Genomic DNA, 55,548 nt, shown 5'->3' with positions numbered 1-55,548 from the left:
GCCGGGCCGCGCCGCGGAGTTCGAGCTTCCGCATGCGGCGCCGCTGCCGGACCTGATCGCGTCGATCCTCGCCGCCGGGCAGATCACGCTCTGCACGCAGTGCGCCGCCCGCCGCGAGATCACGGAGAAGGACGTACTCGAAGGAGTGCGGATCGCGGGCGCGCAGGTCTTCGTCCAGGAGGCCATGACGGACGGCACGCAGGCCCTCGTCTACTGAGCAACCCAGTCGTACGCTGGGCTTATGTACGCGCGACGCCGCCATGTGTACTTCACCATGATGGGGACGTGCATCGCCCTGTTCGTCCTGGCATGGGGCGTCGTGCGGCTCTGGTCGATTCCCGTGGCCGTCGGCATGTGCGTCGTGGCGATGGTGATCCCGCCGGTGGCAGCGATGGTGGCGAACCGGCGCGGGCCCGAAGACCGCTGGTGGGACGACCCTTCGGGGGACCCGAAGTCCGACGAGTGGTGGGACGAACTGGACGGCAAGCGCCGGCGGCAGCCGTAGCCGGGCCGCCCCCGTCGTAGCCGAAGGGCCGCACCCCGTTCCAGTGGCGTCCAACCCCTGGGGTGCGGCCCTTCAGCCGTCAGTGATCCGCTGTCGTCAGACGGCGATGGCGACCTCGGCGAGGCCGCCCGTCTGGGCGACGACCGTGCGGTCGGCCGTGCCGCCAGGGATGAGGGCGCGCAGCGTCCACGTGCCCTCGGCCGCGTAGAAGCGGAACTGGCCGGTCGCCGAGGTGGGGACCTCGGCCGTGAACTCACCGGTCGAGTCGAGCAGGCGGACGTAGCCGCTGACGGGCTCGCCGTCGCGGGTCACCTGGCCCTGGATGGTGGTCTCGCCGGGCTTGATCGTCGAGGCGTCGGGGCCGCCTGCCTTCGCTCCACACATATGCGTTGTCCTAACTGCTCACTACTGCTGGCTGCGGTTCGGGAGGGTTACTTGTTGGCGCCGAGCTCGATCGGGACGCCGACGAGGGAGCCGTACTCGGTCCACGAGCCGTCGTAGTTCTTGACGTTCTCGACGCCGAGGAGCTCGTGCAGCACGAACCAGGTGAGCGCCGAGCGCTCACCGATGCGGCAGTACGCGATGGTGTCCTTGGCCAGGTCGACCTGCTCGTCGGCGTAGAGCTCCTTGAGCTCGTCGTCCGACTTGAAGGTGCCGTCGTCCTTGGCGTTCTTCGACCACGGGATGTTGCGCGCGGACGGGACGTGGCCCGGACGCTGCGACTGCTCCTGCGGAAGGTGCGCCGGGGCGAGCAGCTTGCCGCTGAACTCGTCGGGCGAACGGACGTCGACCAGGTTCTGCGAGCCGATGGCCTTCACGACGTCGTCGCGGAAGGCTCGGATCGAGGTGTCCTGGGGCTTGGCCTTGTACGAGGTGGCCGCGAGCTGCGGCACCTGGTCGCCGTCGACCAGGTCGCGGGAGTCGAGCTCCCACTTCTTGCGGCCGCCGTCGAGGAGCTTCACGTCCTGGTGGCCGTAGAGCTTGAAGTACCAGAAGGCGTAGGACGCGAACCAGTTGTTGTTGCCGCCGTAGAGGACGACGGTCGTGTCGTTCGCGATGCCCTTGGCCGAGAGGAGCTTCTCGAAGCCCTCCTGGTCGACGAAGTCGCGGCGGACCGGGTCCTGGAGGTCGGTGGTCCAGTCGATGCGGACCGCGTTCTTGATGTGGTTCTTGTCGTACGCGGAGGTGTCTTCGTCGACCTCGACGATGACAACCTTCGGGTCGTCGATGTGGGCCTCGACCCAGTCGGCGTCTACCAGGACGTCGCTGCGGCTCATGCTTCTTCTCCTCCGGGGCAGTTGCGGCGGGGCTGCGGTGCTGTGCGAGGGGGATGCCGGGTACGGGTGGTGATCACGCGGTGGCGCGGCGTACACGGCACGGGGTGGCCCTGACGGGGGTCAACGGGCCTGGGGGACACGGGAGTCGGAGCTCCCGCTCAGAAGGTGCGACAGAGCATGGCGGCGACGCGGCACAGGTCTACTGCCCGCCGCTTCGTGAGGTCCGCCTGTCGTTGCATGTGTCCGATCGTAGGGACGCAGGGGCGGCCGTGTCACCGGCGTGTCGGATGATGAGACGCGATCATCCGCATACTGGGATTCGTTGAACGCGAAAGCCGCCCGCGCGGGGGCGGGGGCGGTGTTCACCCCCGCCGCATCCATCGCGCGGACGGCTCTGTCTCGTACTGCGGGATCACGGGTGGGTGGGCGGGAAGAATCCGCCGCGAAGCGGCGGTCCAGTCCGGCCCGGCCGAGTCGCACCGGCCCAGCCGCGCCCCGGCCGGGGCAGCCTCATCCGGCCAGCTTCACATCCGTACCCTTGACGGCGATATTGACGCCGTCCGCCGCGGCCTTCACCTCGTCGATCTTGATGCCGCCCGGCAGCCCGCCGACCTTCTCCTCGAAGTCGGTGACATCACGGACGAGCCCCTCGGGGAGCGGAATGGTCACACCCATGACCTCGAGGTTCTTCGGGATCTCGTCGGCGTGCACCTTGATGGTGTCGTCCTCGACCCGGACCGAGCTCAGCACGTGCACCGGCTTCGGCAGCTTCACGCCGCCCTTGCTCACCTCGACCTCGACCTTGATCTTGCCGTCGCCGCCGTCGGAGAGGCCGACCACCTTGCCGGTGGCGCCGAGCGGCAGCTTGACCGGCTCGCCCTGGGACTCCTTGAGCAGCTCGTCGTAGGAGATACGGGCCGTTCCGGTGGCCTTCTCCGCGGTCGCGGAGCTGTAGTCGCCGGAGAACTCGACGCCCTGCATCCGGGCGTTCAGATCGGCGATGCGGATCTTGTCGGAGCCGGAGGTGGCGTCGTAGTCCTTGATGCCGATCTCGACGTCGTCGAGCGTGCCGCCGACGACCTGGGTCAGGAAGGGGAAGCCCTTGATCGAGACGTCCGGCGTCTCGCTGAGTCCCTCGCTGGTACGCAGCTTGTCCGCGACCTCGTCCTCGGCGAATCCCACCGCGAGACGGTCGGCGCCCACGAACAGGCCGCCCAGGATCACGACGACGATCAGAAGTATTCGCACTGCGCGCTTGCTCATGTCCGGTGTTCCCCCACCTTGTCCCCCGGGTCAACTGTCGTTGCCGCGAGCCTAAAGGACAGGTCCCCGGCCGGGGCGCCCGGCCGGGGACCTGTCGATCAGCTGTGACGATCAGTTGTACGCCGATTCAGCCGATGACACGGCCGAGTACGTAGACGGCCGGGGCTGCGGCCGCGAGGGGCAGGGCGACGCCCGCCGTCATGTGCACGAAGCGGGAGGGGTAGTCGTAGCCGGCCACCCGGTGGCCGATCAGCGCGCAGACACCGGCGCCGAGGCCGAGCAGGGCGCCCTTGCTGCCGTAGTCGGTCATGCCGCCGACGGCGACGCCCGCCCCGGCGGCGGCGAGCAGCGCGACGACCACGGAGGCGGCCGTCGGCAGCGGAAGGGCGCGGGCCAGGACGGCCACGGCCACGGCGATGGCACCCACCGTCACGGCGTCGTCCGCCGCCGCGAGGTGCCCGGCAGCGACGATCGCGAGCGCGGCGGAGGCGACGGTGGCCATGAGCCCGTACATCCGCTCATCGGCGGAGGCACGGCTGCGCAGCTGCAGCACGAGCACCAGCAGCACCCAGACGCCCAGGGTGCCCAGGATCGCGGCGGGCGCGTTCTCCTTGCCGGTGGCGAGCAGCGCGATGTCGGCGACGACACCACCGAGGAAGGCGAGCGCGATGCCCTGCCGGGCGGGCCACATCCCGTTCAGCCGGAACCACCCGGCGGCGGTGACGGCCTGCAGGATGACCAGCGGTACGAGGAGGGCGTACTGCCCGATGGCGGCACCACCGGCGAGCAGCAGCCCGAGAACGGCGGTGATCCCCGCGGGCTGAATCCCGGGCTCAATGATCGGCGACCGCCCTTCGGCACGGGCACGCTGGGCGTCGGTGACACGGGGGTTGCCGGTGGTGGTGGCGGGGCCGTAGGAGTTCGATCCGGCTGCCTCGTCCATGGGCAGGCGTCCCGCAGGGCGGGACGGGTGGGCATGGCCTTCACTGCCGGGTTCCGAATAAGCAGGCGGAGGGGTGTCGTACGCCGAAGCCTCCGGGGGCAAGGCCTGCCCGTACCCCTGCGGAGGCAGATACGCGGTGTCCGTCACGTCCGCCACAGGCGAAGGCTGGATCTGCGTGTCCCAGGTCTGCCCTTCCCACTGCTGGGTGTAGGCGTCCTGGGCGTACCCCTGCTGGGGGTACTGCTGCTGTTCCGGGGGGTACTGCTGCTCAGGGGGATACCCCTGCTGCTGATAGGGGTCGTACCCCTCGTACCCCTCGTACCCCTGATACGGCTGATCGCTCATGGCGCGCCTCACCCTCCTGCGAACGGCGGGAGCACCTCGACCGTGCCGCCCTCGGCCAGCCGTACCGTCTCATGCCCACGGGTCCCCACGGGGTCACCGTCGACGAGGAACGAGCATCGCTGCAGCACACGGACGAGCTCCCCGGGGTGCCGCTCCCGCGCCGCGTCCAGCGCCTCGGCGAGCGTCCCGGCCGCGTACGGCTCCTCGGCGATCCCCGCGGCCGCCTTGGCCGCGGCCCAGTAACGAATGGTGCCGTTCACCATGCGGCTCTCCTCTCGGTCGGTCAGTCGGCGGTTGCCGACGTCCATGATGCCGTGGCCCACTCGGCGATCCGACCGAGGAGCGCGTCGTCCGCCGCGTGCTCGGCGTGCCCCATCCCCGCCTCCAGCCACAGTTCCGCCCCGCCCTCCGCGGCAGCGGCCAGCATCCGCGGGTGGTCGACGGGGAAGTACGGGTCCCGGTCCCCGTGCACGATGAGCAGCGGCGTCGGCACGATCCGCGGGACCGACTCGACCGGCGAGAGCGGGACCGGGTCCCACTCGTCCGGGTGGATACGGGTCCGCAGGCCGAGGCGCCCCACGGTCCGCCCCACCGGCCGCGTCACCAGCCAGTGCAGCCGCCGCATCGGCGCTGTCCCCCGGTAGTACCAGCGAGCCGGCGCGCTCACGGCGATCACCGCGTCAACCCGCGCTTCCGTGCGCCCCCCGTGCGCGGAACCGCTGAGCGCCGCGTGCCGCAGGACCACCGAGCCGCCCATCGAGAAGCCCACGGTCACCACCCGCGCATGCCCGAGCGACCGCGCCCACTCCACGGCGGCCGCCAGATCGAGCACCTCGCGGTCGCCGACCGTGGAGAGCCCGCCGGACGCCCCGTGCCCCCGGAAGGAGAAGGTGATCACGGCCGCACGCTGCGCGAAGACGCCCGCCGCGCGGCGCACGTGGGGCCGCTCCAGGTCGCCGGTGAAGCCGTGCGCGAGCACGATCGCGAGGTCGCACGCCGGGTCGGATCCGGGGTCGTACGCGGCGTCGATGTCGACCCCGTCCCGTGTACGGAGCGTTGCGCGCCGTTGAACGCGGGAGGGAGTGCGAGTGATCGGCGGCACAGAAGATCCCGCCGCTTGGCCTGCCGGACCGGAAGTCATGTGGGCTATTCTCCTTGGCAGAGGATCCGGGCAGCGAAGCCCCCGGGTCCTTTCGTGCTTTCTGAGGCCTTGTATACGAACGAGCGAATCGGTCGTTACGAATCCTGAGGAACCGCACGTGGGAAGCCCAGGGCGCGGGCTCCCCGCCGCAGGAATCAGTACGAAGCAGTGCCGTAAACGTCCTCGCAGGGACCGAGGAGGAACCGACGTTATGGGCGAGCGAACCGTGCACGACCGTAAGACGACCCAGGCAGGTGGGCGGCGATGAGTTCTCTGCTGCTCCTCACCAATGCCCTTCAGCCGTCGACGGAGGTGCTTCCCGCCCTCGGCCTGCTGCTGCACAACGTGCGGGTGGCCCCCGCCGAAGGCCCGGCCCTCGTCGACACCCCTGGTGCCGACGTCATCCTGATCGACGGCCGCCGTGACCTCCCGCAGGTCCGCAGCCTCTGCCAGCTCCTCCGCTCCACGGGACCGGGCTGTCCGCTCGTCCTCGTCGTGACGGAGGGCGGCCTCGCGGCCGTCACCGCCGACTGGGGCATCGACGACGTACTTCTCGACACGGCAGGTCCGGCCGAGGTCGAGGCGCGCCTCCGCCTCGCGATGGGCCGCCAGCAGATCGTGGCCGACGACTCCCCCATGGAGATCCGCAACGGCGATCTCTCCGTGGACGAGGCGACGTACAGCGCAAAGCTGAAGGGCCGGGTCCTGGACCTGACCTTCAAGGAGTTCGAGCTGCTCAAGTACCTGGCGCAGCACCCGGGCCGCGTCTTCACGCGCGCCCAGCTCCTCCAGGAGGTCTGGGGCTACGACTACTTCGGCGGCACGCGGACGGTCGACGTACACGTACGGCGGCTGCGCGCGAAGCTCGGCGTAGAGCACGAGTCGCTCATCGGGACCGTCCGAAATGTCGGCTACCGCTTCGTCACGCCCGAGAAGGTCGAACGTGCGGCCGACGAGGAGAAGGCGAAGGCGGCGAGGCCGCGGGCGGAGGGCGAGCGCGAGGAGGCCGCGGGGAACGCGGCACCCGCCGCGGCGCCCGCACCCGTGTCTCCGCCGAAGGAAGCTGCCGTACGCCCTGCCCAGCGGTAGTTCCATCCGCGTAGACTCCGCGCGTGGCCAAGGTGACTCGGGATGACGTGGCGCGACTTGCGGGTACTTCCACCGCCGTCGTCAGCTACGTGATCAACAACGGACCCCGGCCGGTTGCCCCGGCCACGCGCGAGCGTGTACTCGCCGCGATCAAAGAGCTGGGGTACCGGCCGGACCGGGTCGCCCAGGCCATGGCGTCGCGGCGGACCGACCTCATAGGCATGATCGTGCCCGACGCCAGGCAGCCGTTCTTCGCGGAGATGACGCACGCGGTGGAGCAGGCGGCGTCCGAGCGCGGAAAAATGGTGCTCGTCGGCAACACGGACTACGTGGACGAGCGCGAGGCCACCTATCTGCGGGCCTTCCTCGGCATGCGCGTCTCGGGTCTCATCCTCGTCAGCCACGGTCTGACGGATCAGGCCGCCGCCGAGATCGACGCGTGGGACGCGCGGGTCGTGCTCCTTCACGAGCGGCCCGAGGCGATCGACGACGTGGCGGTCGTGACGGACGACGTGGGCGGCGCACAGCTCGCCACCCGGCATCTGCTTGAGCACGGCCACGAGTACGTCGCCTGTGTCGGCGGCACGGCCGAGACCCCGACCGTCGGCGACCCCGTCTCCGACCACGTCGAGGGCTGGCGGCGGGCCATGCGGGAGGCCGGGCTTTCGGTGGAGGGGCGGCTTTTCGAGGCGCCGTACAACCGGTACGACGCGTATCAGATGGCGCTGGGGCTGCTGGCGGGACCCGATCGCCCGACCGCGATCTTCTGCTCGACGGACGACCAGGCGATCGGTGTGCTGCGGGCGGCGCGGGAGCTGCGGATCGACGTGCCCGGGGAGCTGGCGGTCGCCGGCTTCGACGACGTGAAGGAGGCGGGTCTGACGGACCCGCCGCTGACGACGGTGGCATCGGACCGCCCCGCGATGGCCCGCGCGGCGGTGGACCTGGTCCTGGACGACGGCCTGCGGGTGGCGGGATCCCGCCGGGAACGCCTGAAGCTGTTCCCCTCACGGCTGGTGATCCGCCAGTCCTGCGGCTGCAACTGACGCCTGGCTGATCCACTCAGCCGGTAGCTGCGGGGTAATCGGGTGGGTGGGCGGGAAAGATCCGCCGCGAAGCGGCGGTCTTGTACGTCCCCGGGTCTTTATAAGGGGCATACGCGGTTTTACCGGGGTTCTCAGGGCGTACTCAGCCTCCTCTCATGAACGCCCCGCAGCCTTGATCCCATGACTCAGCAGCCGCAGGCCGCGTACCCGCCCCCGCCCCCTTACGCACCGGAAGAGCCCCCGAAGCCCCCGCGCCGGCGGGCGAAGGGCCCCCTCGCGCTTCTCGCCGCCGTGGCCATCGCGGCAGCGGCCATCGGCGGCGGCACCGCCTACGCGTTCCAGGAGCTGACCGGCGGCGACAGCTCGTCGAGCAGCAGCACCGCCACCAGCACGGACGTCGTGCCCACCAGCCAGAAGGGCACCGTCTCCGGCGTGGCCGAGGCCGTCAGCCCCAGCATCGTCGAGATCAGCGCCAAGTCCGGTGCGGGCTCCGCCACCGGCTCCGGCGTGATCATCACGGACGACGGCGAGATCATCACCAACAACCACGTGATCGCCGGCGCCTCGTCGGTCAAGGTCACGACGGACGACGGCAAGTCGTACACCGCCAAGGTCGTCGGCACCGACAGCAAGAAGGACCTCGCGCTGATCAAGCTGGAGGGCGCCTCCGGGCTCAAGGCCGCGAGCCTCGGTGACTCGGACAACGTCAAGATCGGCCAGGACGTCGTGGCGATCGGCTCCCCCGAGGGCCTGACCGGCACCGTCACCAGCGGCATCATCTCCGCCCTCGACCGCGACGTCACCGTGTCGACGGACGAGGGACAGCAGCAGCCGGGCGGCGGCGAAGGCGGCTGGCCGTTCGAGTACGGCGGGGAGCAGTTCAACGGCGACACCGGCTCGTCGAAGACCACGTACAAGGCCCTGCAGACCGACGCCTCGCTCAACCCCGGCAACTCCGGCGGCGCCCTCATCGACATGAACGGCAACATCATCGGCATCAACTCCGCGATGTACTCGCCCAGTTCGGCCCAGAGCGGCAGCGGCGACTCCGGCTCGGGCAGTGTCGGCCTCGGCTTCGCCATCCCGGTCAACACGGTCAAGGCCGACCTCGACACGCTGCGGGCCGGCTCCACCGACTGACCCCGCACACCCCTTCGTACGACCCCAGGAGGCCCCCCATGACCGCCACCCGCACCCGCACCGGCACCGTCATCACCGTCAACCGCGCCCGGCACGCGCTCGCCGTCAGCATCGGCTGGGGGCGGCCCGACACCGATCCGGCGGGCCTCGGCCTCCCGCTGACGGTCGCGCGGGAGCTGCACGGCGCGACCGCGAAGGAACGCGCCCCCGAAGTGGCGGCACCCCCGCGCACCGCCGCACGCCGCAAGCCCCGCGCCCGCGTGCGAGGCTGATGAAGGACCCGTCCGAGACCCACGCACCCGAGGAACCGACACCGATGAGCCCCGCCGAAGGCGAACAGCAGCAGCGCATCCTGATCGTCGACGACGAGCCCGCCGTGCGGGAGGCGCTGCGGCGCAGTCTCGCCTTCGAGGGGTACGGCACCGAGGTCGCCGTCGACGGCGCCGACGCCCTGGAGAAGGCCGCCGCCTACCGCCCCGACCTCGTCGTACTGGACATCCAGATGCCCCGCATGGACGGCCTCACGGCGGCGCGCAGGCTCCGCGCCACCGGGTCGACCACGCCCATCCTGATGCTGACCGCGCGCGACACCGTCGGCGACCGCGTCACCGGGCTCGACGCGGGCGCCGACGACTACCTGGTCAAGCCGTTCGAGCTCGACGAACTCTTCGCCCGCATCCGGGCGCTCCTTCGCCGCAGCTCGTACGCGGCCGCGTCCGGGCAGGCCGAGGAGGGCGACACCCTCGCCTTCGCCGATCTGCGGATGGACCTGGCGACGCGCGAGGTGACACGGGGCGCGCGGACGGTCGAGCTGACCCGCACCGAGTTCACCCTCCTCGAGATGTTCCTGGCGCACCCGCGCCAGGTCCTCACGCGCGAGCAGATCCTCAAGGCCGTCTGGGGCTTCGACTTCGAGCCGTCGTCCAACTCCCTTGATGTGTACGTGATGTATCTGCGCCGCAAGACGGAGTCGGGCGGCGAGCCGCGGCTCGTGCACACGGTGCGGGGCGTGGGGTACGTACTGCGGGCGGGCGAGTGAAAGGGCTCGTCCGGCGGTACCGGGCCATGCCGTTGCGCTCGCGCCTGGCGATGCTGGTGGCCACGGCCGTCGCCGTCGCGGTCGCCGCGGCCGCGGTGGTGTGCTGGTTCGTGGTGCGCAACGCGCTGATCAACTCGCTGGACGACGCGCTGAGTTCCAGCCGGGTGCCGGAGGATCTCGTCCTCAGCCTGATCGACCAGGACGGCCAGTGCCGCCACGCCTCGATCGTCACCAACCGGGAGAACAATCCGAACCCGTTCAAGTCGACCGTCCAGGTCGTCGACCGCAAGGGCAACAGCTGCGTCATCTCGGGGCAGCAGTCCGTCGAGGTCGCCTCGGCGGACATCGCCGTCGCCAAGCACGAGTCCCCCCAGTCGGTGCACACCACCACCGCGTCGAACGGCGCGAAGTACCGGGTGCTCACCTACCCCCTGGAGAAGCAGCCGCTCGCCGTCACCATCGCCCGCCCCCTCAGCGAAGTCGACGACACCCTGGACAACCTGATCCTCGTGCTCGCCTTCGTCGCCGGAATCGGCGTCATCGGCGCCGGCGCCGCGGGCCTGTGGGTGGCCCGCACCGGCCTGCGCCCCGTCGACGAGCTCACCATGGCCGTCGAGCACGTCGCCCGCACCGAGGACCTGAACCTCCGCATCCCCGTCGACGGCGACGACGAGATCGCCCGGCTCTCGGAGTCGTTCAACTCCATGACCGCGTCCCTCGCCTCCTCGCGCGACCTGCAGCAGCAGCTCATCGCCGACGCGGGGCACGAGCTGCGCACCCCCCTCACCTCGCTCCGTACGAACATCGAGCTGCTCGCCCGCAGCGAGGAGACCGGACGGGCCATTCCGCCCGACGACCGCAAGGCGCTGCTCGCATCCGTCACGGCGCAGATGACCGAACTCGCCGCGCTGATCGGGGACTTGCAGGAGCTGTCGCGGACGGACGCGGGGCCCGGCGGCGGCAAGGTCCAGGTGGTCGCGCTGCACGACATCGTGGAGGCGGCCCTGGAGCGGGCACGTCTGCGCGGACCCGAGCTGACGTTCACCGCGGACCTCTCGCCCTGGTTCGTGCGTGCGGAGCCGGCGGCGCTCGAGCGGGCCATCGTGAACATCCTGGACAACGCGGTGAAGTTCGGGCCGCCCGGCTCGACGGTCGAGGTGGCCCTGCATACCGGCACGCTGACCGTCCGCGACCACGGCCCCGGCATCCCGGCCGACGAGCTCCCCCACGTCTTCGACCGCTTCTGGCGCTCCCCCTCGGCCCGCAGCCTCCCCGGCTCCGGCCTCGGCCTGTCCATCGTGGCCCGCACGGTGCACCAGTCCGGCGGCGAGGTGGAACTGCGGCCCGCGTCGGGCGGCGGCACCGTGGCGACGGTGCGCCTCCCAGGGGCGGCTGCCCCGCCGCCGAAAACGCCTGATCAGGCCGGTGTTTAACCCGGCAGCTCCGTGCGCTCCCACCATTCGTAGACGGGCAGGCGGCCTGCGGCGGTGTCCGCGTGGCGTGCGGTGGCCCGGAAATGCTCGTATCCGCCACGGAACGGGATCTTGAGCTCGCTTCCGGGTGGGGTGACGTCGACGATCCGCTCAGGCAGATCGTCGGGGCCGCCCTCAAGGAACGCTTTCGGTGCATTGGTCATGCTGAGAGTTTCCCCCTGGAGAGCGGTCCTGCTCCCCCGTGACGCGCCGAAGGCCCGGCGCCCCTCACTTGCCGATGCCGAGCCCCGCCCCGATCAGCTGCACCCTGATCCCGTCCTTCTGCACGCTGACGTCCTGCAGCCATACGTTGCCCGACCCGGGCAGCTTCGGAAGGCGGAAGGCGAGCGTCAGGCGGTCGGCGAGTACGGGGCGGGTGAGCTCGGAGAGGCCCTTGAGGAGGGCGGGGTCCAGACCCAGCTTCTTCAGGAGCTCGGGGTGGCCCATCGCGGCGTCGATGAGGTTGATGCCCATCACGTCGTTGACGAAGCGCGGGGAGCCGACCAGCTCGTTCAGCTTGGCGTCGCTCTGCAGGGCGCCGCTCACCACGGAGTCGGGGACGCCGAGCCGGTCGACGATCGACGGGACGGAGAGCAGCGCCTTCGCCTTGGCGGTCTCCTTGGTGAGCTTGTCCGCCGTGGCCTTGCTGAGGTGCAGGCCCTCGGATTCGCGGGTGCCGGGCCGGTAGGTCGCCAGGTCGCCGATCTGCAGGCTCATCCGGCCGATGTCGGTGGAGATGCCGCGGTCGCCGTTGCGCTGGATGCGGGCGTCGGCGCGCACCTTCAGGTCGTGCCCGGCGACGGGCAGCGTGCCGCGGGCGAGCACCTGGTCGCGGCCGTGGCCGCTGAACGTGACCTGGGACGCGCCCAGTTCGCGGTTGAGGTCCTCGAAGGAGAGCAGCACCTCGCCGTGCATCTCCCGGATGAGGGCGCCCTTGATGTCGGTGGGTCCGTCGCCGGTTATCTGTACGTCGGTGGCGGTTGCGGAGACCTGGGCGAGCGAGATCCGGTCGGCGGCGACGTCGGGGACGGTGACCTTGACCTTGTCCACCCGCTGGTCGAGCACCTGGGTGAGGAAGGGGAAGCCCTCGATGTCGACTTCGGGAGCGGCGCTCAGGTGCATGGACTCCTTGAGCTTCTCGGCGGCCTCGTGCTCGGCGTAGAGCACGGCCCAGCGGTCACCGAGCGCGAGGAAGGCGGTGGCGACGAGGAGGGCGACGACGGCCTTCCCGGCGAGCGGAAGCCCGGCGAAGCGGTTGCGGCGGCGGCTGCGGCGGCGGTGGTTCGGGGGCTGCCAGGGGGCGTCGTCCTCGTCCGTGCCGTCGGCCTCTTCGTGGAGGAACTCCTCCAGGGGGTTCGGCGACGCGAGGGCGCCCAGCTCGTCGTACGGGTTGAGCGGAGCGGTCGTTTCCGCGGGCGACTCGCCTGCTGCTGAGGCTGCTGAGGCTGCTGATGCCGATGCGTCTGGTGCTTCGGGGGGAACCGATTCGGCGTGCCAACCATCAGACGGGTAGGCCTGGTTGTGATCGGGCGGAAGCGTGGCCACGCGGTGGGGGGAACGCATCAGCTGATTTCACCATACGTTCACACCCCACCCCAAGCCTCACTTACGGTAAGTACCGTTTTCGGACACTTACTGAGTGCGCTTGTTAACGCGCTATTCACTTCACGACGGTGATCCTGTCCGCCTTGGGCGGCGTGATCGGCTTGTCCGCCGAGGAGTTGGCGGTCAGGTACTCGTTGAACGCCTTCAGGTCATCGCCGCCGACCAGCGGCTTCGCACCCTTGCCGAGCTCGGGGAAGCCGTCGCCGCCGCCCGCGAGGAATGAGTTCATCGCCACACGGTAGGTGGCGGCCGGATCTATCGCCTTGCCGCCCAGCTTGATGGAGTCGGTGACGACGCGGTCGGCGCCGGTCTTGGTCATGTCGAGGGTGTACGTCAGCCCGTCCGAGATCTGCAGGATCTTCGGGGACGCCTCGTTGGGCCCGCTCACCTGCTGCTTGAGGCCGGTGATGAGCTGCGCGCCGGTGAGGTCGACGAGGTTGACCGTGTTGCTGAACGGCTGCACGGTGAAGCCCTCGCCGTACGTCACCACACCGTCGCCCTCGCTGCCGCTGGCCTTGAAGACCAGGTCGGAGCGGATGCCGCCCGGGTTCATCAGCGCCAGATCCGTCTCCGGGTCGAGCGACTTGCCGTGCGCGAGCTGCGCGTCCGCGATCAGGTCGCCGAGCGGTGCCTCGGGGGCGCCTGCGCCGCGGCCCGGGATGTCGGCGGAGATGAAGCCGACGGGCTTGTTGGCGACGGGCTCGGCCAGCTTGTTCCAGCGCCCGATGAGCGAGGTCATGTCCTTGGCCTTGGCCTGCTCACGGCTGACGACGTGGTTCGCCGACTTCGCCGACTTCACCGACGTACGGACGATGTCCTTCGTCTTCCGGTCGTACGTGAGGGTCGTGTCCGTGTAGAGCTTCCCGTAGGACGAGGCGGACGTGACCATGCGGGGCTTGCCCGCCGGGTCCGGGATGGTGCACACGTACGCGGAGTGCGTGTGGCCCGTGACCAGCGCGTCGACCTTGGGCGTGATGCCCTTGGCTATGTCGGTGATGGGTCCCGAGATGCCGTCGCCCGCGCCCGGGGAGTCACAGTCGTAGTTGTAGCTCTGCGACGCCGGGGATCCGCCCTCGTGGATCAGCGTGACGATCGACTTCACGCCCTGCTTGTCCAGCTCCTTGGCGTACTTGTTGACCGTCTTGATCTCGTCGTGGAACTTCAGCCCCTTGACGCCGTCGGCGGAGACGATGTCGGGCGTGCCCTCCAGGGTCACACCGATGAAGCCGATCTTCACGCCCTTGTGCTTCCACACCCAGTAGGGCTTGAGGATGGGCTTGTCCGTCTTCTCGTCGGTCACATTGGCCGCGAGATAGGGGTAGTCGGCCCCCTTGAACTCCTTGCCCTCCTCGAAGCAGCCGTCCTTGGGGTGACAGCCGCCCTTCTGCATACGGGCCAGCTCCTTGGCCCCCTCGTCGAACTCGTGGTTCCCGACGCTGGTGACGTCGAGGTCCAGCTTGTTCATGGCCTCGATGGTCGGCTCGTCGTGGAACAGGCCGGAGAGCAGCGGGCTCGCGCCGATGAGGTCACCGGCCGCCGCGGTCACGCTGTAGGGCTTGTCCTTGCGGGCCGTACGGAGCGACGTGGCGAGGTACTCGGCGCCGCCCGCGTCGATCTTCTTCTCGGTCCCGTCGGGCTGCTTCTCCGTCACCTGGCCCGAGGAACCGGCCGGCGGCTGCAGATTGCCGTGGAAGTCGTTGAAGGACAGCAGCTGCACATCGACCGTGCGCTTCTTGGCGGCGGCGCCCGCTGCGTCCTGTCCGCCGGACTGCCCCGCGTTCGCGGGCAGCGCGGCCGCCATCGCGCCGAGCGTGGCGATACCGGCGGCGACGGCGAGCAGACGAGTGGCCCGGCGTCTGGTTCTGCGCGGCTGTGGTGTGGCTGACACGTGTCCCCCTGGGATGGGTGTGAGGCGGCTGGAGGCGGTGAGACTCCGTGCGCAGCCTAGGGTCAACGCGCGTAGCGCGACAGGGGGTTGCCGGTTACGGGCCGGTTGCCATCAACGGCGTTACGGGCGCTTGGGACAAAGCGCCCGTGGGGCCGGTGCGGCATCACATACGTCCGGTGAACTGCTCCGGGACCGGCCGCCGCCGTACCCTCGACACCATGACTGACGAGCAGCAGCCTCCCGCCCCCATGCGGCAGATCGACACCGTCGACGCCCTCACCCCCGCCCAGGCCGAAGCCGTGCTCGGGCTCATCGCGGACGCCGCCCGCGCGGACGGCCAGCAGGCCGTCTCCGAGCAGGGGCGGCTGCAGCTACGGGGAGGTGCGCGGGCGGGGGTGCGGCATCTGCTGCTGAGCGTCGACGGCGAGTTCATCGGGTACGCGCAGCTGGAGGACACCGACCCCATCGAGGCGCCCGCCGCCGAACTGGTCGTGCACCCCGCGCACCGCGGCCGGGGGCACGGCCGCGCGCTCGGCACGGCGCTGCTCGGCGAGTCCGGCCGCCGGCTGCGGATCTGGGCGCACGGCGGGCACTCCGCCGCGCGGCACCTGGCGCAGGTGCTCGGCCTGACCCTCTTCCGTGAACTGCGGCAGATGCGGCGGACCTTGGGGGATCTCGATCTGCCCGATCCGGTCCTTCCGGAAGGGGTCTTTGTACGTACCTTCGTCCCCGGCCAGGACGACGCGGCCTGGCTCGCGGTGAACGCGGACGCCTTCGCCCACCACCCCGAGCAGGGCTCGCTCACCCAGCGCGACCTGGACGACCGCAAGGCGGAGCCGTGGTTCGACCCGGCGGGGTTCTTCCTCGCCGAACGCGAGAGCGACGGCGAGCTCGTCGGCTTCCACTGGACCAAGGTGCACGCCGACGAGCAGCTGGGTGAGGTGTACGTCGTCGGGGTGCGCTCGGGCGCGCAGGGCGGCGGCCTCGGCAAGGCGCTGACGACGATCGGCCTCAACCACCTCGCGGCGTCCGGGCTTCCGACGGCGATGCTGTACGTGGACGCGGACAACAAGGCCGCGGTGAGCGTCTACGAACGGCTCGGGTTCGTCACGCACGAGACGGATCTGATGTACCGGACGGAGTCCTGAGGGACGTAGAAACACGGGAAGGGCGCGGTGTTCTCACGGGGAACACCGCGCCCTTCGCGCGTCCTGGACATCCCGCTACTTCGGCGTGATGGGCTCCATGCACAGGGAGTACTGCACGCGGCCGCGCCGGGTCTGCTGGTACTCGGACTCGCCCGGAGCGCACTCGGACTCGTTCATGCTCGTGACCTTGTATTCGGCCTCGGCGCTGGAGCAGTCGACGGTCTCCATGTCGGGGCTGCTGTTCGACCCCTTGTTCTGCATGCAGTCGCCGACCTCGGTGGCGTCGTCCGCGACCGCGGGCTCGCTGGCGGAGCTGCCCGGCTTATTGCTCGCGGGGCTCGTGGTGTTGCCCCGGCTCGTGTACCACCAGACACCCGCGATGACGCCCGCGATGAGCAGCGTCACCACCTTCATCAGGGGTGACTGCCGGTTGAACGAACCGCCGCCACCGCCACCGCGGGGACGCTGCGGCTGGGGCTGCTGGGGCTGGAACTGCTGCTGCCCGTACGGCTGTTGGGGCTGCTGACCGTACGGGGGCTGCTGCCCCTGGTACGGCGGCTGGCCCTGGTATGGCTGCTGCTGGTAGCCGCCCTGAGGCGGCGGAGGCATCGACAAGGTAAGTCCCCCGACTTCCCATACATGTTCACGTCATTCGGAGCGGCAGACGTTACAAGATCGAGCGCCTATTGACGGAACGCACCCCCTTGCACCACCCTTTCACTACTCAACTAGTGAAAGGGTGGTGCAAGGCATGGTCGAGTTCCGTATCGACCGGCGAAGCGGCGTCGCCACCTATCTCCAGATCGTCCAGCAGACCCGACAGGCCCTGCGCCTTGGCCTGTTGGAGCCCGGGGACAAGCTGCCCACGGCCCGTGAGGTCGTCGAGGCCACGGCCATCAACCCGAACACGGTCCTGAAGGCCTACCGCGAACTGGAACGCGAGGGCCTGGTCGAGGCTCGCCGCGGACTCGGCACCTTCGTACGGAAGTCGCTGGGCTCCGCGCCCGCCGACTCCCCGCTGCGCGGCGAGCTCGACGCATGGGCCGCCGCCGCTCGCGCCGCGGGCATGGAGAGGGACGACGTCGCCGCGCTGTTCACCGCCGTACTCGAAGAGCACTTCACGCAGCCGGAGCAGTCCGGGCAGCCCGGGCAGCCCGGGCAGCCCGGGCAGCCCGGGCAGTCAGAGCAGCCCGGGCAGTCAGAGCAGTCCGAGCACATATCCGAGGGGGACCCCGCATGACCGACACCGCCATCGAGGCGGCCGCGCTGGCCAAGAGTTACGGGAGGCGGGGCAAGACCGCCCTGGGCGGCTGCTCCTTCCGGCTGCCCGCCGGACGCGTGTGCGCGCTCGTCGGGCCCAACGGCGCGGGCAAGTCGACGCTGCTCGCCCTCGCCGCCGGGCTCTTGCGCCCGACCAGGGGCAGCATCACCGTCCTCGGCACCGATCCGGCCGCCGCCCGCGAGCGCATCGCGTACGTCGCCCAGGACAAGCCCCTGTATCCGCAGCTCAGCATCGCCGACACCCTGCACCTCGGCGCCGAGCTGAACCCCGGGTGCTGGGACGCCGCCATCGCCGAACGCGTCGTATCCGAAGGGGAGTTGGACCCGAGGACCCGTGTCCGTTCTCTCTCCGGCGGCCAGCGCACCCGCGTCGCACTCGCCCTCGCGCTCGGCAAGCGGGCCGAACTGCTGCTCCTGGACGAGCCGATGGCCGACCTCGACCCGCTCGCCCGCCACCAGCTGATGGGGACGCTGATGGCCGAGGCCGCCGAACACGGCACCACCGTCGTGATGTCCTCGCACATCGTCGGCGAACTCGCCGACGCCTGCGACCACTTGCTCCTCGTGTCCGGCGGGCAGGTGCGGCTCGGTGGCGGCATCGACGACCTCGTCACCGCACACGCCCTGGTCACCGGGCGCGGCCCGCTCGCCGAACTCGCCCCGCACACCGTCGTCGAGTCCCGCGCCACCGGCCGCGGCCTGACCGCGCTGATCCGGCCCGAAGGACCGGTCGGCGACGCCTGGGACGTCGAAGAGCCCTCCCTGGAGGAACTGTTGCTCGCCCATCTGCGCTCCCCCGACGCCGAGCCACTGCTGCTGCCGGGCACCACGGCCCCCGCCGGGCGCGAGGTGGCGGCATGAGCTCTCCCCTGCTCCGCGGCCCTCGCTGGGCCGACCTGCGGCTGCACCGCACCGCCCTGTGGACGGCGGGCGGCCTCATCGTCTTCGCGGCCGCGCTGACCGGCTACTTCCGGTGGGCCGCCGAGACCTACCCGGAGGCGCTCGACGGCTGCGGGATCGGTCCCTGCGAGAACACGTTCCTCGGCTTCGCCAGCGCCCAGGACCTCCTGAACGAGTACATGAGCAATGCCTCCGTGGCCTTCCTGCTCCTTCCCCTGATGATCGGCGCCTTCGTCGCGGGCCCGATGACCGGCCGCGAGCTGGAAGCAGGACTGCACCGGCTCGCCTGGACCCAGTCGGTCACCCCGGCGCGCTGGCTCGCCTCGAAACTCACGGTGGCCGCGACACTGGGCACCGCCGGGACGCTCGCCCTCATGGGGGTCTTCCAGCTGGGCGCCTCGGGAATCCTGGGCCGCTGGAACCTCTCCTGGAGCGACCGGGGCGTGTACGAGGCGACGGGACCCACGCTCGTCGCGTACTGCCTGCTCGCCGTGGCCGTCGGCGCGCTCACCGGACTGCTCGTGCGCCGCACGCTGCTCGCCATGTCCCTCACGGGCCTCGTCACCGGGGGCGTCCTGCTGGCGTTCGGCAGCATGCGCTGGGACCTGTTCCCGGTGAGCACGGTCTCGGGGCGCGCCTCGGGCACGCCCCTGCACTACACGATGCACGGCCTCCCGCAGAACTCCCTGATCATGGACACGGGCGTCCACAACGCGGCCGGTGAACGCTTCATCGCCGGCCAGTGCTCCCCCGGCCAGATGGCCAACTTCCCCTGCCCGTCCGACACCCGCATCACCGGCTGGTACGCGGAGTTCCATCCCCATTCCCACTTCTGGTACGTCCAGTTGGTCGAGACCGGGATCGTCCTCGCCCTCGCGGCGGCGGCCACCTACGCCGCGTTCCGCGTGCTCAGGCGCCGTACGCCCTGAAATCGGGACCCATATCGGGACCCATGAAGGACAGACCCCCGGATGTGTAGATGTCCGGGGGTCTCCGGCACATGTCCCGCACGTCATGTCGCCGTAACCAGTGATTCAGACTGGCTTGCGACCCTCACTCAATGCAGCCCGCCGTGCCCGACCCTCCCCCCATGAACGGGAAGCTCCGCCTCACCCCGGCACTCTCCGACGCGCCCATCGGGGTCCCGGCGCGGAAGAATGGGGCCATGAGCCAGCCCAGCACGCAAGGACAGGTCCAGCACGCCCAGCCGTCCGTCGGCTCCATCGCCGCGCACAGGCCGCACACACTCGCGGCCGCCGTGTCGGACCTGGACCCCGACATCGACGCGGATCTCGACGCGTACGACGAGGACGGCCAGGTAGGACACGACGGCGCCGAGCTTCCGCAGGGCCGTTTCCTGGACCGGGAGCGCAGCTGGCTCGCCTTCAACGAACGTGTTCTGGAGCTCGCCGAGGACCCGAACACCCCACTGCTCGAGCGGGCCAATTTCCTTGCGATCTTCGCCTCGAACCTGGACGAGTTCTTCATGGTCCGGGTGGCAGGACTCAAGCGCCGCATCGCGACCGGCGTCGCCACCCGTTCGGCCTCAGGCCTGCAGCCCCGCGAGGTCCTGGAACTGATCTGGAACCGCTCCCGCGAGCTCATGGCCCGGCACGCCGCCTGCTACCAGGAGGACGTCGCCCCCGGCCTCGCCGACGAGGGCATCCACCTGGTCCGCTGGAACGAGCTGACCGAGAAGGAGCAGTCCCGCCTCTTCACGCTCTTCCGGCAGCAGATCTTCCCCGTCCTGACCCCCCTCGCTGTCGACCCGGCGCACCCCTTCCCGTACATCTCGGGGCTCTCGCTGAACCTGGCCGTGGTCGTGCGCAACCCGGTATCCGGCCACACGCACTTTGCCCGTGTGAAGGTGCCGCCGCTGCTCTCCCGCTTCCTTGAGGCCTCCCCGCAGCGGTACGTCCCCATCGAGGACGTCATCGCCGCTCCCGCGCACCTCGCGGAGCTGTTCCCGGGCATGGAGATCCAGGAGCACCACATGTTCCGGCTCACCCGGAACGAGGACCTCGAGGTCGAGGAGGACGACGCCGAGAACCTCCTCCAGGCCCTGGAGAAGGAGCTCATGCGGCGCCGCTTCGGGCCGCCGGTGCGCCTGGAGGTCGAGGAGTCCATCGACCGGAACGTCCTTGACCTCCTCGTACGCGAGCTGAAGATCAGCGAGGCCGAGGTCTATCCGCTGCCGGGCCCGCTCGACCTGACCGGCCTCTTCGGCATCGCGGCCCTTGACCGGCCCGAGCTGAAGTACCCGAAGTTCATCGCGGGCACGCACCGCGACCTGGCCGAGGTGGAGTCGGCGTCCGCGCCCGACATCTTCGCGGCCCTTCGCGAACGCGACGTACTCCTGCACCACCCGTACGACTCCTTCTCCACCTCGGTGCAGGCCTTCCTCGAGCAGGCGGCCGCCGACCCGGACGTCCTCGCGATCAAGCAGACGCTGTACCGGACCTCCGGCGACTCCCCCATAGTCGACGCGCTGATCGACGCCGCCGAGTCGGGCAAGCAGGTGCTCGTCCTGGTCGAGATCAAGGCGCGCTTCGACGAGCAGGCGAACATCAAGTGGGCGCGGAAGCTGGAAGAGGCGGGCTGCCACGTCGTCTACGGCCTGGTCGGCCTCAAGACGCACTGCAAGCTGTCGCTCGTCGTCCGCCAGGAGGGCGAGTCCCTGGTCCGCTACTCGCACGTCGGCACGGGCAACTACCACCCGAAGACGGCCCGACTGTACGAGGACCTGGGCCTGCTCACCGCCAAGCAAGAGGTGGGCGCGGATCTCTCCGACCTCTTCAACCGGCTCTCCGGCTACTCGCGCCGTGAGACCTACCGCAGGCTGCTCGTCGCCCCCAAGTCCCTGCGCGACGGCCTGATCTCCCGCATCAACAAGGAGATCCAGCACCACCGCGCGGGCCGCCCCGCCTACGTACGCATCAAGGTCAACTCGATGGTCGACGAGGCGGTGGTGGACTCCCTCTACCGCGCGTCCCAGGCGGGTGTGCCGGTGGACGTGTGGGTGCGCGGGATCTGCGCGGTGCGGCCGGGGGTCGCGGGTCTTTCGGAGACGATCCGGGTGCGTTCCGTGCTCGGCCGCTTCCTGGAGCACTCCCGGGTCTTCGCCTTCGGCAACGGCGGGGAGCCCGAGGTGTGGATCGGCAGCGCCGACATGATGCACCGCAACCTCGACCGCCGTATCGAGGCACTGGTCAGGGTCACCGACCCGGCACACCGGGCGGCACTCAACCGGCTCCTGGAGACCGGCATGTCGGACACCACCGCTTCCTGGCACCTGGGCGCGGACGGCAACTGGACCCGGCACGCGCTGGATCCGGAGGGCCAGCCCCTGCGCAACGTACAGGAGATGCTCATAGACGCCCGGAGGCGCCGGCGTGGCACAGCAACACCTTGACGAGTCGAAGGCGGGCGAGGTCCTGGCGGCCCATCTCCGGGCCCAGGCCACGGAGTTCCTGCGTTCGCTGCGGCTGCACCGCGAGTCGACGACGGACGCGCAGGGCGCCGAGGAGTCCCTGGAGGCGGCCAGGGCCCTGCGCCGCGCGGCCCGCCGCATCGGCGGCACGCTGCACACCTTCCGCCCACTCCTGGACCAGGAGTGGGCGACGGAACTCCGCCCCGAACTGGCCTGGCTCTCCGGCACGCTGGCCCGCGAACATGCGTACGCGACGCGGTTGGAACGCCTCCTTGACGCGCTGCATCGCTTGTCGGGGGCGCCGGGGGTGCCGGCTCCCCCGGATGCCGTTGACGCTCAGGCTGTGGGCAGGCGTTCCGCACGGCGGAACGGGTGGGCACAGCCCACAACGCCGGGTGCCGATGAACCGGGCGGGACGCCGAGGGGCCTAACGGTAGGCGCAGCCAAGGCCGCAGCCCTCCTGGAGCGGCAGCTCACCCTCGCAAGGACGCGGGCCCACTCCACCGCCCTCCAAGCCTTCGGCTCCTCCCGCTTCCACGCGGTAGCGGACAACGTGGCGGTGCTGGCGAGCGAGGTCCCCCTCAGCTCCAGCAGGGAAGCCCTGGAACCCCTGGCGGCCAAAGCGGAGTCGAACCTCGCGGAAGCCGTCGCCGCCCTCCCCCTGGGCCAGGCAGGCCACCCGTACAACGCCGAAGCCCTGGTCCACGGCCTCGCCACAGAGGCCGCGAACGAGGCCCAGGACGCCCCCTGGCTCAAGGCCCGCGCCCTCCTGCGCCTGCACAGGTACGCCCAGGAGGTCATCCGGGCCGGCGGCGACGACCTCCGCCTCACGGACGCGGGCCACGCCCTCGACCGCCACAGGGAAGCCGCCGACGCCGCATCGGCAGCCGCATCGGCCGCCCGGACCCCCCGCATCGCCCCGGCCACCGCGTACGCCCTCGGCGTCCTGCACGCCGACCAGCGCCACGAGGTCGAGGCGGCCAGGTTCGACTTCCATCAGGCATGGCTGCGGGAGGCGGTGCGCACACCGTGACGGGCGCCGGAGGAGTCGTACTTGCCGCCGGCTGCGTCCTGTGGCGGCACTCCCCGTACGACGGCGAGCTGGAGATCTGCCTGGTCCACAGGCCGAAGTACGACGACTGGTCCCACCCCAAGGGCAAGCTGAAGCGCGCCGAGGACCCCCTGGCCGGCGCCCTGCGCGAGGTCGAGGAGGAGACGGGCCACCGCTGCATACCCGGCGCGCGCCTGCCCACGGTCCGCTATTTCGCCCAGGGCCGCCCCAAAGAGGTCAGCTACTGGGCGGCGGAGGCGGCCGAAGGTCACTTCACGCCCAACAGCGAGGTCGACCGCATCCGCTGGCTGGCCCCGCCCGCCGCCCGCAACCGCCTCACGCAACCCCGTGACCAGCGCCTTGTCGACGCCCTGCTCAGCGTCCTTAACCCTGCGTGACGTATCAGATACGTTCCGTAGTGCGAGACCTAACCAGGCCGACTGCCGAGGTTCACCCCCCGTTCACTCGTGCCCATCGGCCGCTTCACCTGTCCTGCCTAATTTCGGCCTTACAACACGACGTAAGACCGCAAGAAGCAAAGACGAACGACCTCGCACGCCGCCACCCCAAGGACGGCGGCTCCCGGAAGGAACTCCGAAAGTGAAGCTTCAGCGCAAGAACCGGCTCCGCGCCCTCTCGCTCGGCGCCATCGCCGTCTCCGGCGCCCTGGCCCTCACGGCGTGCGGCTCGGACGACACCAGCGGCGGCAGCGGTGGCACCGGCAAGGAGACCAACGCCAACGCCAACATCAAGTGTGATGACGCCAAGGGCCAGCTCGCGGCCTCCGGTTCGTCCGCGCAGAAGAACGCGATCGACGCCTGGCGGAAGGTCTACTCGACCACCTGCAAGGACGTGCAGCTGAACTACAACCCGACGGGTTCCGGCGCCGGCATCACCGCGTTCATGCAGGGCCAGACCGCGTTCGCGGGCTCCGACTCGGCGCTCAAGCCCGAGGAGATCGCGGCGTCGAAGAAGGTCTGCAAGAACAGCCAGGCCATCGACCTGCCGATGGTCGGCGGCCCGATCGCCGTCGGTTACAACGTGCCCGGTGTCGACAACCTCGTCCTGGACGCCGAGACCCTCGCCAAGATCTTCGACGACAAGATCAAGACCTGGGACGACAAGGCCATCGCGAAGCTGAACCCCGACGCGAAGCTGCCGAAGACCAAGATCCAGGCCTTCCACCGCTCGGACGAGTCCGGCACCACGGACAACTTCACCAAGTACCTCAAGGGCGCCGCTCCCGACGCCTGGAAGTACGAGCCGGGCAAGTCCTGGGAGGCCAAGGGCGGCCAGTCCGCCAACGGCTCCTCCGGTGTCGCGGGCCAGGTCAAGCAGACCGCCGGTGCCATCTCCTACTTCGAGCTCTCCTACGCCTCCGACGGCATCAAGACGGTCGACCTGAAGACCGACGCCAAGGAGCCGGTGAAGGCCACCGTCGACAACGCCTCCAAGGCCATCTCCGAGGCCAAGGTCGTCGGCAAGGGCAACGACCTCGCCCTGGAGCTGAACTACAAGCCCACCGCCGAGGGTGCCTACCCGATCACCCTGGTGACGTACGAGGTCCTCTGCGAGAAGGGCAACAAGGCCGAGACCCTGGCCGCGACCAAGTCCTTCCTGACCTACATCGCCAGCGAGGACGGCCAGAACGTCCTCAAGGAGAACGACTACGCGCCGATCCCGGCCGAGATCATCTCCAAGGTCCGCACGACCGTCGCGGGCCTGAGCTAGCTGAACCGAGTGCGGCCGGCCCCGTAAGTCAAGGGCCGGCCGCACCGTCCGGTGCACCGCCGCCAGGAGCGACTCCCGCTGACGAAGCGTTGGTCGGCTCCGCAGACCGGAGAATCCCATGGATATACCAAGCAGTACGACGACACCTCCACCCCTCGACCACGTGAAGCCGTCGGCCGTCACGCCCAAGCGTGCCTCCCGTGGCGCCACCCGCCCCGGTGACCGGATCTTCCTCGGTCTCTCGCGCGGCTCCGGCATCACGCTGCTCGTGATCATGGCCGCCATCGCGGCCTTCCTGACCTACCGTGCGGCCCTCGCGCTGTCCGACAACACGGGCAACTTCCTCACCACCTTCGAGTGGGACCCGGCCGGTGCGACCACCGGCGGCAAGCCGTTCTTCGGCATCGCGGTCCTGGTCTTCGGCACGGTGGTGAGCTCGGTGATCGCCCTGGTGATCGCCGTCCCCGTGGCCATCGGCATCGCGCTGTTCATCTCGCACTACGCGCCGCGCAAGCTGGCCACCCCCATCGCCTTCGTGATCGACCTGCTCGCCGCAGTGCCCTCGATCGTCTACGGCCTGTGGGGCGCCCTCGTGGTCGCACCCAATCTGACCGGCCTCTACAGCTGGCTCGACGACTACTTCGGCTGGACCGGGATCTTCGAGTACCAGGGCGGCGCCCCGCGCTCCCTGATGACCGTCGGAATCCTGCTCGCCATCATGATCCTGCCGATCATCACGAACGTCAGCCGCGAGGTCTTCCTGCAGGTCCCGAAGATGCACGAGGAGGCCGCGCTCGCGCTCGGCGCCACGCGCTGGGAGACCATCCGCATGTCGGTGCTCCCCTTCGCACGCTCGGGCGTGATCTCCGCCTCGATGCTGGGCCTTGGCCGTGCGCTCGGCGAGACGATCGCCGTCGCCACCGTGCTCTCCCCGACCTTCCTCATCAGCGCGTCCGTGCTCGACCCCGGCGGCGGCACCTTCGCACAGAACATCGCCAGCAAGTTCAACGAAGCCAGCGAGTACGGCCGTGACGCGCTCATCGCCTCCGGTCTGGTCCTCTTCGTCATCACCCTGCTGGTCAACGGCGCGGCCCGCCTGATCATCGCGCGCCGCAAGGAGTACTCGGGGGCCAACGCATGAGCGCCACCATCGTCAAGCCCACGAGCAGCCTGCAGGGCGCCCGCCTCCCGCGCTGGACGCCGGTCGTCGTCGCGCTCGGCTCCGCCGCCGCCGGTATCGGCATCGGCGTGGGGGCGAGCCTCGACAGCCGTATCCAGTGGGGCCTGATCGCGGCCATCCTCTTCATAGTCGTCTCGTACGTCGTCGCGGTCGCCGTCGAGGGCGGCCGCCAGGCCAAGGACCGCCTCGCCACCTCGCTGGTGTGGGTCACCTTCCTGCTGGCCGTCGTCCCGCTCGCCTCGCTGATCTACGAGACCATCGAGCGCGGCACGAAGGTCTTCAACGGCTACTTCCTGACCCACTCCATGGGCGTCGTCGCGGACGACGAGCCCGGCGGCGGCATCTACCACGCGATCATCGGCACCCTGGAGCAGGTGCTCCTGGCCTCGCTGATCGCCGTGCCGATCGGCCTGCTCACCGCGATCTACCTCGTCGAGTACGGGCGCGGGAAGCTCTCCAAGGTCGTCACGTTCTTCGTGGACGTCATGACCGGCATCCCGTCGATCGTCGCTGGCCTTTTCGTCCTGAGCTTCTGGATCCTGATCCTGGGCTTCGACTTCTCCGGCTGGGCCGGCGCCATGGCGCTCGCCATCCTGATGATGCCGGTGATCGTGCGCTCCACGGAGGAGATGCTCAAGCTCGTCCCGAACGAGCTGCGCGAGGCGTCACTCGCCCTCGGCATCCCGAAGTGGCGGACCATCCTCAAGGTGGTCCTGCCCACCGCGATCGGCGGCATCACGACGGGCGTCATGCTCGCCGTGGCCCGTATCGCGGGCGAGACCGCACCGGTCCTGCTCCTGGTCTGGGTCAACCCCATGATCAACACGAACCCGTTCGAAGGCTCGCAGGCCTCGCTGCCGCTGTACGTCTACCAGCAGTACGCGGCGGGCAATCAGGCCGGTTACGACCGCGCCTGGGCCGCGGCGCTCGCCCTCATCGGCTTCATCATGATCCTCAACCTGGCGGCCCGCGGCGTAGCCCGCTGGAAGGCCCCCAAGACGGGCCGCTGACCGCGGCCACTCAGCGACCCCCTCGTACCCCCCTGAAAGCAGTGATCCCCATGGCCAAGCGAATCGACGTATCGGGCCTGACCGCTTACTACAGCGCCCACAAGGCCATCGAGGACATCTCGATGACCGTGGAGCCCCGCTCCGTGACCGCCTTCATCGGCCCCTCCGGCTGCGGCAAGTCCACCTTCCTGCGCACCCTGAACCGCATGCACGAGGTCACCCCCGGCGGCCGCGTCGAGGGCAAGGTGCTCCTCGACGACGAGGACCTGTACGGCTCCGGCGTCGACCCGGTCGCGGTGCGCCGCACGGTCGGCATGGTGTTCCAGCGCCCCAACCCGTTCCCCACGATGTCGATCTTCGACAACGTGGCTGCGGGCCTGCGGCTCAACGGCTCGTACAAGAAGAGCGAACTGAGCGCCATCGTCGAGAAGTCCCTCAAGGGCGCCAACCTCTGGAACGAGGTCAAGGACCGCCTGAACAAGCCCGGCTCGGGCCTCTCCGGCGGTCAGCAGCAGCGTCTGTGCATCGCGCGGGCCATCGCGGTGGAGCCCCAGGTCCTCCTCATGGACGAGCCCTGCTCGGCCCTCGACCCGATCTCGACCCTCGCCATCGAGGACCTGATCGGCGAGCTGAAGGAGCGCTTCACGATCGTCATCGTGACGCACAACATGCAGCAGGCGGCGCGCGTCTCGGACCGTACGGCCTTCTTCAACCTCTCGGCGGTCGGCCAGCCCGGCAAGCTCATCGAGATAGACGAGACGGAGCGGATCTTCTCCAACCCGTCCGTGCAGGCGACCGAGGACTACATCTCGGGCCGCTTCGGATAAAGCCTGTTGGACCCCTCCGACTCCTTGCGGTGCTGCATGGCGGTGCCACCGCAGGGGCAACAAGAAAGGCCCGCCCCCTGGCTCCCGGGGGGCGGGCCTTTCCGTTGTGCTTTCCCGTATTCCTACAGGAACGCGAGATTCACGATCCAGAAGCTCAAGGCGGCGACCAACGCCGCCGCCGGCATCGTGATGAACCAGCCCAGAATGATGTTCTTCGCGACGCCCCAACGCACGGCGTTCACTCGCTTCGTGGCACCCACACCCATGATTGCGGAGGTGATGACATGCGTCGTGGAGATCGGCGCGTGGAACATGAAGGCGGTGGTGAACATGATGCCCGCGCCGGTGGTCTCGGCGGCGAATCCCTGCGGCGGGTCAAGCTCGATGATCTTGCGGCCGAGCGTACGCATGATGCGCCAGCCACCTGCATACGTACCGGCGGAGAGCATCAGCGCACAGGCGATCTTGACCCAGATCGGAATGGGCGCGTCGGCATCCTGCACATCGGAGATGACAAGGGCCATCACCACGATGCCCATCGTCTTCTGCGCGTCCTGCAGACCGTGACCGAGGGCCATTCCGGCCGCCGAGACGGTCTGCGCGATACGGAATCCGCGCTTTGCCTTGTGCGGGTTCGACTTGCGGAACATCCACATGATCGCGCACATCACCAGATAGCCGGCGGCAAGGCCGACGAGGGGCGAGATGAACATCGGGATGACGACCTTGTCGAGTACGCCCGACCAGATCACCCCGATCCCACCGGCGAGCGCGGCTCCGACCATTCCACCGAAGAGCGCGTGGGAGGACGAGGAAGGCAGCCCGAAGTACCAGGTGATCAGGTTCCAGACGATCGCGCCCACCAGAGCGGCGAAGAGAATCCACATTCCCTTGTCGCCGTGCGGCGTCTCGATCAAGCCCTTGCTGACCGTCTTGGCGACCCCGCTGCCCATGAAGGCACCGGCGAGGTTCATCACCGCGGCCATCGCGAGCGCGGCGCGCGGCGTCAGCGCACGCGTGGAAACGGATGTGGCAATGGCGTTCGCCGAGTCGTGAAAGCCATTTGTGTACGTGAATCCGAGCGCGACGCCAATGGTCACGACCAAAGCAAAGGTGTCCATGGAGGGGTCAGGACTCCTTGACCGCGATGGTCTCCACAGTGTTCGCCACGTGCTCGAAGGCGTCGGCGGCCTCTTCCAGCACATCCACGATCTGCTTGAGCTTCAGCACCTCGATGGCGTCGTACTTGCCGTTGAAGAGCTGGGCGAGGAGCTTACGGTGAATCTGGTCGGCCTGATTCTCCAGACGGTTCACCTCGATCCAGAACTCGGTGAGGTTGTCCATCGTCCGCAGATTCGGCATGGCCTCGGCCGTGAGCTCGGCGGCTCGCGACAGTACCTCGATCTGCTGCTCGACTCCCTTGGGGAGTTCCTCGACCTGATAAAGGACGACCAGGTCGACGGCCTCCTCCATGAAGTCCATGATGTCGTCGAGAGACGAGGCCAGGTTGTAGATGTCCTCGCGGTCGAACGGCGTGATGAAGGAGGAGTTCAGCTGGTGGAAGATCGCATGGGTCGCGTCGTCTCCGGCGTGCTCCGCGGCCCGCATACGCTCTGCGATCTCGGCTCGGGCGGAGGCATCGGCCCCGAGCAGTTCCATCAGGAGCTTCGAGCCCGTGACAATGTTGTCCGCGGATGCGGCGAACATGTCGTAGAAGCTCGTCTCCCTGGGGGTCAGACGAAAGCGCACGTGGGGTCCTCGGGGTGCTTTGGATTCGGTCAGGCTGATGCTAGGCGCATCATCCGGCCACGGCTAACCGGCCAGGACCCAGTGTCGCCCATCAGGCACAGTGATCAGCACACCCCCCGGGGAATCGAGTATCCTATACCTACCCGGGGTATAGGGAAGCCAGTGACTGTCCAGGGACTGTCCAGCAGGAGGACGCGATGACGACCACCGAGGCGGCCGACGCGGCCATGACCACCGAAGCGCCCTCCGAGCACGGCGGCCACGACCAGGGTGTGCACGGCTACCACAAGCAGAAGGACGAGCACCTCAAGCGCCTGCGGCGCATCGAGGGCCAGATCCGGGGTCTGCAGCGGATGGTCGAGGAAGACACCTACTGCATCGACATACTCACCCAGGTCTCGGCGAGCACGAAGGCCCTGCAGTCCTTCGCCCTGCAGCTCCTCGAGGAACACCTGCGGCACTGCGTGGCCGACGCTGCGGTCAAGGGCGGCGCCGAGATCGACGCGAAGGTCGAGGAAGCCACGAAGGCGATCGCCCGCATGATGCGTACGTGAAGCTCTGGATGCGTACGTGAAGCTCCAGTCGTCGGATCGCTAGTCGTCGGATCGCTGCTCCACGACCGTGGAGACCTTCAGGACCTCGTCGATCCGGTCGGGGCTCAGCCGCTCCTCGCCGGTGGCACTCGCCGCGATGATGAGTTCGCCGCACAGCTCGATCTCGGCGAGGGCGACGTGGTCCTGAACTGTCGTACCGCGCACCAGAGCCACGTTCATCACCTCTTCCTGACCTTGCTTCCTGCGCCCGTACCGACTTCCTAGAGTAGGGAGCGGCCTACACACCGCGCATGGCACGGACGGACCATTTCCACACGGCCGGACGCGACTAGACCTACTGCTCGGCGATCTTCCCCGCGAAGATGTCCTCGCTCGCCGGAAGCCGCACATCGACCTTCACCCCGAAGTCAAAGAGCAGCGTGGTCGACGCCACCTGCGCGTTCGAGACGCTGAACTGCTGGCGCAGCTTCCGCAGCCTGCCCTGCTCGTCGAGGTACGCGTCGAACGGCACCCCGCCCTTGCTGAACCCTTTCGCCGCCGCCCCCAGAGCCTTGCGCTGCCCCTGCGAAGCGGACCTCGCGGCGCGCGGCAGGTCGGCGCTCCCGCGGAAGTGGCGCACCTTCACGCCGGCCACCCGCGTCTCCCCCACATACGTCGCCTTGCTCACACCCCGCAGCAGCTCCGCCGCGGCGAGCGGATCGGTCGCGCCCCCGGTGACGAGGTTGCCGTCCGACAGCGACGCCGTGTCGATCCGCACCCACTTGTCGGAGGGCACCCCGGCCCCCCTGTTCTTCATGTAGAGCGCGCCGCCGGCCATCAGCTCGGTGATGGGCCGGTGCTCCTCCGTCCCCGCGGGATCCTTCGGCAGCACCACCACGAACCGCCCCAGCTGCCGCTTGAAGTCGTACGCACCGTGCCCGCGGATGGTCACGCGGGTACCGCCGCTCGCCATCTCCATGGACGTACGGGCCTTGGCGCTCCCGGCCCGCACCAGGGAGTCCGCGGAGTCGCGCACCATGTCGACGGAGTCCTCGGCGCCCGGGCTGTCATCGGCGGCGGCCCCACTGCCCGAACAGGCCGTGGCGACTGCCATGAGACCCACCGCGGCGGCCGTGACCACCGCCCCGCCTGTGCGCCTGTGCAGCTGACCCATCGCCTGCCTACCCCCAAGCCTTCCCGTGCGGAGCCGAGTCCCCCTGTCGTCCCGTGTAACGACCGGTACGTTGACCCGTCACGCGTAAGGGCACCGGCCCGGCATCGGTACCGTGGAGCGGTGGCCGAGGAACAAGGACAGGAACCGCACCGCACGACAACGGTCGAACAGGGCCGCTTCTGCACGGCCAGGTGCAGCTGTGGCTGGCGCGGACCCGCCCGCAGAGCGCGCAGCAAGGCGCGGACGGACGCGGCGTCCCACGCGTCGGAGGTGTAAGCCCTCCCTCTCCTTCCGTCTCCCCTCTTCCGGAACCCCGAGGTCCCGTACGCCGTCTCGTACACCGGGAAGCAACGGGAGGGGCGTCATGGAACGACGTACGTTCATCAGCACATCCGCGGCGGCCGCCGCTGTCACCGCTCTGACGGCCGCGGGCTGCTCCGGTTCCGGGGGCGGGAGCGGGGGTGCCACCTCCCGCAGCGCCGCCGGCTCCGGCACTCCCATCCGTACGTCGAGCGCCGCCGCGTCCGCCGCGGCGAACCTCACCGCCCTCGCCAAAGACCTGGACGGCACGCTGGTCAAGCCCGGCGAGGCCAAGTGGGCGGCGGCCAGGCAGCTTTACAACACCCGCTACGACACGCTGAAGCCCACGGCGGTCGCGTACGTGGCGGGCCCCGACGACATCCGCACGACGCTGGCCTACGCCCGCGCCCACGACGTCCCGGTCTCCATACGCAACGGCGGCCATTCCTACGGGGGTTGGTCGTCCGGCACGGGCCGCCTGATCATCGACGTATCGAAGCTGAACAAGACGCGGGCGAGCGGGACGACCGCGACAGTCGGCGCGGGCGCGAAGCTGATCGACGTCTACCGCGGGCTCGCCGCGAAGGGCGTGACGATTCCCGCGGGCTCCTGCCCGACGGTGGGCGTCTCGGGCCTGACGCTCGGCGGCGGCCACGGCGTGGTCTCCCGCGCGTACGGCCTGACCTGCGACAGCCTCACCTCGGCGACGCTGATCACGGCGGACGGCAAGCTGGTGACGGCGAGCGCGCGCGAGAACAAGGAACTGTTCTGGGGCCTGCGGGGCGCGGGGAACGGAAACTTCGGGGTGGTGACGGAACTGACCTTCCGCACGCACAAGGCCCCGCAAGGGGTCTCGGCCTACATGACCTGGCCGTGGTCGAAGGCGGCGGCGGTCATCAAGGCGTGGCAGGAGTGGGGCCCCGACCAGCCGGACGAGATATGGTCCTCCGCCCATCTGGCGAACACGCCGGGCGGCACACCCACGGTCTCGGTCGCATGCTTCTCACTCGGTACGTACGGGGATCTGCAGAACGCGGTGGACCGCCTGGCCGACAAGGTCGGCGCCCCGGCGCGCAGCGTCTCGCTGAAGCGCCGCTCGTACAAGGAGTCGATGGAGGTCTACGCGGGCTGCTCCTCCTTCACGTCGGACGCGCAGTGCCATCTGCCGGGGGCGACTCCGGGCCGTAGCCCGCAGGGCGCCCTCAACCGCGAGACGTACGCGGCAAGCTCCGACTTCTTCGACCGCTCGCTTTCCGCGGCGGGTGTGCGGGCTCTGCTGACGCAGGTGGAGAACGTGACAGGGGCGAGCGCGGGCAGCATCGCGCTGACGGCTCTGGGCGGGGCGATCAACCGGGTGGACCCGGGGGCCACGGCCTTCGTGCACCGCCGCTCGCGGGTGCTCGCGCAATACATCGCTTCGTGGCGCCCGGGTACGTCCGGCAAACCGGCCCAGGCCTGGCTGAAAACCGCCCATGGGGCCATGGCGCGCTATGCCTCCGGCGCGGCCTACCAGAACTACGCGGACCCCACCCTGACGAACTGGCGCAAGGCGTACTACGGCGACGCGGCCCCCCGCCTGAAGAAACTGAAGCAGCAGTACGACCCGAAGCGCTTCTTCGACTTCCCTCAGGCGATCTAGCACACGGAGGGCGCCCCGCTCAGCGCAGGCGGGGCGCTCGGTCGACGTACCCCGAACAGCCGGTCCCGCGACTCGAACGGCCCCCGCGACACGCCCTCGGGTGGACTAGTTCGCGGGGGCCCGTTGCCCTGGGGGTATGCGTACTCGACCAATAGGTGCCACCACGGCGGCAGCCGCGGCCGTGCTGGCCCTCTCCGCGCCGCCCGCCGCCCACGCGGCCACCCACGACCACCCCGCCGCCGGCCCTCTCGCCGCCGTCTCCGCGGGCGTCACCGCCGCCGCGGGCGGAGTCGGCTGGTGGCTGCTCCGGCGCGACCGGCGGGAGGCTACGCCGCCAGGTCGCGGTCTTCCGGAGTCGACTTCGGCGCCGACGCCGGCCGAGCCACCTCCGTCACTTCCGCAGGCCGCGCCCACACCAGCCGCCCAACCCGGCCGGAGCGCCCGACAGCCGTAGCCAACGGCGTGAGCAGGGCCATCGCCAGCGGCGAGAGCAGCAGCGCCACCGCCGTGCCGAGCGCGAACCCGCCCACGACGTCCGTCGGATAGTGGACGCCCATGAAGACCCGGCAGAAGCCTTCGAGCAGTGCGATCGCAATGCCCGCCAGACCGAACTTCCGGTTGGCGACGAATAGCGCGGCCCCCAGAGCCATCGCCAGCGTCGCGTGATCGCTCACGAAGGAGAAGTCGGTCTTTCCGTCGACAAGGACCTCAAGGCCGTCATGGTCCATGAAAGGCCGACGGCGCTCCACAAATCCACGGATCGGGACATTCACAAGGACCGCGATCCCGGCGGCGAGCGGCACCCAGACAACGGCGGCCACGGAAGCGGCCGCCTCCTCCAGCGCACCCCGCTTCCGCTGCCCCCACCAGCACCAGACGACAAGAAGAACAAGGGCGAGCAACAGCCCGTACTCACCGACGAATTCCATCGATTTCGCCAGCCAGCCGGGCGAATCCTTGGCCAGGCCGTTGATGTCGTAGAGCAGGCTGACGTCGGGGTTCGACCCTGTTGTGTCGAGTCCAGCCATGGTGCTGCGGCCCCTTGTCTTCTCGGTCTACTCGCCGTGGGCGCACGATTTGTACGCCCTTCCATCAACCCCCGTGATCAGTGCCGCTTGCCCCGTGGTCAGTGCTGCCTGCTGGGTGGTCTCGCGTTCCAGTCAAGGGAACGTGCGACCCCATCCACTACGTTCCACCCTCCACCGAATGATCACTCAGACGTTACCGAAGAGAGACTCATCGCCGCAGCTCAGAGGAGTGCGCTGACGGAGAGTTCAAGCCACATCACACCACGCGTACGCGCTGCGTACGCCCCTCGTACAGCTTCCCTCAGGCCGCCGATGCCTTGTCGGGCAGGGCCTTCGCCCCGTCCTCGGTGACGCGAGTCGCGCCAAAATAATCCGGTGTATCGATCGGGTCGAAGCGGATGACGGCACCGGGCCGCGGGGCGTCGATCATGTAGCCGCCGCCGACGTAGATTCCCACGTGACGGATGGCACGGGAATTGGTGAGGTCGTCCGAGAAGAACACCAGGTCACCCGGGAGCAGTTCGTCCCGTTTCGGGTGCGGCCCGGCGTTGTACTGGTCGTTGGCGACCCGGGGCAGGGTGATGTCCACGCTGCGATAGGCGGCCAGCGTAAGCCCGGAACAGTCGAATCGGCCGTTCTGATCAGCCGTCCCATTACCGCCCCACAGATACTCGGTGCCGAGCTTCTTCTGTGCGTAGTAGATGGCCCCGGCGGCCTGCTGCGAGGGCTGCACGCGGCTGGTGGGCCGGGCGAAGCTCTTCTGCAGAGTCGTGATGGTCTTCACGTAATTCTGGGTCTCGCGGTAGGGGGGCACGCCGCCGTACTTGATGACGGCGTAGGCGCCCGCGTTGTACGCGGCGAGCATGTTCTTGGTCGGGCTGCCGGGCGCGTCCTTCACATATCCGGCGAGTTTGCAGTCGTACGAGGCGGCGGACGGAATGGCATCCTGCGGATCCCACACATCCCTATCGCCGTCCCCGTCCCCATCGACCCCATGCGTGGCCCAGGTCCCCGGAATGAATTGCGCTATCCCCTGAGCCTTGGCCGGACTCTTCGCGTTGGGATTGAACCCACTCTCCTGATAAAGCTGCGCGGCGAGGAGAGCCGGATTGATGGCCTTGCACAGATTGCCCCACTTCTGCACGAGAGGCTGATAGCTGGCGGGCACGGCACCTTTAGCAAGCCCTACGTTCCCCTGCCCGGCGCCGTTGGCGATGCTGCCGGCGGCCATGTACGTCCCCACGACGAGCAGGGCGATGAAACTCATCGCCCCACCGATACCGACGGCTGCGACCAGCCACGCCTTACGCACCGTCAACCACCCCTCACCACGCGGGAGTCCACCGCGCCTCAGTGTAGAGGGGTGCCTGTGCTGACGGGTGATCTCGACTTACCGTCGCGGTTCGTCCCCGTACACCGGGAACTCATCCGTCCCGACGTCGAAGCCGAGGGGATCAGGGAGAGGGACGGTCTCTCCGAACTTGCCCTGCCGGGTGTCCTTGTAGGCGGCTGCCTCCGGCTGCGTGTACAGCACCCATGTCCCGTGCCGGGGGTCGACGACCAGGAGCGCTGCGACGCCCGCACCCGCATACCAGTCGACCTTGTCCCTGATCTCCCTGGACCGTTCGGACTTGGAGATCACCTCGACTGCGAGGGCGGCGTCCTCGGGGGCGGCCAGCCAGTCGTCATCGTCGCCCCATTCCTCGGGCAGGACGATGAGGTCGGGCGTGACGTAATCGTCCGGATCGTCGGGCAGAGCGATGGACGACACCTCGTATGCCGCGAGCCCTTCGGGGAGGGACGGCTCCAACTGCCGACGCAGCCTGTGGATAACGCCCGCGTGTTTTCCACGCGGAGTCGGGGACATCACGAGGCTTCCTCCCATGATCTGCACGCGCAGACCCGTCGCATTCTCGATCTGCTCTGCGACCTCGCGCAGATTCCCCGGCCCCGGGCGAGGGCGGAACGGGTACAGAGGCGCACGCGGCTCGGACATCGCTCGCAACCTCCGTCCATCCGACTCTGCGTCTGCGGGAGCGGGAGCGGTGGGAGGGCCCGCGTCCTGCTCGACTGCGCTCCCACCGTACTGCGCGGCGCCGCCAGCGGCTTGGGCTTCCCTGTCCGTACGCCCACATGTCGGCGCCCTAGTCCGGCGTACGGCCTCGGTCACATCGTTCACGTCACCCACCCCTTAACCGCTTTCCGTCTCCCGCTCTTCACGTTAAGTGACGCCACCGACATTCACCCCTGCCCGCACTCGGCCCAGAGGAGCTTGCCGTGGTGCGCGGCGGGCGCGTCGCCGAGTCGGTATGCGCCCCAGGAGTCGGCGCAGGCCCGCACGAGGTGCAACCCGCGCCCGCTCTCAGCGTCCACCGGGGCGGGCGGCCCTCCGGTGGTCCCGAATCCGGGCGGGATCTGCGGGTTGGAGTCCCACACGGCGACGCGGATCCCCTGCGGGGTGGCCTCGCGGAGGCGGAGGGCGTAGGGGCCTTGGGTATGACAGTGGGCGTTGCTGAGCATCTCCGCGGCGAGGAGTTCGGCCGTGGGGGCGAGTTCGGCGAGGCCGTACGTGGCGAGGACGGCGCGGAGGGTGGTGCGGGCGATGCCGGGGGCGCGGGGGTCGTGCGGGAGAGTGAGGGTGTAGCTCCAGGGCGGGGATACGGTTGTCGGCAGCATGGAACTCTCCGTTCAGGGGCGGTAGTTCATGGGGGTACCCAGTGACGATGCCGCTCCGTCGAGCGGGGTTCTTCCGGGCGTTGGCGCCACTCATAACGTAGCGGCGCCTTGTTAAGGTGTTAATCGAAACCCTGCAAAGCCCTGCACAACCACTCGTGTGAGTGACTGGACAGAGGAGAGGCGAGCGCCCCCGTGAGAACCAACCCGACGGGACGTCAACTCCGGCTGGGCAGCGAGCTGCGCAAGCTCCGTGAGCGTGCCGGCCTCACGTCGACGGAGGCAGGGAAGCTGCTTGGCGTGAAGCAGAACCAGGTCAGCAACATGGAGTCCGGCCGGCTCGGCATGAGTTCGGCACGGCTACGCGCTCTGGCCTGTCACTACGACTGCTCGGACAAGGCACTCGTTGAGGCGCTGGTCGGCATGACCGGTGAGCGGACGCGTGGATGGTGGGAGGAGTACCGCGAGATCCTGCCCGCCGGACTGCTCGACCTCGCGGAGGTCGAACACCACGCCACGTTGCTACGAACCGCCGTGACCGTGCACATCCCCGGCCTGTTCCAGACCACGGATTACGCCCGAGAGATCTTCCGGCAGGACGTACCGGAGCTGTCACCCCCGGACATCGAGCACCGCATCTCGTACCGGATCAAGAGGCAGGCCGTGCTCTTCCGTGACGCGCCAACGCCGAACCAGGTCATCGTCCACGAGGCGGCCCTTCGGATGCAGTTCGGTGGCCCCACCGTGACCAGGGATCAGCTCAATCACCTCGTCGACATGAGCGAGCGGGAGCACATCACCATCCGCGTGATCCCGTTCGCCGCCGGTACGTTCCCCGGCTCGGGACAGTCGATCTACTACTCGGCGGGCCCGGTCCCCCAGCTCGACACGGTCAACCTCGACCAGTCGCACGGCCCCGTCTTCCTCGACGCCGAGGCCCAGCTCGACAAGTACCGCGTGCTGCTCGACCGCATGGAAGCCACGGCGCTTCCTCCCGCGAAGTCCCGCGACTTCATCCACAGCATTGCCCGAGACCTGTAGAGGAACCCAAGATGCCCAAGCTCACCTGGCAGAAGTCGTCCTACTGCGCCCAGGGCAACTCCTGCGTACACGTCGCCGCGAGCCCGTCAGGAACTGAAGTTCACCTGACCGAAAGCGCCGACCTCAGCGGAGCGATACTCACCGCCCGACCGGCAGCCTTCGCAGCCCTGATACGCACCCTCAACTCTTCCAACCCATCCGGCGTTTGAGGAAAGGACCGCCCTCCCCATGCCTGAAGGCAACAACATCCCCGCAGACCTCGACTGGATCCGCGCCGCCCCCGAAGGGGAAGAAGGCCCAGGTCCCTGGATCGAGATCGCCTACGGCAAGGACGACGACGCCGTCTACCTACGGGAAACCAGCGACCCCGAGAACGTGGTCACCACCACCCAGAAGAAGTGGGACGCATTCGTACTGGGCGTACAGGCAGGCGAGTTCGACCACTTCGTAGAGGGCGTCGACTGACGACGGCGGGGGCTTTGCCGGGCCGGTGGTGGTGTTCGTACCGGGGCCGCCCGGTTCTCCAAAGAGTGGCGGTTCCGGGCCGGGAGTCAAGGGCGCTCCTTCGTCGCGTCGGCTTCGCCGATTCCGCTTCGCTTCACCCTTGACACCCAACCCTCCACCGCGAGAAGCGAATTGACCGGGCGGCCACGAAAGGGGGCTCTCGGGGACTGCGGGGATGGGTCATCCGGCTTTCCTGCCGGGTGCGGACTAGTTCGTAGCAGCGCTGCACGCTGGAGGGGTACGCGGCCGGTCCGGGGAGCGGTGCCGGTCTCGTCAAGCGCCTGCCGACCGGATCTTCCGGGGTGGCCGTCGCTTCCTGGATGAGTGGGGGGTGGGGGGACCTACTTTGGAAAAGTAGTGTTCTGGCACAAGGGGGGCGCGGCACTGCGAAACGCAACTTTCCCAAAGTAGGTCCCCCACACCCCCCTCTCGCCCTTCTCGCGGTCGGGGCCGGGGCCGGGAGACCGGTCGGCAGACGCTTGACGAAACCGGGACCCATCCCCGAGCGGACCGCGCACCCCTCCCACTCGGCTGCGCTGCTACGAACTAGTCCGCACCCGGCAGCGAAGCCGGATGCCCCAAGGACCCGTCCCCGTGAGCCCCGCTTCGTGGCCGCCCGGTCGTCTTCCTTCTCGCGGTGGAGGGACGGGTGTCAAGGGTGGAGCGCAGCGGAATCGGCGCAGCCGACGCGTAGCGCAGCGGAGCGCCCTTTACACCCGGCCCGGAACCGCCAACCTCAGGACAACCGGGCGGCCCCGGCGCCAACTCGACGCCGGGACACCAAAGCCCCCTACTCCGGCTCCACAAACTCATCCGTCAGCACACACCCGTCAACCAGCGCCGGCGCCGTCGACACATCCCCCCGCACCCGGAAGTTCGGGTTGCAGTTCAGCTCCAGGAGCCCCGAGGCCGAGAGATCGCGGAGGGTTTCCCCGTCCGGTGCGATCACCGCGAAGTCCTTGCCGATGGCGAACCCGCCCTCCACGTCCGCGAGCTCGTCGCCCTTCATCTCCTCGGCGAGGTCCGCCTTGTACGCCGCCTGGAACATCTTCATGTCGCTGGTCTTGAAGACCCGGATCCAGCCGTCCGCACCGTCGTCGCAGGTCCCTCGAAACTGCACACCCCAGCTCATGTCGAACTTCTCGTCCATGGGGTAGTAGCGCTCATCGGAGGGGTCGATGCTGTACCTGTCGCACGTGGTGAAGCGCTGAAGGTACTCGCCCGCCGCCATGACGGTCTTCGCCTCCGGCATGTTGTCCAGCATCATCTTCTGCCGGACCTCGGGCCCACCGCTGGCCCCGCCGTTACGGGCGAATCCCTCACCGGAGTCGGAGGCAGGGGCAGAGGCAGAGTCGGACGACGACCCCGCAAACTTGTCCGCACCGCCGTCCTCCGCCCCATCGCCCTCACACCCGGTAACCGTCAAGGCAAGAGCCGCCGCCCCGACAACCGCCGCCAGCCTGAAGCGCGTACGCATGATGGTGTGATCCGTTCCCCCGCCGAGTCATGACGCCGGGACCTTAGAGCAACCGCATGTCCATGATCAAACCAGGCTTCGAGCATCCCACCCCGGCGTTCCAGGCAAGGGGCATTCCCGCAGGTCAGACCCCCTGGAAGCATTCCAGCGTCCCGGATGCGCCGGCGTTCCTTGCCCCCGCCGGGACCCGCCCCCTTAGCTGTGATCAAGACAGACCAGCACAGCTACTCCGGGGGGATCCCATGAAGCACACCCGCAAGGCAGTCACCGCCGTCATCGGCCTCGTCGCCGCCCTCTCGCTCACCGCCTGCAACGGCGACGACAACGCGTCGGCGGACACCTCGACCACGTCCCCCGCCGCGTCGGCGGACAAGGGCGGCGACGACAAGGGCAGCAGCACCGGCGGCAACACCGGCGGATCAGGCGAAGCCTCGACCGGCGGCGAAGGCTCCACCGGCGGTGGTGAAGCCGCGCAGGGGACCGCCGTCGGCACCGGCGACAACAGCGACGGCAAGATCGACATCTGCCGTACGGACGAGCTCGAAGTGAACGCCACGGACAACACCACCGACAAGACGGAGGGCGTCGTCACCGTCGTCTTCAAGAACGGCGGCGGACGCGACTGCTCGATCAACGGCTACGCAGGGGTCGACCTGACGGCGTCCACGGGCGACACCCTCTCCGTCGACCGCAACGGCGAGGCCCCGCACCCCGACATCCTGAAGGACGGCGAGTCCGCCGCCTTCAACATCACGTTCCCGTACAACAACACGGGTGGCTCCGGCATCCGCATCACCAACCTCGTCGTGACGCCCCCGAACGAGACGAAGCACGTCACGCTCGACTGGCCCGCGGGCACGCTCCCGGTCTCGGACGGCGAGGGTGCCGTGAAGCTGGAGATCAGCCCGGTCGGGAAGGTCAGCGACTCCCCGGCCGGCTGAACCCGGCGCCACCGCCTCGCCCCTCGCTAGGAGGCGGTCCGCTGCGGCACCACCTGGATGCCGAACTCGTACGAGCCGATCGCCACCGCGATGCCCGAGAAGAGCAGCGCGAAGTGTTCCTGACCGCGCGCGGTCACGATGCCTCCCAGGTCCAACTGGGAGGCATCGGGCCATCCCAGGTCGCCGAGCAGCCCACGGGTGACCCCCTTGGCGGCCTCGTCGTCACCGGAGAGGAAGATCGTGCTCGGGCCCACCAGACTCGCCGGGTCCACCATCACGAACCGGTCCACGGTGGCGAGCGTCTTGACCACCCGCACCTCGGGGTACTCCTGCTGAATCTCCTCGCTGAGGCTGTAGTTGGGGTGGGACAGCTCCATGGTGTCGGTGAACGTGTAGCCGACCCCGATGTCGACAAGCACCTTCCCGGCGAGAGCGGCCGCGCCGATCTCCTTCAGTACGTCCATGGAAGCCGTGCCCGGCGTTGCGTTCACCAGCACCTCGCCGTGCGCGGCCGCCTCACCGAGCCCGACGAGGGTGAACCCCTTCAGCTCCTCGGTCTCTCCCCGCTCCTTGGGGTTCCTCGACCCCAATACGACGTCATGACCCGCGGCACTCCAGCCAGTAGCCACCGCGCGAGCCACATTTCCCGTTCCAAGCAGTCCAATTCGCATGTCCAGGACGCTAATTGGGCTTGTGCGCAAGGGAATCGGGCGCGAGTCCCAAGCCCGCTCGTCCCGGCGACGTACTCCAGAAGTCCGAGCCGCGGCTAGGCCGCCGGGCTGAAGATCTTCGTCAAGTGATAGTCGAGCGTGGCGCGTACGTCATCCAGCGTGCGGCGCTCGTGCAGTACGTCCCCGCCCAGTCCCACCGCCGCCGCCACCAGCAGGTCCGCCTCTCGGTGGGCGTCCAGGCCGGGGGCCGTCTGGCCGTTCGTCTGGGCCACGGCGATGAAGCCGGCGATCAGGTCCTCCAGGGGGTGCTCGTCGCTCAGGAAGACCGCCGCGATGGCCGGGTCGGTGAGACTGCGGGCGTAGTACGCGGAGAACACCCGCAGCGCCATGGTCCGTTGGGCGTCCAGGGGCAGGAACTCGTCGAGCATCGCGCTCAGGACCCCGCGCAGGTTCGCGGGGTCGAAGTGGACGCGGGTCCTGGCCAGGCGTTCGTTCTCGCGGTGGAGCAGGTGCAGGGCGGTCACCAGGAGCTGGTGCTTGCTGCCGAAGTGGTACTGGACGACACGGAGCGACACCCCGGCCTCCGCCGCGATCTCCCGCATGCTCGCCGCGTCCAGGCCCCGCTCGGCGGCGATGCGCCACACCGCCTCGGCGATCTGGCGGCGCCGCTTGCGCGACTGCGCGCTCGTCACCGTGTCCGCGGGGCGGGCGGCCTCGGGGGCGGGGGTCAGCTTCCGGCGTCGGTAGGCCCTCGCCTGGCAGCTGCGGGAGCAGTAGAGGGCGGGGCGGCCGCGCTTGCCCGCCGTGCTCATTTCCGCACGGCAGACCGTGCAGCGGGCCGTCCCCCGAGCATTCTTTTCGTCACGCACACCACCCACTATAGAACTTAGAATGTGTGACGTAATCCAGATAAAGGGGCTTGCAGCAAGGGGACTTCGCGTCTCGCGCTGATACGTTCGTAACGTGAAGTACGACATCCTGCAGATCTTCGGCGCAGTCCTGATGTGTTTCTCCGCGCAAGGCCTCATCCGACTGCTCATCGACCACGACTACAACGGCTTCCTCGGCTGGATACCCGGCGGCTTCCCCGCCCTCCTGACCGCCTACACCGTGGCGCTCGCCGCCGGAGTCCTCCTCACCGGCTGGTCCCACACCCGGGCGAAGGCGCTGGGCCGGCGCAGTTGACGGGTGTCCAACTTTCCCCGATCGTAGGGGAATTGGGCGCAAATCAACGCGCTGCATGCACCGGCTGGGGGGAGCCGCAAATGCAACCTGGCGAACCGCACGACTCGGTACCGGGCGCCAATCAGGGGGAAGCGCCTCAAGGCGGCGAGAGCGGTCAGGGCGGCCTAGGCGGTCAGTTCGGGCCGCCGCCGCCCGTCATTCCACCGCCGCCCTCCGCCCCACCCACCGTGGGGCCACCCCCGGCCGGTCCGCCCTCTCCACCCCCTCCGCCCCCTCCACCCCCTGACGCCCTCCAAGCCCTCTCCACCGCCCTGCTCAACCTCACCGGCCTCGGCCTCGGCTACGTCCTGCTCAAGCGGTGGCTGCCGGCCGCCCTCTGCTGGGCCGCGACCGCCGGGCTGCTCTTCGTGGCGCTGCCCGCCGACGTGGACGGCGTCCCCGGCGGCGTACTCATCGGCTATGTGGCCTTCCTGGTCCTGGCCGCCGCCGACGGGGCACGCCGCGCCCTGCGCACCGGGACCGCCTGGCCGCTGCGCGCCCCCGTGGCCGTCGGGCTCGGCCTCGTGCTGCTCACCGTGCCGGCCGGCGGCGTCATCGCGTACGACGGCGCGCGCGACGACGCCATCGAGGAGATGCTGCTCGACCGCCTGGAGAAGGCCGACAAAATCGTCACGGCCGCCGAAGGGCGCTCCTTCGACTCCGCCAAGGACGACTACCGCTCCGCCCTCGCCGTCTACCGCGACCTCGGCGACGACCACCCCGGCTCGAAGGCCGCCGACCGCGTACCGGACAGCCTGAAGACGTACTACGAGTCCGTCGCAACCCCGTACGAGGAGCGCAAGTACTGCGACGCCCTCGAACCCCTCAAATACCTCCGCACCCTCCCCGACGACCTCGGCAAGGACCGCCTCGGCTCCCTCGCCGCCTGGCCCGACGACCGCCTCGCCACCTCGCTCTACGAATGCGGCATCCAAGGCCTCGGGACGGCCGCGGGCGGCAGCGGTCAGTTCGGTGAACTGCTGCGTACGTTCCCCGACTCCGACCAGGCCGGAAAGGTCGAGCCCGCCATCCGCGACGCCATCGATGAACGGTCGTCCGATCTGAAGGGCGCCGACCCCTGCAAGGCCACCGACGAGCTCCGCAACATCGGCTCCACCGCGAAGGCCCTCCCGGACGACGCGGGCGGCGGGCTCAGCGGGGACGCCGAGAGCGCCGTGGAGTCCGGGGCGTACGCGTGTGGGGTCGACGAGTTCGAGGACGGCAAGTTCGCCGCGTCCGCCAAGACGCTCAACGACTTCGCCGACACCTACCGGGGCAACGGCAAACGCGACCGCGCCAAGCAGATCGCCATCGCCGCCGAGATCGCCGCCGACCGGCCCCAGGCAGGACGGAGCCTGCCGCCCACCAAGTCGCCGGGCGGCGCAAAACTGGAGTACGTCGTCGAGAACGGCGGCCCAGGACCGCTCGAGGTCCTCTACACCGGCCCCACCACCGGCACCCTCAAACTCACGTCCTGCGGCAGCTGCAAGACGTACACGACCAAGGCCCAGGGCAAGAAGGCCTGCCTCGCGGGCAAGGGCCACCCGAAGAAGACGCTGCGGCTGCCGCCCGGCGAGTACCACTTCCTCTACAAGCGCGGCGCGGGCAGCGCGGGAAGCGTCCGCAACAACACCGAGGGCAGCCAGGTCAGGCCCGGCTACCGCTACACCGACTGCTCGTACGTCGTGACGGGCGGCGGACTCGGCGACCTGGACGATCTGGTCGGCCTCGACGGTGCCGACGACCTGGATGATGACACCGACTCGCCTACGTGAAGCATGATGTGAGACCTGGTCAGAGGGCACGCCGGGCCGTCATTGCCCGGCGTCACCCAGCGTGATACACAGAGTGATCATGCGTTTCAGCCAACGAATGACGCCAAGTCGACATGCACTGGCCCGTTTGTCGGCGAGAATGAGCTGTCCTCTGTACTGCGGTAGGCAGAGGTGACAGAACAACCCACTAGGGGCGGTGAGTTACACATGCTTATGGCAGCCGAAAAGGGCGATATCACCACCATCATCGGCGGGATCGCCCCCGACTGGGGTCCCTTCGGGAGCCTGGGCAACGAGGCGCGGGTGATGATCGAGGTCGTGATGGCGATCGCCATCCTCCTCTGTCTCGGCATTGCGATCTGGGGCGCGGCCAAACAGCGGATCGGCGCGACGGCTCTGCGCGACACCTTCAGCGCCGAGCAGGGCAAGGGCCTGATCATCGCGGGCCTGACCGGCGTCTTCATCATCGGCTCGCTCGGCACGGTCTTCACCATCGTGTACGGGATGGCGGTCTAGCCGCCGCGTCCCCTCCCTCCACACGTCCCCCTCCCCCTGTCCCCCTCCACACCACCCATCCGTCGTGCCCACCGGCTGAGGTTGCAACTCCCTGATGTCGAGTCACCACACCGCGCCCGCGCGGGAACCAGCACGGCTACCGTCGTACGTGGCGGTTCACCGAGAGGTTGAGGGGGCGTACGCGGCATGAGTCCCGACGACGAGCGGAACGATGGCCTCTTCGGCGGATCGGGCGAGACGCGGACGCGGCTCCCCGAGGGCGAGGGGGGCGGCCAGGACGTCTACGGGGGAGCGCGCAGATCCGGCCGTTCTTCACGGTCCTCGTCGCGGAGTCTCGTGACGGTGGTGGGTGTGGTGGTCCTGCTGATCGCGGCGATCGCTTTCGCGAACCGGGGGGGTGAGTCCTCTTCGGAGGGCGGGGACGGAGACGGCAAGAAGGCGGGCGCTGCAGCCACCGCCCCTTCCGGGGAGAAGCCCGTCGACGGCAAGACAGCGGGGATTGCTTCAGGGTTCGCGAAGAGCGAGCAGGGTGCGCAGTCCGCTGCCGCGAACTATGTGGTGCCGCTCGGTTCGGCCGAGATGTTCAGCAAGGCCAGGCGCGACGAAATCCTCCGGGCCGTCATGGCGCCGTCCAGCGTGAACAGCTTCGAGACGCGGCTCGACAGGGCGTACACCGCTGACTTCTTCAAGAACGTGGGCCTGAACGAGGACGGCACGACGCCAAACGGCTACCAGTTCGTCTCCCGCACGAGCCCGATCGGCACCAAGGTCACCAGTTACTCGGGTGACCAGGCGACCGTGGAGGTCTGGTGCAGCGGCCTGCTCGGACTCGCTGGGGAGCGGTCCACCAAGCCCGTGACCAACAGCTGGTTCACGATCACCATGAAGCTGGCGTGGACGAACGGCGACTGGAAGGCCACCACGCACACCCAGAAGGACGGCCCCGCGCCTGTCCCCGGCGACGACCGCGCCTCCGGCTCTGATGAGATCTCGAAGGCAGTAGAGGGGTACGGAGGGTTCACCTATGCCCGGTAGCCGTCACGTACTCAAGCTCACCACGGCTGTCGCTGTCGTACAGACCACGGCTGTCCTCTTCGCGACGCGGGCCTTCGCCGCTCCGGAGCCCAAGGACGACGCTTGTGATCTCATCCACGGCCCCGCAAAGAAGTACTGCGAAAAAGGCCAAGACGGCGGCAGCTCCGGCGGCGACGGCAAGTACCCCACCGATGACCCCCTGAACTCCAGCCTCGACCCCCTCTCCTCCCTGGCGAAGGGCTGCGCGGACGCCGCCTCCTGGACGGTGGACAAGCTGTCCTCCGCCGTGAAGGAGACCGCCGAGGTCGACTTCACGAACCCCACCTTCCTCAAGCAGTACGCGGTCGTCTTCGCCGCGTCGACCATCCTGACCCTGCTCCTCTGGCTCCTCGCAGTCGCCAAACGCGCAGTGAGAGGCGTCCCCCTCACCACCGCGCTCTCCGAAGCCATCGGGTTCCTCTGGCTGACGGTCCTCGCCTCCGCCTTCACGCCGCTGATCCTCTACACCGTCGTATCCGCGACCGACGGCGTCACGGACGTCATCGCGAAGGCGACGGGCGGTCAGACGGACACGTTCTTCGGGACGTTCTCCGGTGCGCTGAAGAAGGGCGAGGACATCGGCGGCGGGCCGATCATGCTGATCGTCGTCTCGCTCGTGTCGATCCTCGCCGCCGGCGTGCTGTGGCTGGAACTCGTCATCCGGGCCGCCCTGCTCTACGTAGGAGCGCTGCTCGGCACCGTCGTCTATGCGGGGCTCGTCGACAAGAACCTGTGGACGCACGTCCGGCGCTGGGCCGGGATCATGATCGCGGTGATCCTCGTCAAACCCATCATCGTCATCGTGCTCGGACTCGCGGGCGCGCTCTCCGCCGACGACGGGCCCGACTCCTTCTCGGCCGTCGTCTCCGGGCTCTCGATCATCCTGCTCGCCATCTTCGCGAGCGCCATGATCTACCGCTTCGTGCCGGGCTTCGGGGACGAGATCGCCAACTCCCGGAACAACCGGATCATGCGCGGCGCCGAGAACAAGGCCGCCGCCGTCATCAGCTCCCCCGCGTCCCTCGTCTCCCAGGGCATCAAGACCCACAGCTCCCGGGGCAACGGCGGCGGAGGCGGCGGTCAGGCGCGGCCCGCCAACGCGGCGAGCGGCGGAATGGCCGCCCACAGCAGCCGCCCCTCCGGAGGCGGAGGCGGCGGCGGAGGCGGCAGCTCATCGAACGGCGGCGGATCTGTCCCCTCCGCCGCACCCGCGCCGCGCAGCAACAGCGCGACCAGCACGCCGCACGCGCGCAACCGCGGCTCAGGCAGCACCGGAAACGGCTCAGGCAACAAACGCACGGGAGGTGAAGGGCGTTGACGACCCAGTCCCACGTGTCGCAACCGGTCGCGCCCCGCCGCACATATCTGATCGGCCGCGCGCGGCCGAACGCGATCGTCGGCAAGAACCGGGAGACCGGAGAGATCGCGCTGATCATCGCGGGGGCCTTCCTCGGGATGATGTGCGGGCTCCTCGTCCCCGTCCTCTCCCTGCGCATCGTGCTGCTCATGGGCTTCCCGATGCTGGCCATCGCCGCGGTGTACGTCCCGTACAAGGGCCGGACCTTCTTCAAGTGGTTCGAGATCAACCGGAGTTACAAGAGGTCTCTGAAGCGCGGCACCGCCTACCGCTCCGCCGCCCCCGAAGCGGGCGTCCGCTTCGACGGCAAGGAGGTCGAGGTCGGCCCGCCGCCCGGCATCGGCCGCATCAGCTGGCTCGCCGCGCCCTTCGGTCCTGATGAGATCGCCGTACTGCTGCACGCCGACCGGCGGACCGTCACCGCCGCCATCGAGATCGAGGGTCCTGGCGTCGGGCTCCGGGACTCCGAGGACCAGGAAGCCCTCGTCGACCGCTTCGGGACGCTGCTCAAGCATGTCGCCAACGGCGACGGCTTTGTGACGCGGCTTCAGATGCTTGCCCGCACCCTCCCCGCCGACCCGGACGCCCACGCCAAGGACGTCAGCATGCGCGGCGACGACCGCGCGCTGCCCTGGCTGCAGCAGTCGTACGAACAGCTCCAGTCGATGGTCTCCACCAGCAGCGAGCAGCACCGCGCCTATCTGGTGGCCTGCATGCACTACTCGCGCGACCTCGCCGCCGAGGCCCAGGCCATGGCGCGTGCGGCCCGCCCGCACGGCTCCCGCAGGCTCGACAAGGACGCCGGTCTCGCCGTCGTCATGGCGCGCGAGCTCACCGACATCTGCTCGCGGCTCCAGGAAGCCGACATCCGGGTCAGGCAGCCGCTGGGCCAGGGGCGCCTGTCATCCCTCGTGCACTCGATGTACGACCCGGACCACCCCATAGACCACATCCAGGCCATGACGAAGCGGAACGCCTGGCCCGCCGAGCTCGACGCCATGGAGCCCACCTACCTCCAGGCCAAGACCCGCGAGTCCTCATCCCGCGCCCCCTGGTGCCACGCCACCGCCTGGGTGAAGGAGTGGCCGATGACGCCCGTCGGCGTCAACTTCCTCGCCCCGCTGCTCGTCCACACCCCGGACGTCATCAGGACGGTGGCCGTGACGATGGACCTCGAACCCACCGAGGTCGCCATCGAGCGCATGCTGACGGAGAAGACCAACGACGAGGCGGAGGCCAGCCGCCAGGCCAAGCTGAACCGCACGGTCGACCCGCGCGACGTCGCCTCGCACTCCCGCCTCGACCAGCGCGGCGAGGACCTGGCGAGCGGCGCGGCCGGCGTCAACCTGGTCGGCTACATCACCGTCTCGTCCCGGTCCCCGGAGTCCCTCGCCCGCGACAAGCGCACCATCCGGGCCTCGGCCGGGAAGTCGTATCTGAAGCTGGAGTGGTGCGACCGCGAGCACCACAGGGCCTTCGTCAATACGCTGCCGTTCGCGACCGGCATCCGACGCTAGACGTTATCGACGTAGAGGCAGGCTGTTGAGATGCGGGATCCGCTGACCGTCCTCACGGACGCCTTCACGTCCTTCCTCTTCGGGAAGGTCGAGACGACCAGGCTTCCGGTCCGTACGTCGACGGGGCAGGCCCAGGCGGTCTACCTGCCGACGGCCGCGCCGGGCCTCGGCGACTCGGGCGTGATCATCGGGCGCGAGGTGTACTCCGGCAAGGGCTACATCTACGACCCCTTCCAGCTGTACGGGCAGCAGCTGCCGGCGCCGCACTGGCTGGTGCTCGGCGAGTCCGGCAACGGCAAGTCGGCCCTGGAGAAGACGTACGTACTGCGGCAGTTGCGCTTCAAGGACCGGCAGGTCGTCGTCCTGGACGCGCAGGGCGAGGACGGCGTCGGCGAGTGGAACCTCATCGCCCAGGAGCTGGGTATAACTCCCATCCGGCTCGACCCGACGGCCGCCCTCGACATGGGGATCCGGCTGAACCCCCTCGACCCGGCGATCACGACGACCGGTCAGCTCGCGCTGCTCCGGACGATCATCGAGGTCGCGATGGGTCACGGGCTCGACGAACGCTCGGGCTTCGCGCTGAAGGTCGCGCACGCGTACGTGAACGAGACGATCGTCGAGCGGCAGCCGGTCCTGACGGACATCGTGGAACAGCTTCGCCACCCGGAGCCGGAGTCCGCGGAAGCGATGAACGTCGCCATAGACGACGTGCGGGCCTGGGGTCTGGACGTGGCGCTGGTCCTTGACCGCCTCGTCGACGGTGACCTCCGCGGCATGTTCGACGGCCCGACGACGGTCGGCATCGATCTGGACGCGCCCCTCATCGTCTTCGACCTCTCCCACATCGACCGGAACTCGATCGCGATGCCGATCCTGATGGCGATCGTGGGCGTCTGGCTGGAGCACACGTGGATCCGCCCGGACAGGAAGAAGCGCATCTTCCTGGTCGAGGAGGCCTGGCACATCATCAACTCGCCCTTCGTGGCGCAGCTGTTCCAGCGCCTGCTGAAGTTCGGCCGACGGCTCGGTCTCTCCTTCGTGGCGGTGGTCCACCACTTGTCCGACGTGGTCGACGGGGCGGCGGCCAAGGAGGCGGCCGCGATCCTGAAGATGGCGTCCACGAGGACGATCTACGCCCAGAAGGCGGACGAGGCGAGAGCGACGGGGCGGGTGCTCGGGCTGCCACGGTGGGCGGTGGAGATCATTCCGACTTTGACGCCGGGCATCGCGGTGTGGGACGTGAACGGCAACGTGCAGGTGGTCAAGCACCTGATCACGGAGACGGAACGGCCACTGGTCTTCACCGACCGGGCCATGACGGAATCCTCGGCGGACCTCACGGATCTCCCGGACGACGATCCGCTGCGGGCCGCCGAACTGGAGGCGGAGGAGCGGGCGGCGTACATGGAGCAGCAGATGAACGATCCGTCGTCGCGTTCCGGGGTGGCGTGAGCGATGCCGTACCGGGACCGGGAGTACCGGGAGTCCGAGCCCGAGTACCGGGAGCGGGGCGGCCGCCGCGAGTCGCGCGAGCGCGGCATCCCCGACGGCCTGCTGGTCGGCGGCCTGGCCTTCGTCCTCGGCATGACGGTGCTCACCTGGTCGGCGACGGGCCTCGCGGGCTGGTTCACGCATGGCTCCTGGCCGCGTGCAGTGACGTTCGGTCGTACGCCGCCGGCCATGCGACACCTGATCCAGCAGCCCCACGACGTGGCGGGAGCATGGCCGCAGACCCCGCCCGACCAGCTTTCGGGCTACGGCCTCTTCTGGGGCCTGCTGATCGGCCAACTGATGGTGCTGGTCGTCCTGACGATCTTCGTGATGGGTACGTTCACGCGGTGGCGGGCGGTGCGAAGGGCACGGCGGATGCCAGCTCCGGCTGCGACTACCCGCCGCCCGGCAGCTGCAGCGGACGACTACGCCGAAGCTGTCGAGGAAGCAGCCGCCGCCCCCGCTGTGGGCAGGCGCACAGCCGCCGACGAGGAATCAGCCGCCGCTCCCGCTGTGGGCAGGCGTACACCCGCCGACGATGAATCGGCCGCCGCTCCCGCTGTGGGCAGGCGTTCCGCAGGGCGGAACGGGTGGGCACAGCCCACACCGCCGGGCACCGATGACACGGGCGTCGAGCAAGACACGGGCGACCGCACCACACCCCAGAGCCCCGAGACCCCAACGGTCCCCAGCCCCCGTACACCCCTGGTACTCGGCCCCCAAGAGACCCGCAGACCCCTGGCAGTACAGGCCATCCGGGACGCCGAAGCCGCAGCCCTGGTCATCACCTCGGACCCCACCCTCTGGGAAGAGACAAAAGACGCCCGAGCCAAGCTCGGCCCCGTCCTCGTCTACGACCCCACCCACCTCTGCGACACCCCCGCAAGACTCCACTGGTCCCCGACCAGAAACTGCGAGGACAAGACAACGGCGGCCCACCGGGCCACCGCCCTGCTGGCCGCCATAAGGCCAAGCGCCAAGCTGGACACCGTCGTCGCGGACACCGCGGAAACCCTCCTCCGCAGCTTCCTGCACGCCGCCGCGGTGGACAACCGCCCCATCAAGCACGTCCACCGCTGGTCCCAGGGCACGCAAGTGCAAGAGGCGGTACGGATCCTCCGTACGCACCAGAAGGCCGCCTCCGGGGCAGCCGGCGAACTGGAGGCGGCGCTCACGGCGTACCCGGAACGCCGCGACATGGCCCAGGAGTTGACCGCCCGGGCCCTCTCCGCCCTCTTCACGGTCAACATCCGCGAAGCCTGCACCCCAAACCGAACTGATGCCCTCACACTGGATTCCTTCGTGGATGAAGGGGGCACGCTTTTCGTGGTGGGTGAAGCAATCGAAGACCCCAAGTCACCCAAGGGACCTGGCGCGATGCCGCTTCTCACGGCACTCGCCGCAAGCGTGGTCGAGCACGGCCGGCGCATGGCCGAACGGTCATCCTCCGGTCGGCTCGACCCACCAATGACGCTGGTCCTCGACGATGTCGCCGCGGTGGCCCCGCTGCCCCAACTGCCGGACCTGCTGGCGAACGGCGCCGACCAAGGCCTCCCGACCCTGGCCCTGCTCCGCTCACAGGAACAGGGCAGATCCCGCTGGCCGGACCGCGAACTGCCGGGCACCTAGGAGCTCCCCCTCAGGGTCACCGTCGTACCCGGGTACTACCCGTCGCCGCCACTTCCCGCCCCCGGTCCGACGATCCGCGCCCCCGCGAGCGCCAGCATCGTAGCCATGATTAGGGCATACGGACTGACCAAACACTACGGCGGCAAGCCCGCAAAGAAGGCTGTCGACGACCTCGGGTTCGAGGTCCTTCCGGGCACCGTCACCGGCTTCCTCGGCCCCAACGGGGCGGGCAAGTCCACCACCATGCGGATGCTCCTCGGCCTCGACACCCCGACCCGCGGCCGCTCCACCATCGGCGGGCGCGCCTATGCCACACACCCCGCGCCCCTGCACGAAGTCGGCGCGCTGCTCGAAGCCCGCTCCGTCCACCCGGGCCGCTCCGCGTACCACCACCTCATGGCGCTCGCCCACACCCACTCCATCCCCAAGAGCCGTGTCGACGCCGTACTCGACCTGGCCGGCATCCACGACGTCGCCCGCAAGCGCGTCAAGGGCTTCTCGCTCGGCATGGGCCAGCGCCTGGGCATCGCGGCCGCCCTGCTCGGCGACCCGGCCACCGTCATCCTCGACGAGCCCGTCAACGGCCTCGACCCCGAGGGCGTCCTGTGGATCCGTAATCTCCTCAAATCCCTTGCTGCAGAAGGCCGTACGGTCCTCGTCTCCTCGCACCTCATGAGCGAGATGGCGCTGACCGCCGAGCACCTGATCATCATCGGCCGCGGCAGGCTCCTCGCCGACACCACCGTCGAACGCTTCGTACGCGAGTCCGGCACCGGCGCCGTGAAGGTCGTGACCCCCGAGGCGGGCGTCCTGAGCGAGCTGCTCGCAGGCCCCGACGTCACGATCACCGCCGACACCCCCGGCACCCTCGACGTGCGCGGCACGGACGCCGAGCACATCGGCCGCACCGCCGCCGCCCACGGCATCCCCCTCTTCGAACTCACCCCGCACACCGCCTCGTTGGAGCAGGCGTTCATGGACCTCACCCGGGACTCGGTCGAGTACGTCGCCTCCACACCCCTCCCCCAGCGAGAAGGAGCAGCGGCATGAGCACCCTCCAGCACCCCGCGGCCGCCGCGTCCCCCGCGCCCTACCGCCTCACCACCAAGGGCGTGCTGCGCTCCGAGTGGCACAAGCTGTGGACGCTCCGCTCCACCTGGATCACCCTGCTCACGGCGGCCGCCCTGGTGCTCGCCGTCGGCATCACGATGGGGGCCACCTACGACGGGGACGACGCCGAGATCGACACGGTCGTCTTCACCCTCTTCGGCACCCAGCTCTCCCAGATCTGCCTCGCCGTCCTCGGCATCCTCGTCACCGCGGGCGAGTACTCGACCGGCATGATCCGTGCGTCGCTCACCGCCGTCCCGCACCGCCTGCCCGTCCTGTGGTCCAAGGCCGGCATCTTCACGGCCATCGCCTTCACGGTGTGCCTCGTGACCAACGTCGTCACATTCCTCACCGCCCAGATCTGGCTCTCCGGCAGCGACAAGGAGCTGTCCCTCACGGACGACGGCGTCCTCGGCGCCCTTACGACCAGCGCCGCGGCCATCACCCTCCTGAGCCTCATCGCGCTCGGCCTCGGCGCCCTGCTCCGCTCGGTGCCCGGTGCCATCGGCGCGTTCGTCGGCTCGGTCCTCATCCTGCCCGAGGTCCTTGCGATGCTGCCCTTCGGCGCCGTGGACACCGCCATCAGGTACTTCCCCGCACAGGCGGCGAGCTCGCTCGGCTCGGTGGCCCGGGTGGAGAACACGATCGCCCCGGGCACGGCCCTGTTCACCCTCGCCCTGTGGGCGGCCGTGATCATCGCGGCGGCGTCGGCACTCCTCAAGCGTCGCGACGTATGACATCTCCATGGCGAATCTCTGTACGAGGATGAGGCCGTGACCGAGCCGCTGCCCATCACCCAGTTCCTCCAGCGCTGGACCCAGCGGGTGCGCGCCTTCGACAGGCGCCGCCCGCTGGTGTGGGATCTGCTGGTCACCGGCTTCTTCGTGGTCGCCGCCCTCGTCGACGCCAACGGCGGCTGGCGCAACATCGCGCCCAACACGGATGTGCCGGGCTGGCTCATCTTCCTGATGAGCGTGGGCCTCTCGGTCCCGCTGCTGTGGCGCCGCCGCCACCCCATGACGGTCCTCGCGGTCATGGTGGCGACCGGCGTGGTCAGCAGCTGGAGCGGCGCCATGCTCCAGGCCTCCCTCATCCAGATGATCGTCCTGTTCAACATCGCGATGCGCCTGCCCCTGAAGACGCTCGGCTGGGCGGGCCTCATGATGACGGTCCCACTCGTCGTCGGCACCATCCGCTATCCGGAGGGCAGTTGGGACCAGCAGATCATCCCGAACGTCTGGGCGTACGCCCTCGTCGCGCTCTTCGGCATCGCGGTGCGCTCCCGCAAGGACTACACCGAGGCCCTCGTCCAACGCGCCCGCCAGCTTGAGGTCGAGCGCGACCAGCAGGCCCAGCTAGCCACGGCCGCCGAACGCACCCGCATCGCCCGCGAGATGCACGACATCATCGGCCACAACCTCTCCGTCATCACCGGCCTCGCGGACGGCGGTTCGTACGCCGCCGCCAAGTCCCCCGAACGCGCCGCCCAGGCCCTCGAAGCCATCGGCACCACAAGCCGCCAGGCCCTCTCCGAACTCCGCCGCCTCCTCGACGTCCTGCGCGACGAGGCCCCCGCCACGGCCGAACGCTCCCCACAGCCCGCACTGACCGACCTGGACCAACTCATCGACGGCGTACGGGCCGTGGGCCTCCCCGTCCGCAGCACGGTCCGCGGCCGCCCGGACTCGGTCCCCGCGGGCCGCCAGCTCACCCTCTACCGCGTGGTCCAGGAAGCCCTGACGAACACCCTCAAGCACGGGGGCCCGGACGCCACGGCGACCGTGGACGTCAGCTACACCGCGGACGGCGTGACGGTCGACGTCACGGACACCGGGGTCGGAGGCGGCGTCGGCGGCGGCGTCGGCGGCGGCGTCGGCGTCGGGAAGACCCCCGGCAGCGGCCGCGGGCTGACCGGAATGCGCGAGCGAACTTCCCTGTACGACGGCACACTTGAGGCCGGACCACTCCCCCATCCACCCGGCGGCTGGCGGGTCCACCTCCATCTCCCCAAGGACAGCGAGACGACAACGTGACGACCGTGCTCATCGTCGACGACCAGCCCATGCAGCGCTTCGGCTTCCGCATGCTCCTGGAGAGCCAGGACGACATGACGGTGGCGGGCGAGGCCGGCAACGGCAGCGAGGCGATCCGCATGACGGCCGAGCACCACCCGGACGTCGTCCTGATGGACATCCGCATGCCCGGCCTGGACGGCATCGAGGCCACGCGCCGCATCGTCGCTTCGGGCGACCGCACCCGCGTACTGATCCTCACGACGTTCGACCTGGACGAGTACGCCTACGAAGGCCTGCGCGCCGGCGCCTCCGGCTTCCTCATCAAGGACGCCCTGCCCGAGGAACTCCTCTCCGGAATCCGCGCGGTCGCATCGGGCGACGCAGTGGTCGCCCCGAGCCTGACCCGCCGCCTCCTCGACACGTACGCGGACCATCTCCCGACGGCCGGCTCGCCCCCCACGGACCCGGCGGCACACCCACGCCTGGCCTCTCTCACGGACCGCGAACGCGAAATCCTGACGGTCATCGGCCAGGGCTGGACGAATGCAGAGATCTCGGCGCGGCTGCACCTCGCGGAATCCACGGTGAAAACACACGTGGGCCGCATCCTCGCCAAGACAGGGGCGAGGGACAGGGTGCAGGCGGTAATTCTGGCGTACGACACGAAATTGGTGAGGCCGTCGTAAGGCCTTTGTGGCCTGAACGCAGAAAACCCCCGCACCGTATCCCGGTGCGGGGGTCTCCCATTCAAAAATAGTTCGGCGGCGTCCTACTCTCCCACAGGGTCCCCCCTGCA

General features: G+C 69.2%; 59 protein-coding genes (1 of these 59 only partly in view). 37 read left to right on the top strand and 22 right to left on the bottom strand.

The genetic code is table 11. The features are described 5' to 3' along the window. Together AB0G47_RS29955 and AB0G47_RS29950 are read left to right on the top strand one after the other, a co-directional pair. Window positions 1-217 carry the 3' portion of a DsrE family protein gene (locus AB0G47_RS29955; RefSeq protein WP_266864967.1) on the top strand. The gene continues 146 nt to the left of window position 1, outside the view, so only the last 217 of its 363 coding nucleotides appear in the window; its start codon lies off the left edge, out of view; the stop codon is at window positions 215-217. Between the two features lie 24 nt (window positions 218-241). Next, on the top strand, window positions 242-505 hold the full coding sequence (locus AB0G47_RS29950; RefSeq protein ID WP_360776396.1) for a DUF3099 domain-containing protein: 264 nt from the start codon (window positions 242-244) through the stop codon (window positions 503-505). A 96-nt stretch (window positions 506-601) separates the two neighbouring features. On the opposite strand, the gene AB0G47_RS29945 is transcribed toward AB0G47_RS29950, so the two are convergent. The 7 genes from AB0G47_RS29945 to AB0G47_RS29915 form a co-directional block, all read right to left on the bottom strand. Further along, window positions 602-889, bottom strand: coding sequence for a DUF1416 domain-containing protein (locus AB0G47_RS29945; RefSeq protein ID WP_160505842.1), 288 nt, complete (start codon window positions 887-889; stop codon window positions 602-604). A 47-nt stretch (window positions 890-936) separates the two neighbouring features. Then, window positions 937-1,782: a sulfurtransferase gene (locus AB0G47_RS29940; RefSeq protein WP_360776394.1), complete on the bottom strand. Its 846-nt coding sequence runs from the start codon at window positions 1,780-1,782 to the stop codon at window positions 937-939. 158 nt (window positions 1,783-1,940) lie between these two features. Continuing rightward, entirely contained in the window at window positions 1,941-2,021 is an 81-nt protein-coding gene (locus AB0G47_RS29935; RefSeq protein ID WP_351007875.1) for a putative leader peptide, read from the bottom strand. Window positions 2,022-2,292: 271 nt separating this feature from the next. Then, complete coding sequence (locus tag AB0G47_RS29930) at window positions 2,293-3,045, bottom strand: DUF2993 domain-containing protein (RefSeq protein ID WP_360776392.1); 753 nt, start codon at window positions 3,043-3,045, stop codon at window positions 2,293-2,295. Between the two features lie 127 nt (window positions 3,046-3,172). Beyond that, complete coding sequence (locus AB0G47_RS29925; protein WP_360776390.1) at window positions 3,173-4,333, bottom strand: hypothetical protein; 1,161 nt, start codon at window positions 4,331-4,333, stop codon at window positions 3,173-3,175. An 8-nt stretch (window positions 4,334-4,341) separates the two neighbouring features. After that, entirely contained in the window at window positions 4,342-4,596 is a 255-nt protein-coding gene (locus AB0G47_RS29920; RefSeq protein WP_266864956.1) for a MoaD/ThiS family protein, read from the bottom strand. Window positions 4,597-4,616: 20 nt separating this feature from the next. Further along, window positions 4,617-5,474, bottom strand: a complete 858-nt coding sequence (locus AB0G47_RS29915) for an alpha/beta fold hydrolase (protein WP_360776387.1) — start codon at window positions 5,472-5,474, stop codon at window positions 4,617-4,619. Window positions 5,475-5,738: 264 nt separating this feature from the next. Between AB0G47_RS29915 and AB0G47_RS29910 the strand changes: the two genes are divergently transcribed. The 6 genes from AB0G47_RS29910 to AB0G47_RS29885 all read left to right on the top strand — a co-directional run bounded on the left by AB0G47_RS29910 (window position 5,739) and on the right by AB0G47_RS29885 (window position 11,221). After that, window positions 5,739-6,563, top strand: a complete 825-nt coding sequence (locus AB0G47_RS29910; protein ID WP_360776385.1) for a response regulator transcription factor — start codon at window positions 5,739-5,741, stop codon at window positions 6,561-6,563. 23 nt (window positions 6,564-6,586) lie between these two features. Beyond that, window positions 6,587-7,609, top strand: coding sequence for a LacI family DNA-binding transcriptional regulator (locus AB0G47_RS29905; protein ID WP_360776383.1), 1,023 nt, complete (start codon window positions 6,587-6,589; stop codon window positions 7,607-7,609). 180 nt (window positions 7,610-7,789) lie between these two features. Beyond that, window positions 7,790-8,749: a trypsin-like peptidase domain-containing protein gene (locus AB0G47_RS29900; RefSeq protein WP_360776381.1), complete on the top strand. Its 960-nt coding sequence runs from the start codon at window positions 7,790-7,792 to the stop codon at window positions 8,747-8,749. A 38-nt stretch (window positions 8,750-8,787) separates the two neighbouring features. Beyond that, a complete protein-coding gene (locus AB0G47_RS29895; protein ID WP_360776379.1) occupies window positions 8,788-9,021 on the top strand; it encodes a hypothetical protein in 234 nt (77 codons plus the stop codon). Window positions 9,022-9,065: 44 nt separating this feature from the next. Continuing rightward, window positions 9,066-9,788: a response regulator transcription factor gene (locus tag AB0G47_RS29890; RefSeq protein WP_360776377.1), complete on the top strand. Its 723-nt coding sequence runs from the start codon at window positions 9,066-9,068 to the stop codon at window positions 9,786-9,788. Next, a complete protein-coding gene (locus tag AB0G47_RS29885) occupies window positions 9,785-11,221 on the top strand; it encodes a HAMP domain-containing sensor histidine kinase (protein WP_360776375.1) in 1,437 nt (478 codons plus the stop codon). Before AB0G47_RS29890 ends, AB0G47_RS29885 begins: the two co-directional genes overlap by 4 nt. On the opposite strand, the gene AB0G47_RS29880 is transcribed toward AB0G47_RS29885, so the two are convergent. The 3 genes from AB0G47_RS29880 to AB0G47_RS29870 all read right to left on the bottom strand — a co-directional run bounded on the left by AB0G47_RS29880 (window position 11,218) and on the right by AB0G47_RS29870 (window position 14,753). Then, the gene (locus tag AB0G47_RS29880) at window positions 11,218-11,424 is read right to left on the bottom strand and encodes a DUF5988 family protein (protein WP_360776373.1); all 207 of its coding nucleotides are present in this window, start codon (window positions 11,422-11,424) and stop codon (window positions 11,218-11,220) included. The genes AB0G47_RS29885 and AB0G47_RS29880 overlap by 4 nt on opposite strands. Window positions 11,425-11,488: 64 nt before the next feature. Beyond that, complete coding sequence (locus tag AB0G47_RS29875) at window positions 11,489-12,823, bottom strand: DUF2993 domain-containing protein (RefSeq protein WP_360776371.1); 1,335 nt, start codon at window positions 12,821-12,823, stop codon at window positions 11,489-11,491. 97 nt (window positions 12,824-12,920) lie between these two features. After that, window positions 12,921-14,753 carry a bifunctional metallophosphatase/5'-nucleotidase gene (locus AB0G47_RS29870; RefSeq protein ID WP_360776369.1) on the bottom strand — a complete coding sequence of 611 codons (1,833 nt, stop codon included), beginning with the start codon at window positions 14,751-14,753 and terminating at the stop codon, window positions 12,921-12,923. A gap of 218 nt (window positions 14,754-14,971) precedes the next feature. On the opposite strand from AB0G47_RS29870, the gene mshD reads away from it, so the two are divergent. Beyond that, window positions 14,972-15,901, top strand: a complete 930-nt coding sequence (gene mshD / locus AB0G47_RS29865; RefSeq protein WP_360776367.1) for a mycothiol synthase — start codon at window positions 14,972-14,974, stop codon at window positions 15,899-15,901. A gap of 75 nt (window positions 15,902-15,976) precedes the next feature. Here the strand turns inward: mshD and AB0G47_RS29860 are convergent, their stop codons facing one another. Continuing rightward, entirely contained in the window at window positions 15,977-16,510 is a 534-nt protein-coding gene (locus AB0G47_RS29860; protein WP_360776365.1) for a hypothetical protein, read from the bottom strand. A 142-nt stretch (window positions 16,511-16,652) separates the two neighbouring features. On the opposite strand from AB0G47_RS29860, the gene AB0G47_RS29855 reads away from it, so the two are divergent. From AB0G47_RS29855 to pstB, 10 genes are all read left to right on the top strand, one after another. Continuing rightward, window positions 16,653-17,141: a GntR family transcriptional regulator gene (locus AB0G47_RS29855; RefSeq protein WP_360776363.1), complete on the top strand. Its 489-nt coding sequence runs from the start codon at window positions 16,653-16,655 to the stop codon at window positions 17,139-17,141. Then, on the top strand, window positions 17,138-18,043 hold the full coding sequence (locus AB0G47_RS29850) for an ABC transporter ATP-binding protein (protein ID WP_360776361.1): 906 nt from the start codon (window positions 17,138-17,140) through the stop codon (window positions 18,041-18,043). The genes AB0G47_RS29855 and AB0G47_RS29850 overlap by 4 nt, the downstream gene beginning before the upstream one ends. Then, the gene (locus AB0G47_RS29845) at window positions 18,040-19,011 is read left to right on the top strand and encodes an ABC transporter permease (RefSeq protein ID WP_360776359.1); all 972 of its coding nucleotides are present in this window, start codon (window positions 18,040-18,042) and stop codon (window positions 19,009-19,011) included. The genes AB0G47_RS29850 and AB0G47_RS29845 overlap by 4 nt, the downstream gene beginning before the upstream one ends. Before the next feature lie 236 nt (window positions 19,012-19,247). After that, on the top strand, window positions 19,248-21,494 hold the full coding sequence (locus tag AB0G47_RS29840) for an RNA degradosome polyphosphate kinase (protein WP_360776357.1): 2,247 nt from the start codon (window positions 19,248-19,250) through the stop codon (window positions 21,492-21,494). Continuing rightward, window positions 21,475-22,545: a CHAD domain-containing protein gene (locus AB0G47_RS29835; protein ID WP_360776355.1), complete on the top strand. Its 1,071-nt coding sequence runs from the start codon at window positions 21,475-21,477 to the stop codon at window positions 22,543-22,545. The genes AB0G47_RS29840 and AB0G47_RS29835 overlap by 20 nt, the downstream gene beginning before the upstream one ends. Next, the gene (locus AB0G47_RS29830) at window positions 22,515-22,961 is read left to right on the top strand and encodes an NUDIX hydrolase (RefSeq protein WP_360776353.1); all 447 of its coding nucleotides are present in this window, start codon (window positions 22,515-22,517) and stop codon (window positions 22,959-22,961) included. The genes AB0G47_RS29835 and AB0G47_RS29830 overlap by 31 nt, the downstream gene beginning before the upstream one ends. 202 nt (window positions 22,962-23,163) lie before the next feature. Next, on the top strand, window positions 23,164-24,294 hold the full coding sequence (gene pstS / locus AB0G47_RS29825; protein WP_360776351.1) for a phosphate ABC transporter substrate-binding protein PstS: 1,131 nt from the start codon (window positions 23,164-23,166) through the stop codon (window positions 24,292-24,294). Window positions 24,295-24,412: 118 nt separating this feature from the next. Further along, the gene (pstC, locus tag AB0G47_RS29820; protein WP_360776349.1) at window positions 24,413-25,435 is read left to right on the top strand and encodes a phosphate ABC transporter permease subunit PstC; all 1,023 of its coding nucleotides are present in this window, start codon (window positions 24,413-24,415) and stop codon (window positions 25,433-25,435) included. Further along, window positions 25,432-26,484: a phosphate ABC transporter permease PstA gene (gene pstA, locus AB0G47_RS29815; RefSeq protein ID WP_360776347.1), complete on the top strand. Its 1,053-nt coding sequence runs from the start codon at window positions 25,432-25,434 to the stop codon at window positions 26,482-26,484. Before pstC ends, pstA begins: the two co-directional genes overlap by 4 nt. Before the next feature lie 50 nt (window positions 26,485-26,534). Then, entirely contained in the window at window positions 26,535-27,311 is a 777-nt protein-coding gene (pstB, locus tag AB0G47_RS29810) for a phosphate ABC transporter ATP-binding protein PstB (RefSeq protein ID WP_360776345.1), read from the top strand. Window positions 27,312-27,433: 122 nt separating this feature from the next. Here the strand turns inward: pstB and AB0G47_RS29805 are convergent, their stop codons facing one another. Beyond that, complete coding sequence (locus AB0G47_RS29805; RefSeq protein ID WP_360776343.1) at window positions 27,434-28,432, bottom strand: inorganic phosphate transporter; 999 nt, start codon at window positions 28,430-28,432, stop codon at window positions 27,434-27,436. Window positions 28,433-28,439: 7 nt separating this feature from the next. Then, the gene (locus AB0G47_RS29800; protein WP_135330927.1) at window positions 28,440-29,060 is read right to left on the bottom strand and encodes a DUF47 family protein; all 621 of its coding nucleotides are present in this window, start codon (window positions 29,058-29,060) and stop codon (window positions 28,440-28,442) included. A gap of 227 nt (window positions 29,061-29,287) precedes the next feature. On the opposite strand from AB0G47_RS29800, the gene AB0G47_RS29795 reads away from it, so the two are divergent. Continuing rightward, the gene (locus AB0G47_RS29795; RefSeq protein ID WP_360776674.1) at window positions 29,288-29,614 is read left to right on the top strand and encodes a metal-sensitive transcriptional regulator; all 327 of its coding nucleotides are present in this window, start codon (window positions 29,288-29,290) and stop codon (window positions 29,612-29,614) included. Between the two features lie 39 nt (window positions 29,615-29,653). On the opposite strand, the gene AB0G47_RS29790 is transcribed toward AB0G47_RS29795, so the two are convergent. Next, window positions 29,654-29,833 carry a hypothetical protein gene (locus AB0G47_RS29790; RefSeq protein WP_266864899.1) on the bottom strand — a complete coding sequence of 60 codons (180 nt, stop codon included), beginning with the start codon at window positions 29,831-29,833 and terminating at the stop codon, window positions 29,654-29,656. A 115-nt stretch (window positions 29,834-29,948) separates the two neighbouring features. Then, window positions 29,949-30,707, bottom strand: coding sequence for a hypothetical protein (locus AB0G47_RS29785; RefSeq protein WP_360776340.1), 759 nt, complete (start codon window positions 30,705-30,707; stop codon window positions 29,949-29,951). Window positions 30,708-31,131: 424 nt separating this feature from the next. Between AB0G47_RS29785 and AB0G47_RS29780 the strand changes: the two genes are divergently transcribed. Further along, window positions 31,132-32,706, top strand: coding sequence for an FAD-binding oxidoreductase (locus AB0G47_RS29780; RefSeq protein WP_360776338.1), 1,575 nt, complete (start codon window positions 31,132-31,134; stop codon window positions 32,704-32,706). A 326-nt stretch (window positions 32,707-33,032) separates the two neighbouring features. Here AB0G47_RS29780 and AB0G47_RS29775 read toward each other — a convergent pair whose 3' ends face one another. From AB0G47_RS29775 to AB0G47_RS29760, 4 genes are all read right to left on the bottom strand, one after another. Next, window positions 33,033-33,734 (bottom strand): phosphatase PAP2 family protein, encoded by a 702-nt coding sequence (locus AB0G47_RS29775; protein WP_360776336.1) that lies wholly within the window; start codon window positions 33,732-33,734, stop codon window positions 33,033-33,035. Window positions 33,735-34,035: 301 nt separating this feature from the next. Then, window positions 34,036-35,046: a bifunctional lytic transglycosylase/C40 family peptidase gene (locus tag AB0G47_RS29770; RefSeq protein ID WP_360776672.1), complete on the bottom strand. Its 1,011-nt coding sequence runs from the start codon at window positions 35,044-35,046 to the stop codon at window positions 34,036-34,038. A gap of 78 nt (window positions 35,047-35,124) precedes the next feature. After that, on the bottom strand, window positions 35,125-35,730 hold the full coding sequence (locus tag AB0G47_RS29765; protein ID WP_360776334.1) for a Uma2 family endonuclease: 606 nt from the start codon (window positions 35,728-35,730) through the stop codon (window positions 35,125-35,127). A 245-nt stretch (window positions 35,731-35,975) separates the two neighbouring features. Continuing rightward, complete coding sequence (locus AB0G47_RS29760) at window positions 35,976-36,410, bottom strand: ATP-binding protein (RefSeq protein WP_360776332.1); 435 nt, start codon at window positions 36,408-36,410, stop codon at window positions 35,976-35,978. 192 nt (window positions 36,411-36,602) lie between these two features. Between AB0G47_RS29760 and AB0G47_RS29755 the strand changes: the two genes are divergently transcribed. From AB0G47_RS29755 to AB0G47_RS29745, 3 genes are read left to right on the top strand one after another with little or no spacing between them, the layout of a single operon-like run. Further along, window positions 36,603-37,448, top strand: coding sequence for a helix-turn-helix transcriptional regulator (locus AB0G47_RS29755; RefSeq protein WP_360776330.1), 846 nt, complete (start codon window positions 36,603-36,605; stop codon window positions 37,446-37,448). Window positions 37,449-37,459: 11 nt separating this feature from the next. Continuing rightward, window positions 37,460-37,657: a DUF397 domain-containing protein gene (locus tag AB0G47_RS29750; RefSeq protein WP_360776328.1), complete on the top strand. Its 198-nt coding sequence runs from the start codon at window positions 37,460-37,462 to the stop codon at window positions 37,655-37,657. Between the two features lie 19 nt (window positions 37,658-37,676). Beyond that, window positions 37,677-37,913, top strand: a complete 237-nt coding sequence (locus tag AB0G47_RS29745; protein ID WP_266864885.1) for a DUF397 domain-containing protein — start codon at window positions 37,677-37,679, stop codon at window positions 37,911-37,913. 829 nt (window positions 37,914-38,742) lie between these two features. Here the strand turns inward: AB0G47_RS29745 and AB0G47_RS29740 are convergent. After that, window positions 38,743-39,219, bottom strand: a complete 477-nt coding sequence (locus AB0G47_RS29740) for a hypothetical protein (protein WP_360776324.1) — start codon at window positions 39,217-39,219, stop codon at window positions 38,743-38,745. A 452-nt stretch (window positions 39,220-39,671) separates the two neighbouring features. Here AB0G47_RS29740 and AB0G47_RS29735 point away from each other — a divergent pair, with 452 nt between their 5' ends. Then, window positions 39,672-40,370 (top strand): DUF4232 domain-containing protein, encoded by a 699-nt coding sequence (locus AB0G47_RS29735; RefSeq protein WP_360776321.1) that lies wholly within the window; start codon window positions 39,672-39,674, stop codon window positions 40,368-40,370. Window positions 40,371-40,396: 26 nt separating this feature from the next. Here the strand turns inward: AB0G47_RS29735 and AB0G47_RS29730 are convergent, their stop codons facing one another. Then, on the bottom strand, window positions 40,397-41,056 hold the full coding sequence (locus AB0G47_RS29730; protein WP_360776669.1) for an NAD(P)-binding domain-containing protein: 660 nt from the start codon (window positions 41,054-41,056) through the stop codon (window positions 40,397-40,399). Window positions 41,057-41,136: 80 nt separating this feature from the next. Then, window positions 41,137-41,910 (bottom strand): TetR/AcrR family transcriptional regulator, encoded by a 774-nt coding sequence (locus tag AB0G47_RS29725; RefSeq protein ID WP_360776318.1) that lies wholly within the window; start codon window positions 41,908-41,910, stop codon window positions 41,137-41,139. Window positions 41,911-42,004: 94 nt separating this feature from the next. On the opposite strand from AB0G47_RS29725, the gene AB0G47_RS29720 reads away from it, so the two are divergent. The 12 genes from AB0G47_RS29720 (at window position 42,005) to AB0G47_RS29665 (ending at window position 55,438) form a co-directional block, all read left to right on the top strand. Next, entirely contained in the window at window positions 42,005-42,226 is a 222-nt protein-coding gene (locus AB0G47_RS29720; protein ID WP_360776314.1) for a hypothetical protein, read from the top strand. Window positions 42,227-42,306: 80 nt separating this feature from the next. Further along, complete coding sequence (locus tag AB0G47_RS29715; RefSeq protein ID WP_360776311.1) at window positions 42,307-44,040, top strand: hypothetical protein; 1,734 nt, start codon at window positions 42,307-42,309, stop codon at window positions 44,038-44,040. 207 nt (window positions 44,041-44,247) lie between these two features. Then, complete coding sequence (locus tag AB0G47_RS29710) at window positions 44,248-44,556, top strand: hypothetical protein (protein WP_160505898.1); 309 nt, start codon at window positions 44,248-44,250, stop codon at window positions 44,554-44,556. A 186-nt stretch (window positions 44,557-44,742) separates the two neighbouring features. Next, window positions 44,743-45,591 carry a hypothetical protein gene (locus AB0G47_RS29705; RefSeq protein WP_360776307.1) on the top strand — a complete coding sequence of 283 codons (849 nt, stop codon included), beginning with the start codon at window positions 44,743-44,745 and terminating at the stop codon, window positions 45,589-45,591. Further along, a complete protein-coding gene (locus tag AB0G47_RS29700) occupies window positions 45,581-46,948 on the top strand; it encodes a hypothetical protein (protein ID WP_360776304.1) in 1,368 nt (455 codons plus the stop codon). Before AB0G47_RS29705 ends, AB0G47_RS29700 begins: the two co-directional genes overlap by 11 nt. Further along, window positions 46,945-48,504, top strand: coding sequence for an SCO6880 family protein (locus tag AB0G47_RS29695; RefSeq protein ID WP_360776301.1), 1,560 nt, complete (start codon window positions 46,945-46,947; stop codon window positions 48,502-48,504). The genes AB0G47_RS29700 and AB0G47_RS29695 overlap by 4 nt, the downstream gene beginning before the upstream one ends. Window positions 48,505-48,534: 30 nt before the next feature. Then, the gene (locus tag AB0G47_RS29690; RefSeq protein WP_360776298.1) at window positions 48,535-49,959 is read left to right on the top strand and encodes an ATP-binding protein; all 1,425 of its coding nucleotides are present in this window, start codon (window positions 48,535-48,537) and stop codon (window positions 49,957-49,959) included. A gap of 3 nt (window positions 49,960-49,962) precedes the next feature. Continuing rightward, entirely contained in the window at window positions 49,963-51,627 is a 1,665-nt protein-coding gene (locus AB0G47_RS29685; RefSeq protein ID WP_360776295.1) for a type VI secretion protein, read from the top strand. A gap of 105 nt (window positions 51,628-51,732) precedes the next feature. After that, window positions 51,733-52,677, top strand: a complete 945-nt coding sequence (locus AB0G47_RS29680; RefSeq protein WP_360776292.1) for an ATP-binding cassette domain-containing protein — start codon at window positions 51,733-51,735, stop codon at window positions 52,675-52,677. Then, window positions 52,674-53,474, top strand: a complete 801-nt coding sequence (locus AB0G47_RS29675; RefSeq protein WP_360776289.1) for an ABC transporter permease — start codon at window positions 52,674-52,676, stop codon at window positions 53,472-53,474. The genes AB0G47_RS29680 and AB0G47_RS29675 overlap by 4 nt, the downstream gene beginning before the upstream one ends. 36 nt (window positions 53,475-53,510) lie before the next feature. Then, window positions 53,511-54,770, top strand: a complete 1,260-nt coding sequence (locus tag AB0G47_RS29670) for a histidine kinase (protein ID WP_360776286.1) — start codon at window positions 53,511-53,513, stop codon at window positions 54,768-54,770. After that, window positions 54,767-55,438 (top strand): response regulator transcription factor, encoded by a 672-nt coding sequence (locus AB0G47_RS29665; RefSeq protein ID WP_360776283.1) that lies wholly within the window; start codon window positions 54,767-54,769, stop codon window positions 55,436-55,438. Before AB0G47_RS29670 ends, AB0G47_RS29665 begins: the two co-directional genes overlap by 4 nt. Window positions 55,439-55,548 lie beyond the last annotated feature (110 nt).

Source organism: Streptomyces sp. NPDC021622, from assembly GCF_040640795.1.
Taxonomy (GTDB): Bacteria; Actinomycetota; Actinomycetes; order Streptomycetales; family Streptomycetaceae; genus Streptomyces.
The sequence above is the reverse complement of the archived record's forward strand: the minus strand, read 5'-3'. Positions and strand labels throughout refer to the sequence as shown.

Excerpts from the sequence above, each read along its gene's own strand:
- AB0G47_RS29805 (WP_360776343.1), bottom strand. The coding sequence starts at position 28,432 with ATGGACACCTTTGCTTTGGTCGTGACCATTGGCGTCGCGCTCGGATTC.
- AB0G47_RS29775 (WP_360776336.1), bottom strand. The coding sequence starts at position 33,734 with ATGGCTGGACTCGACACAACAGGGTCGAACCCCGACGTCAGCCTGCTC.
- pstC (WP_360776349.1), top strand. The coding sequence starts at position 24,413 with ATGGATATACCAAGCAGTACGACGACACCTCCACCCCTCGACCACGTG.
- AB0G47_RS29855 (WP_360776363.1), top strand. The coding sequence starts at position 16,653 with ATGGTCGAGTTCCGTATCGACCGGCGAAGCGGCGTCGCCACCTATCTC.
- AB0G47_RS29860 (WP_360776365.1), bottom strand. The coding sequence starts at position 16,510 with ATGCCTCCGCCGCCTCAGGGCGGCTACCAGCAGCAGCCATACCAGGGC.
- AB0G47_RS29875 (WP_360776371.1), bottom strand. The coding sequence starts at position 12,823 with ATGCGTTCCCCCCACCGCGTGGCCACGCTTCCGCCCGATCACAACCAG.
- AB0G47_RS29895 (WP_360776379.1), top strand. The coding sequence starts at position 8,788 with ATGACCGCCACCCGCACCCGCACCGGCACCGTCATCACCGTCAACCGC.
- AB0G47_RS29900 (WP_360776381.1), top strand. The coding sequence starts at position 7,790 with ATGACTCAGCAGCCGCAGGCCGCGTACCCGCCCCCGCCCCCTTACGCA.
- AB0G47_RS29880 (WP_360776373.1), bottom strand. The coding sequence starts at position 11,424 with ATGACCAATGCACCGAAAGCGTTCCTTGAGGGCGGCCCCGACGATCTG.
- AB0G47_RS29925 (WP_360776390.1), bottom strand. The coding sequence starts at position 4,333 with ATGAGCGATCAGCCGTATCAGGGGTACGAGGGGTACGAGGGGTACGAC.
- AB0G47_RS29715 (WP_360776311.1), top strand. The coding sequence starts at position 42,307 with ATGCAACCTGGCGAACCGCACGACTCGGTACCGGGCGCCAATCAGGGG.
- AB0G47_RS29845 (WP_360776359.1), top strand. The coding sequence starts at position 18,040 with ATGAGCTCTCCCCTGCTCCGCGGCCCTCGCTGGGCCGACCTGCGGCTG.
- AB0G47_RS29705 (WP_360776307.1), top strand. The coding sequence starts at position 44,743 with ATGAGTCCCGACGACGAGCGGAACGATGGCCTCTTCGGCGGATCGGGC.
- AB0G47_RS29750 (WP_360776328.1), top strand. The coding sequence starts at position 37,460 with ATGCCCAAGCTCACCTGGCAGAAGTCGTCCTACTGCGCCCAGGGCAAC.
- pstB (WP_360776345.1), top strand. The coding sequence starts at position 26,535 with ATGGCCAAGCGAATCGACGTATCGGGCCTGACCGCTTACTACAGCGCC.
- AB0G47_RS29785 (WP_360776340.1), bottom strand. The coding sequence starts at position 30,707 with ATGGCAGTCGCCACGGCCTGTTCGGGCAGTGGGGCCGCCGCCGATGAC.
- AB0G47_RS29680 (WP_360776292.1), top strand. The coding sequence starts at position 51,733 with ATGATTAGGGCATACGGACTGACCAAACACTACGGCGGCAAGCCCGCA.
- AB0G47_RS29780 (WP_360776338.1), top strand. The coding sequence starts at position 31,132 with ATGGAACGACGTACGTTCATCAGCACATCCGCGGCGGCCGCCGCTGTC.
- AB0G47_RS29940 (WP_360776394.1), bottom strand. The coding sequence starts at position 1,782 with ATGAGCCGCAGCGACGTCCTGGTAGACGCCGACTGGGTCGAGGCCCAC.
- AB0G47_RS29740 (WP_360776324.1), bottom strand. The coding sequence starts at position 39,219 with ATGATGCTGGACAACATGCCGGAGGCGAAGACCGTCATGGCGGCGGGC.
- AB0G47_RS29910 (WP_360776385.1), top strand. The coding sequence starts at position 5,739 with ATGAGTTCTCTGCTGCTCCTCACCAATGCCCTTCAGCCGTCGACGGAG.
- AB0G47_RS29735 (WP_360776321.1), top strand. The coding sequence starts at position 39,672 with ATGAAGCACACCCGCAAGGCAGTCACCGCCGTCATCGGCCTCGTCGCC.
- AB0G47_RS29710 (WP_160505898.1), top strand. The coding sequence starts at position 44,248 with ATGCTTATGGCAGCCGAAAAGGGCGATATCACCACCATCATCGGCGGG.
- AB0G47_RS29760 (WP_360776332.1), bottom strand. The coding sequence starts at position 36,410 with ATGCTGCCGACAACCGTATCCCCGCCCTGGAGCTACACCCTCACTCTC.
- AB0G47_RS29700 (WP_360776304.1), top strand. The coding sequence starts at position 45,581 with ATGCCCGGTAGCCGTCACGTACTCAAGCTCACCACGGCTGTCGCTGTC.
- AB0G47_RS29830 (WP_360776353.1), top strand. The coding sequence starts at position 22,515 with ATGGCTGCGGGAGGCGGTGCGCACACCGTGACGGGCGCCGGAGGAGTC.
- AB0G47_RS29935 (WP_351007875.1), bottom strand. The coding sequence starts at position 2,021 with ATGCAACGACAGGCGGACCTCACGAAGCGGCGGGCAGTAGACCTGTGC.
- AB0G47_RS29795 (WP_360776674.1), top strand. The coding sequence starts at position 29,288 with ATGACCACCGAAGCGCCCTCCGAGCACGGCGGCCACGACCAGGGTGTG.
- AB0G47_RS29890 (WP_360776377.1), top strand. The coding sequence starts at position 9,066 with ATGAGCCCCGCCGAAGGCGAACAGCAGCAGCGCATCCTGATCGTCGAC.
- AB0G47_RS29685 (WP_360776295.1), top strand. The coding sequence starts at position 49,963 with ATGCCGTACCGGGACCGGGAGTACCGGGAGTCCGAGCCCGAGTACCGG.
- AB0G47_RS29745 (WP_266864885.1), top strand. The coding sequence starts at position 37,677 with ATGCCTGAAGGCAACAACATCCCCGCAGACCTCGACTGGATCCGCGCC.
- AB0G47_RS29920 (WP_266864956.1), bottom strand. The coding sequence starts at position 4,596 with ATGGTGAACGGCACCATTCGTTACTGGGCCGCGGCCAAGGCGGCCGCG.
- AB0G47_RS29790 (WP_266864899.1), bottom strand. The coding sequence starts at position 29,833 with ATGAACGTGGCTCTGGTGCGCGGTACGACAGTTCAGGACCACGTCGCC.
- mshD (WP_360776367.1), top strand. The coding sequence starts at position 14,972 with ATGACTGACGAGCAGCAGCCTCCCGCCCCCATGCGGCAGATCGACACC.
- AB0G47_RS29915 (WP_360776387.1), bottom strand. The coding sequence starts at position 5,474 with ATGACTTCCGGTCCGGCAGGCCAAGCGGCGGGATCTTCTGTGCCGCCG.
- AB0G47_RS29840 (WP_360776357.1), top strand. The coding sequence starts at position 19,248 with ATGAGCCAGCCCAGCACGCAAGGACAGGTCCAGCACGCCCAGCCGTCC.
- AB0G47_RS29690 (WP_360776298.1), top strand. The coding sequence starts at position 48,535 with ATGCGGGATCCGCTGACCGTCCTCACGGACGCCTTCACGTCCTTCCTC.
- AB0G47_RS29950 (WP_360776396.1), top strand. The coding sequence starts at position 242 with ATGTACGCGCGACGCCGCCATGTGTACTTCACCATGATGGGGACGTGC.
- AB0G47_RS29930 (WP_360776392.1), bottom strand. The coding sequence starts at position 3,045 with ATGAGCAAGCGCGCAGTGCGAATACTTCTGATCGTCGTCGTGATCCTG.
- AB0G47_RS29765 (WP_360776334.1), bottom strand. The coding sequence starts at position 35,730 with ATGTCCGAGCCGCGTGCGCCTCTGTACCCGTTCCGCCCTCGCCCGGGG.
- AB0G47_RS29945 (WP_160505842.1), bottom strand. The coding sequence starts at position 889 with ATGTGTGGAGCGAAGGCAGGCGGCCCCGACGCCTCGACGATCAAGCCC.
- AB0G47_RS29675 (WP_360776289.1), top strand. The coding sequence starts at position 52,674 with ATGAGCACCCTCCAGCACCCCGCGGCCGCCGCGTCCCCCGCGCCCTAC.
- AB0G47_RS29850 (WP_360776361.1), top strand. The coding sequence starts at position 17,138 with ATGACCGACACCGCCATCGAGGCGGCCGCGCTGGCCAAGAGTTACGGG.
- pstA (WP_360776347.1), top strand. The coding sequence starts at position 25,432 with ATGAGCGCCACCATCGTCAAGCCCACGAGCAGCCTGCAGGGCGCCCGC.